This window comes from Thalassobaculum sp. OXR-137, assembly GCF_034377285.1.
Classification (GTDB): Bacteria; Pseudomonadota; Alphaproteobacteria; order Thalassobaculales; family Thalassobaculaceae; genus Thalassobaculum.
This window is the reverse complement of sequence record NZ_CP139715.1, coordinates 57672-114357: the sequence shown is the minus strand read 5'-3', so window position 1 is coordinate 114357 and position 56686 is coordinate 57672. Positions and strand designations below refer to the sequence as shown.

52 protein-coding genes and 1 tRNA gene (2 of these 53 only partly in view) are annotated in these 56686 nt (G+C 68.1%); 28 read left to right on the top strand and 25 right to left on the bottom strand.

Annotated elements, in window-relative coordinates; all coding sequences use genetic code 11:
• Window positions 1-122, top strand: partial view of a DUF4239 domain-containing protein gene (locus T8K17_RS00530; RefSeq protein WP_322332581.1) — the end only. The gene continues 670 nt to the left of window position 1, outside the view; only the last 122 of its 792 coding nucleotides appear in the window; its start codon lies beyond the left edge, outside the window; its stop codon occupies window positions 120-122.
• A gap of 9 nt (window positions 123-131) precedes the next feature.
• Here the strand turns inward: T8K17_RS00530 and T8K17_RS00525 are convergent, their stop codons facing one another.
• On the bottom strand, window positions 132-725 hold the full coding sequence (locus T8K17_RS00525; RefSeq protein ID WP_322332580.1) for a hypothetical protein: 594 nt from the start codon (window positions 723-725) through the stop codon (window positions 132-134).
• 127 nt (window positions 726-852) lie between these two features.
• On the opposite strand from T8K17_RS00525, the gene T8K17_RS00520 reads away from it, so the two are divergent.
• Complete coding sequence (locus T8K17_RS00520; RefSeq protein WP_322332579.1) at window positions 853-1503, top strand: AAA family ATPase; 651 nt, start codon at window positions 853-855, stop codon at window positions 1501-1503.
• Window positions 1504-1571: 68 nt separating this feature from the next.
• On the opposite strand, the gene T8K17_RS00515 is transcribed toward T8K17_RS00520, so the two are convergent.
• The 5 genes from T8K17_RS00515 to T8K17_RS00495 all read right to left on the bottom strand — a co-directional run bounded on the left by T8K17_RS00515 (window position 1572) and on the right by T8K17_RS00495 (window position 6037).
• Window positions 1572-2555, bottom strand: a complete 984-nt coding sequence (locus T8K17_RS00515) for a hypothetical protein (RefSeq protein ID WP_322332578.1) — start codon at window positions 2553-2555, stop codon at window positions 1572-1574.
• 327 nt (window positions 2556-2882) lie between these two features.
• Window positions 2883-3497 (bottom strand): hypothetical protein, encoded by a 615-nt coding sequence (locus tag T8K17_RS00510; protein WP_322332577.1) that lies wholly within the window; start codon window positions 3495-3497, stop codon window positions 2883-2885.
• A 19-nt stretch (window positions 3498-3516) separates the two neighbouring features.
• Window positions 3517-5019 carry a hypothetical protein gene (locus T8K17_RS00505; RefSeq protein ID WP_322332576.1) on the bottom strand — a complete coding sequence of 501 codons (1503 nt, stop codon included), beginning with the start codon at window positions 5017-5019 and terminating at the stop codon, window positions 3517-3519.
• A gap of 41 nt (window positions 5020-5060) precedes the next feature.
• Entirely contained in the window at window positions 5061-5468 is a 408-nt protein-coding gene (locus T8K17_RS00500) for a hypothetical protein (RefSeq protein WP_322332575.1), read from the bottom strand.
• Between the two features lie 230 nt (window positions 5469-5698).
• Window positions 5699-6037 carry a hypothetical protein gene (locus T8K17_RS00495; RefSeq protein ID WP_322332574.1) on the bottom strand — a complete coding sequence of 113 codons (339 nt, stop codon included), beginning with the start codon at window positions 6035-6037 and terminating at the stop codon, window positions 5699-5701.
• A 431-nt stretch (window positions 6038-6468) separates the two neighbouring features.
• Between T8K17_RS00495 and T8K17_RS00490 the strand changes: the two genes are divergently transcribed.
• Both T8K17_RS00490 and T8K17_RS00485 read left to right on the top strand, forming a co-directional pair.
• Complete coding sequence (locus T8K17_RS00490; RefSeq protein WP_322332573.1) at window positions 6469-7269, top strand: hypothetical protein; 801 nt, start codon at window positions 6469-6471, stop codon at window positions 7267-7269.
• Between the two features lie 98 nt (window positions 7270-7367).
• Complete coding sequence (locus tag T8K17_RS00485; protein ID WP_322332572.1) at window positions 7368-7793, top strand: DUF6524 family protein; 426 nt, start codon at window positions 7368-7370, stop codon at window positions 7791-7793.
• Between the two features lie 58 nt (window positions 7794-7851).
• Here the strand turns inward: T8K17_RS00485 and T8K17_RS00480 are convergent, their stop codons facing one another.
• The 4 genes from T8K17_RS00480 to T8K17_RS00465 form a co-directional block, all read right to left on the bottom strand.
• Entirely contained in the window at window positions 7852-8748 is an 897-nt protein-coding gene (locus tag T8K17_RS00480; RefSeq protein WP_322332571.1) for a DUF4440 domain-containing protein, read from the bottom strand.
• A gap of 90 nt (window positions 8749-8838) precedes the next feature.
• Complete coding sequence (locus T8K17_RS00475; RefSeq protein WP_322332570.1) at window positions 8839-10419, bottom strand: ATP-binding cassette domain-containing protein; 1581 nt, start codon at window positions 10417-10419, stop codon at window positions 8839-8841.
• The gene (locus T8K17_RS00470; RefSeq protein WP_322332569.1) at window positions 10416-11528 is read right to left on the bottom strand and encodes a hypothetical protein; all 1113 of its coding nucleotides are present in this window, start codon (window positions 11526-11528) and stop codon (window positions 10416-10418) included. Before T8K17_RS00470 ends, T8K17_RS00475 begins: the two co-directional genes overlap by 4 nt.
• A 16-nt stretch (window positions 11529-11544) precedes the next feature.
• The gene (locus T8K17_RS00465; protein ID WP_322332568.1) at window positions 11545-11973 is read right to left on the bottom strand and encodes a hypothetical protein; all 429 of its coding nucleotides are present in this window, start codon (window positions 11971-11973) and stop codon (window positions 11545-11547) included.
• Window positions 11974-12388: 415 nt separating this feature from the next.
• Between T8K17_RS00465 and T8K17_RS00460 the strand changes: the two genes are divergently transcribed.
• Window positions 12389-12793, top strand: coding sequence for a hypothetical protein (locus T8K17_RS00460; protein ID WP_322332567.1), 405 nt, complete (start codon window positions 12389-12391; stop codon window positions 12791-12793).
• Between the two features lie 80 nt (window positions 12794-12873).
• Window positions 12874-13248, top strand: coding sequence for a hypothetical protein (locus T8K17_RS00455; RefSeq protein ID WP_322332566.1), 375 nt, complete (start codon window positions 12874-12876; stop codon window positions 13246-13248).
• Between the two features lie 72 nt (window positions 13249-13320).
• Here the strand turns inward: T8K17_RS00455 and T8K17_RS00450 are convergent, their stop codons facing one another.
• Window positions 13321-14187: a hypothetical protein gene (locus T8K17_RS00450; protein WP_322332565.1), complete on the bottom strand. Its 867-nt coding sequence runs from the start codon at window positions 14185-14187 to the stop codon at window positions 13321-13323.
• A gap of 215 nt (window positions 14188-14402) precedes the next feature.
• On the opposite strand from T8K17_RS00450, the gene T8K17_RS00445 reads away from it, so the two are divergent.
• The 4 genes from T8K17_RS00445 to T8K17_RS00430 all read left to right on the top strand — a co-directional run bounded on the left by T8K17_RS00445 (window position 14403) and on the right by T8K17_RS00430 (window position 20452).
• On the top strand, window positions 14403-15371 hold the full coding sequence (locus T8K17_RS00445; RefSeq protein WP_322332564.1) for a TauD/TfdA family dioxygenase: 969 nt from the start codon (window positions 14403-14405) through the stop codon (window positions 15369-15371).
• A 31-nt stretch (window positions 15372-15402) separates the two neighbouring features.
• On the top strand, window positions 15403-16563 hold the full coding sequence (locus tag T8K17_RS00440; protein ID WP_322332563.1) for an ABC transporter substrate binding protein: 1161 nt from the start codon (window positions 15403-15405) through the stop codon (window positions 16561-16563).
• A 137-nt stretch (window positions 16564-16700) separates the two neighbouring features.
• Window positions 16701-17855, top strand: coding sequence for a tetratricopeptide repeat protein (locus tag T8K17_RS00435; protein ID WP_322332562.1), 1155 nt, complete (start codon window positions 16701-16703; stop codon window positions 17853-17855).
• A gap of 203 nt (window positions 17856-18058) precedes the next feature.
• Window positions 18059-20452, top strand: a complete 2394-nt coding sequence (locus tag T8K17_RS00430; protein ID WP_322332561.1) for an MFS transporter — start codon at window positions 18059-18061, stop codon at window positions 20450-20452.
• Window positions 20453-20463: 11 nt separating this feature from the next.
• On the opposite strand, the gene T8K17_RS00425 is transcribed toward T8K17_RS00430, so the two are convergent.
• From T8K17_RS00425 to T8K17_RS00415, 3 genes are all read right to left on the bottom strand, one after another.
• Window positions 20464-21624 carry a hypothetical protein gene (locus T8K17_RS00425; RefSeq protein ID WP_322332560.1) on the bottom strand — a complete coding sequence of 387 codons (1161 nt, stop codon included), beginning with the start codon at window positions 21622-21624 and terminating at the stop codon, window positions 20464-20466.
• Window positions 21625-21757: 133 nt separating this feature from the next.
• Entirely contained in the window at window positions 21758-22699 is a 942-nt protein-coding gene (locus T8K17_RS00420; RefSeq protein ID WP_322332559.1) for a hypothetical protein, read from the bottom strand.
• A 183-nt stretch (window positions 22700-22882) separates the two neighbouring features.
• Window positions 22883-22958 (bottom strand) — tRNA-Lys (locus T8K17_RS00415).
• Between the two features lie 230 nt (window positions 22959-23188).
• On the opposite strand from T8K17_RS00415, the gene T8K17_RS00410 reads away from it, so the two are divergent.
• Window positions 23189-23992 (top strand): enoyl-CoA hydratase-related protein, encoded by an 804-nt coding sequence (locus tag T8K17_RS00410; protein ID WP_322332558.1) that lies wholly within the window; start codon window positions 23189-23191, stop codon window positions 23990-23992.
• A 6-nt stretch (window positions 23993-23998) separates the two neighbouring features.
• The gene (locus T8K17_RS00405; RefSeq protein ID WP_322332557.1) at window positions 23999-25207 is read left to right on the top strand and encodes an O-antigen ligase family protein; all 1209 of its coding nucleotides are present in this window, start codon (window positions 23999-24001) and stop codon (window positions 25205-25207) included.
• A gap of 155 nt (window positions 25208-25362) precedes the next feature.
• Here the strand turns inward: T8K17_RS00405 and T8K17_RS00400 are convergent, their stop codons facing one another.
• The 3 genes from T8K17_RS00400 to T8K17_RS00390 are packed head-to-tail and all read right to left on the bottom strand — an operon-like array spanning window position 25363 to window position 28105.
• On the bottom strand, window positions 25363-26106 hold the full coding sequence (locus T8K17_RS00400; RefSeq protein WP_322332556.1) for a ParA family protein: 744 nt from the start codon (window positions 26104-26106) through the stop codon (window positions 25363-25365).
• Window positions 26106-27701, bottom strand: coding sequence for a CHAD domain-containing protein (locus T8K17_RS00395; protein ID WP_322332555.1), 1596 nt, complete (start codon window positions 27699-27701; stop codon window positions 26106-26108). The genes T8K17_RS00400 and T8K17_RS00395 overlap by 1 nt, the downstream gene beginning before the upstream one ends.
• Window positions 27701-28105 carry a hypothetical protein gene (locus T8K17_RS00390; RefSeq protein WP_322332554.1) on the bottom strand — a complete coding sequence of 135 codons (405 nt, stop codon included), beginning with the start codon at window positions 28103-28105 and terminating at the stop codon, window positions 27701-27703. The genes T8K17_RS00395 and T8K17_RS00390 overlap by 1 nt, the downstream gene beginning before the upstream one ends.
• 182 nt (window positions 28106-28287) lie before the next feature.
• Here T8K17_RS00390 and T8K17_RS00385 point away from each other — a divergent pair, with 182 nt between their 5' ends.
• On the top strand, window positions 28288-29139 hold the full coding sequence (locus tag T8K17_RS00385; RefSeq protein ID WP_322332553.1) for a sterol desaturase family protein: 852 nt from the start codon (window positions 28288-28290) through the stop codon (window positions 29137-29139).
• 6 nt (window positions 29140-29145) lie between these two features.
• Here the strand turns inward: T8K17_RS00385 and T8K17_RS00380 are convergent, their stop codons facing one another.
• Window positions 29146-29577: a DUF4174 domain-containing protein gene (locus T8K17_RS00380; RefSeq protein WP_322332552.1), complete on the bottom strand. Its 432-nt coding sequence runs from the start codon at window positions 29575-29577 to the stop codon at window positions 29146-29148.
• A gap of 135 nt (window positions 29578-29712) precedes the next feature.
• Between T8K17_RS00380 and T8K17_RS00375 the strand changes: the two genes are divergently transcribed.
• From T8K17_RS00375 to T8K17_RS00365, 3 genes are read left to right on the top strand one after another with little or no spacing between them, the layout of a single operon-like run.
• On the top strand, window positions 29713-30663 hold the full coding sequence (locus T8K17_RS00375) for a 3-hydroxyacyl-CoA dehydrogenase NAD-binding domain-containing protein (protein ID WP_322332551.1): 951 nt from the start codon (window positions 29713-29715) through the stop codon (window positions 30661-30663).
• The gene (locus T8K17_RS00370) at window positions 30660-31943 is read left to right on the top strand and encodes an FAD-binding oxidoreductase (RefSeq protein ID WP_322332550.1); all 1284 of its coding nucleotides are present in this window, start codon (window positions 30660-30662) and stop codon (window positions 31941-31943) included. The genes T8K17_RS00375 and T8K17_RS00370 overlap by 4 nt, the downstream gene beginning before the upstream one ends.
• Window positions 31940-32287: a nuclear transport factor 2 family protein gene (locus T8K17_RS00365; RefSeq protein WP_322332549.1), complete on the top strand. Its 348-nt coding sequence runs from the start codon at window positions 31940-31942 to the stop codon at window positions 32285-32287. Before T8K17_RS00370 ends, T8K17_RS00365 begins: the two co-directional genes overlap by 4 nt.
• A 182-nt stretch (window positions 32288-32469) precedes the next feature.
• Here T8K17_RS00365 and T8K17_RS00360 read toward each other — a convergent pair whose 3' ends face one another.
• Window positions 32470-33324 carry an N-formylglutamate amidohydrolase gene (locus tag T8K17_RS00360; RefSeq protein ID WP_322332548.1) on the bottom strand — a complete coding sequence of 285 codons (855 nt, stop codon included), beginning with the start codon at window positions 33322-33324 and terminating at the stop codon, window positions 32470-32472.
• Between the two features lie 99 nt (window positions 33325-33423).
• Window positions 33424-34530 (bottom strand): DUF2817 domain-containing protein, encoded by a 1107-nt coding sequence (locus tag T8K17_RS00355; RefSeq protein WP_322332547.1) that lies wholly within the window; start codon window positions 34528-34530, stop codon window positions 33424-33426.
• Between the two features lie 303 nt (window positions 34531-34833).
• Between T8K17_RS00355 and T8K17_RS00350 the strand changes: the two genes are divergently transcribed.
• Genes T8K17_RS00350 through T8K17_RS00340 form a run of 3 tightly spaced genes read left to right on the top strand, consistent with a single transcriptional unit; the run spans window position 34834 to window position 38218 of the window.
• The gene (locus T8K17_RS00350; protein WP_322332546.1) at window positions 34834-36399 is read left to right on the top strand and encodes an alkaline phosphatase family protein; all 1566 of its coding nucleotides are present in this window, start codon (window positions 34834-34836) and stop codon (window positions 36397-36399) included.
• A 50-nt stretch (window positions 36400-36449) separates the two neighbouring features.
• A complete protein-coding gene (locus T8K17_RS00345; protein ID WP_322332545.1) occupies window positions 36450-37418 on the top strand; it encodes an alpha/beta hydrolase fold domain-containing protein in 969 nt (322 codons plus the stop codon).
• Between the two features lie 2 nt (window positions 37419-37420).
• Window positions 37421-38218, top strand: a complete 798-nt coding sequence (locus T8K17_RS00340; RefSeq protein WP_322332544.1) for an enoyl-CoA hydratase-related protein — start codon at window positions 37421-37423, stop codon at window positions 38216-38218.
• 176 nt (window positions 38219-38394) lie between these two features.
• On the opposite strand, the gene T8K17_RS00335 is transcribed toward T8K17_RS00340, so the two are convergent.
• A complete protein-coding gene (locus tag T8K17_RS00335) occupies window positions 38395-39678 on the bottom strand; it encodes an MFS transporter (RefSeq protein ID WP_322332543.1) in 1284 nt (427 codons plus the stop codon).
• A gap of 144 nt (window positions 39679-39822) precedes the next feature.
• Between T8K17_RS00335 and T8K17_RS00330 the strand changes: the two genes are divergently transcribed.
• The 5 genes from T8K17_RS00330 (at window position 39823) to T8K17_RS00310 (ending at window position 46595) form a co-directional block, all read left to right on the top strand.
• Window positions 39823-41058 carry a M20 family metallo-hydrolase gene (locus T8K17_RS00330; RefSeq protein ID WP_322332542.1) on the top strand — a complete coding sequence of 412 codons (1236 nt, stop codon included), beginning with the start codon at window positions 39823-39825 and terminating at the stop codon, window positions 41056-41058.
• Complete coding sequence (locus tag T8K17_RS00325) at window positions 41055-41849, top strand: 2-keto-4-pentenoate hydratase (RefSeq protein WP_322332541.1); 795 nt, start codon at window positions 41055-41057, stop codon at window positions 41847-41849. The genes T8K17_RS00330 and T8K17_RS00325 overlap by 4 nt, the downstream gene beginning before the upstream one ends.
• A gap of 274 nt (window positions 41850-42123) precedes the next feature.
• Entirely contained in the window at window positions 42124-43845 is a 1722-nt protein-coding gene (locus T8K17_RS00320; RefSeq protein WP_322332540.1) for a methyl-accepting chemotaxis protein, read from the top strand.
• Between the two features lie 132 nt (window positions 43846-43977).
• The gene (locus tag T8K17_RS00315; protein WP_322332539.1) at window positions 43978-45015 is read left to right on the top strand and encodes a ligase-associated DNA damage response exonuclease; all 1038 of its coding nucleotides are present in this window, start codon (window positions 43978-43980) and stop codon (window positions 45013-45015) included.
• Window positions 45012-46595 carry a cisplatin damage response ATP-dependent DNA ligase gene (locus tag T8K17_RS00310; protein ID WP_322332538.1) on the top strand — a complete coding sequence of 528 codons (1584 nt, stop codon included), beginning with the start codon at window positions 45012-45014 and terminating at the stop codon, window positions 46593-46595. The genes T8K17_RS00315 and T8K17_RS00310 overlap by 4 nt, the downstream gene beginning before the upstream one ends.
• A 6-nt stretch (window positions 46596-46601) precedes the next feature.
• Here the strand turns inward: T8K17_RS00310 and T8K17_RS00305 are convergent, their stop codons facing one another.
• The 3 genes from T8K17_RS00305 to T8K17_RS00295 all read right to left on the bottom strand — a co-directional run bounded on the left by T8K17_RS00305 (window position 46602) and on the right by T8K17_RS00295 (window position 50178).
• Window positions 46602-47645 (bottom strand): pentapeptide repeat-containing protein, encoded by a 1044-nt coding sequence (locus T8K17_RS00305; RefSeq protein ID WP_322332537.1) that lies wholly within the window; start codon window positions 47643-47645, stop codon window positions 46602-46604.
• Between the two features lie 108 nt (window positions 47646-47753).
• Window positions 47754-48629, bottom strand: a complete 876-nt coding sequence (locus tag T8K17_RS00300; RefSeq protein ID WP_322332536.1) for a dimethylarginine dimethylaminohydrolase family protein — start codon at window positions 48627-48629, stop codon at window positions 47754-47756.
• Window positions 48630-48645: 16 nt separating this feature from the next.
• Entirely contained in the window at window positions 48646-50178 is a 1533-nt protein-coding gene (locus tag T8K17_RS00295) for a long-chain fatty acid--CoA ligase (RefSeq protein WP_322332535.1), read from the bottom strand.
• Window positions 50179-50333: 155 nt separating this feature from the next.
• Between T8K17_RS00295 and T8K17_RS00290 the strand changes: the two genes are divergently transcribed.
• Window positions 50334-51431 carry a mandelate racemase/muconate lactonizing enzyme family protein gene (locus T8K17_RS00290; protein ID WP_322332534.1) on the top strand — a complete coding sequence of 366 codons (1098 nt, stop codon included), beginning with the start codon at window positions 50334-50336 and terminating at the stop codon, window positions 51429-51431.
• A 197-nt stretch (window positions 51432-51628) separates the two neighbouring features.
• Window positions 51629-53317, top strand: a complete 1689-nt coding sequence (locus tag T8K17_RS00285) for a sensor histidine kinase (protein ID WP_322332533.1) — start codon at window positions 51629-51631, stop codon at window positions 53315-53317.
• Between the two features lie 9 nt (window positions 53318-53326).
• Here T8K17_RS00285 and T8K17_RS00280 read toward each other — a convergent pair whose 3' ends face one another.
• A complete protein-coding gene (locus T8K17_RS00280; protein ID WP_322332532.1) occupies window positions 53327-55036 on the bottom strand; it encodes a S8 family serine peptidase in 1710 nt (569 codons plus the stop codon).
• 399 nt (window positions 55037-55435) lie between these two features.
• Here T8K17_RS00280 and T8K17_RS00275 point away from each other — a divergent pair, with 399 nt between their 5' ends.
• Together T8K17_RS00275 and T8K17_RS00270 are read left to right on the top strand one after the other, a co-directional pair.
• The gene (locus tag T8K17_RS00275) at window positions 55436-56521 is read left to right on the top strand and encodes an FAD-dependent oxidoreductase (RefSeq protein ID WP_322332531.1); all 1086 of its coding nucleotides are present in this window, start codon (window positions 55436-55438) and stop codon (window positions 56519-56521) included.
• Between the two features lie 130 nt (window positions 56522-56651).
• A protein-coding gene (locus T8K17_RS00270; RefSeq protein WP_322332530.1) for a PAS domain-containing protein crosses the window boundary here: on the top strand, window positions 56652-56686 show its 5' end (the start). Its footprint extends 505 nt past the window's final position; only the first 35 of its 540 coding nucleotides appear in the window; it begins with the start codon at window positions 56652-56654; its stop codon lies off the right edge, out of view.

Sequence of the window (56686 nt, the reverse complement as noted above, 5' to 3'; positions counted from 1 at the left end):
TGATGTCGGCGCTGCTCACGTCCTTCCTGATGCTGCACCTGCTGATGGTGCTGCAGCTCAGTTATCCGTTCATCGGCGAGGCGTCGATCAGCCCGACGGCCTTCCTGAACGTCATACGCTGACGGGCAGGATTAGCCGGCGGGGTTCGGGACGAAGGTCCAGGACGCCTCGAGCGCATCCCTGTCGATCGTGATCGTCACACCGGTCATGGTCATGCCCGCCGGCGGCCGGTTGTCCTGCATGTCGGACGCGTTGAGCAGCAGCCGCACCAGCTCCATTTCCGGACGGAAGGGGGTCGCCTCCACTTCCAGCACGTCGCGCCAGAGGGCCAGCCGCTCATCCTTCTCGATCGCCCGTTCGTAGGCGAATGAAATCCCGTCGACCTGCTTGCCGTCCTCGGTGAAGCTGATCGACGTCAGCCGGAAGCCGGCCCGCTCGGCGACGGCGGCGAGGCCCGCCGGATTGTCGAAGGCCATCTCCGCGACGGTGCGCGCGGCGCTCTTGCCGCGATCCGGCAGCTCGATCCGTCCGATCGTGCTGTCGAACCAGGTGGCGATGGCCGACTCGATTCCCGAAACCCAGCCTGCCATCGTCTCCAGCGCGCTGCCGACCACGCCTGCGCGCGCCACGGACGGTTGAACGATGGCGAGCGCCGCCGCGAGGATCACGACCGACGCACCGCTCCGCAGAATTCTGCGGCTGGAAGAGGCAGGGAAGTGGTCCATTCGCGATCCGCCCAATCAGAAATTTTTCAAACTAAAGCGGAAAACCGGTCGGTCGGCAACATCATGGTATCGCTTGTGAGGGCGGTAGGTCATCATTGCCCGATCACTGCACAAGATGTTGTCCGCCATGGCCAGTATTCTCGTTATCGCCACCAGCAAGGGTGGAACCGGTAAGACGACCATCAGCGCAGCACTTGCCTCCTACTGGCGGGACCAGGGCAAGGCTGTCGCGATTCTCGACACCGACCCGAACGAGGCCATGGCCCGATGGGCCCGCAAGAGCGAGTCCGGGTTCAAGGGCATCTCGGTCTCGGCCAACGCCAACGAGCACGAGATCATCGAGTCGGTCTACGCCCTGGGCGAGGAGGCCGACGTGGTCGTGGTCGACACTGCCGGCTTCGGCAACCAGGCGATGGTCTATGCGGTCGGCGTGGCCGACATGGTCCTGATCCCGGTGATGCCCGACGAGGCCAGCCTGTTCGAGGCGGCGAAGATGAAGCAGGTCATCAGCAGCGCCAGCAAGCTGACCCGGCGCGAGATCCCGTTCCATTCGGTCCTGAACCGGGTGAAGAAGATGACGACCGTGGTGCGCCACACCGAGCGCAATCTGGAGCAGCTCGGTCTCAATCCGCTGAAGTCGCGGATCGGCGACCGGGTGATCTTCCAGGAGGCGTCCTATCACGGCGCCTCGCCCCTGAGCCTGGCGCCGAAGAACCGGGCGACCCTGGAGATCCGCAATCTCGCCCGCGAGATCGAACCCGTCCTGTTCGCTGAATAGAGAAGGGGACCGGCATCGCCGATCCCCTCATCTGTTTCCGGGCGGCGCCCGGCTTATTTCCTCCCGGATTATTTCCGGGTGCGGGCCACCGTTTCGATCATGAACAGCTCAAGATCCTCGATCGCGGTCTGAGCCTTCTGCTGGGCCTCGACCTGCATGACCCAGTCGGTGGTCATCGCCTTCAGGTTGTCCGGCAGGGCTTCCAGCTCCAAAATCACCGCGTTGAAGTCGGCGTCCTCGGCCGCCTTCTCCGCCCGGGCCATGATCGCCAGCGGATCGGTGCCTTCCGGCGTGGTCGTACCGTCCAGGCGCCAGCGCAGACGCGTGGTGGCCGCGGTCAGGTTGGCCATGGTCTCCGACACCCGCTTGGCGAGATCGCCTTCGGAATCGACGGTCTGATAGGCGGCCACGATGGCGTGGGACACGTCGCCGAACCCGGCCTGCAGCTCGCGCTTCGTCGGCACGCCGTCGGCAGCCAGCGGCTCGAGCGCATAGACGGAGGCGACCGTCTCGTTCTCGCCGACGATCGCGCGGAACAGCGCCAGATCCTCCTCGAACGGGTCGCCGGCCTTGATCGTCTCCTCCAGGTCGGTGGCGGCGATCATGATCGACGGCACCTTAACCGCCTCGATGGAGGCGCGCATGGTGTCCTGCTCGACCCCGAGCGCTTCGATGCTGGACTGCAGATTGGCGACGGCGGTCAGCAGCTCGGTCTGCTGGACCTTCAGGGCGTCGACGTCTGCCACCTTCACCGTCGGCCCGCCGGCGCGATCCTTGAGGACGGGGATCAGGATGGCGATGACGATGGCGGCGATGCTGAGAATGATCGGCAGGCTGACCAGACCGGAGCCGCTGGACGCGCTCGGCTGCGGTGCCGGGATACGGGTGTAGCCGCCGCCCGATCCCGAGCCGCCCGACCCGGAACCGCCCGACCCGGAGCCACCCGTGCTCGCGCTGCCCGATCCGGAACCGGACGAGGCTGCGGCGGCCGGGGTGGGGGAAGCCGGGGCGGGGGAGGTCGGGGCGGCGGTCGCCGCGGTGGTTTCCGTCACCGTTGTTGCCGACGGGTTGGGGCTGGTCGCCGCAACCGGCTCCGGCGTCGGCTTGTCGGAGACCGACGGAGCGGGCGCAGCGGCTGCCTTCGCGCCCGCCGTCGTGGCGGCCGGCGTAGAAGCGGCTGTCTTGCTGCGCGGCTTCGAGGGCGCCCGGGTCCCTGTCGACGCGGTTTTGCGCTTCGTCGTTTTGGCAGTTTTGCCGGTATCCTCGTCCGTCACAGCCTTTACCCCTTTTAGGTGAGCCTTACTTTCCCCAAACTATACTACAGGGGATTTGAAATGTATCGGCCGCTCCTGCTTTCCGACGCGGAAAGTCGGCCAGTACTAGTGCCCCGCCGGATGTCTCACATATCTGTAATATTGCAGGACGATCAGGGCGATCAGGGCGGTCCAGAAGTTGAAGGTGCACAGCGTATAGGCGAGGAGCGTGATCACGTATATGGCCAGGGCCTGCATCACGAGAACTTCATAGGTCATCGCGAAGACGCCGATCAGGAACTCTTCGCCGCGCAGGACGACGAGCGTGGCGATCGCGCTGGCGATCAGCGCACCACTCACCGCAATGCCGTAGAGCATCCACAGACCCGACAGGTCCCGGACGCTCAACATGCGCCACAGGGCCTCGTACCCGTACAGGCCGGGATCGGCGATGTCGGTGAGGAACTGGCGCCACGTCACGTCCCACGCCCCGCCGCTGGCGACGATCGCATTGATGTCGAAGGAGGGACGGTGCGGGCTGGCGGCGATGACGCCGATCCCGAGCAGCAGGCCGGTGATCATGGCCAGTTTCGACAGCAGCGGGATGCGATGGAAGAACACCAGCGGCTGGACGTGCCAGATCAGGTTCGCCACGACATAGCCGAGCAGCGGCAGGACGACCAGCACGATGCCTCCGACGAGCCGGGCGCCGAGGATCGAGAAAAGTTCTGCTGGTTCCACCGGAGGATCGACGCCGGCCCTACTGGACCTTGCTCGCCCCCTGGCTGGCCTGCTTCACCATCGACCGGTCGTAGACGATGGTCTCGAGCTGACGGACCGCGTCGGTCGCCTCGACCCTTTCGACCACGGCGCTCAGCCAGTCGGCCAGGGCCGTCGACCGGATCTCCGACTGGAGGCCCGCACCTTCGCGGATGACCAGCTCCAGATCGTCGCGATCCAGGGCTTCGTCCATGGTGGCGAGCGTCGCCACCAGACCGCCGCCTTGGCGCGCTTCCGGCACGGTGGTGGTGCCGACCAGCATGTTGAACCAGGTGCCGACCCGATCGGGCCAGGAATTCGGCTTGGAGACGAACATCCCCAGGTTGTTGACGATCAGCCGCAGGTCGCGGCGGAGATCGGGGATCGACTCGATTCCGTTCTGCGCCTGACGGGTCAGCTTCTCCAGGGCCGGCTGGATCCCCGGAGCGCCGTTCAGCACCCGCTTGGCAAAGGCCAGTTCCGGCAGGTAGGGCTCGGACCGCATCACCGCGTCGCGGAGTTGGATCACGGCGAGGACCGGCATGTTCTCCTGCTTGAAGGTCGCCACGGTCTGGGCGAGCTGGTCGTTCAGGTCGAGCAGGCTTTTGAAGTCGGTGATCAGGGAACCGAGACGACCGTTGAGCGTCTCCAGGCGGCCGTCCAACTCGACGGTCGCGGCGGCCAGCTCTTCCGAGCGTCCTTCGGCGGTCGTCTGCCGGTCGGCCAGAGCGCCGAGGTCGGTGCGGGTGGCATCGACCGACTCCTGCACCGCGGCGATGGCGCCGCGGATCTCGTCGGCGGACGCGCGAAGCTCTCCGCGCAGGGTATCGGTCACCGCGGTCATGTCGGTGTCGAGAGCGGCGAGGCGCTCGGCCTGGCTGTCGTTCGTCTGGGCGATGGCGTCGACCCGGGTGACCAGACCGTCGAGCTTCTCCGACAACTCGTCGCGCAGCAGCAACGCCCGCACGTCGTCGCCGGACACGCCCTGGGCGGCGGCGACCCGCGCGAGCGCCTGATTCAGCGCCTCGATGCGCTGATCGAGACCTTCATAGGTCACCTCCAGGCGCTGCGTGTCGTAGCCGGACAGGATGTCGATGGCGTCGTCGTTGAGATGCGGCTTGCCGTATTTGGTCAGCAGCGCATGGATTTCGCCGCGATAGCTCGGCGCCCCGATGGCGGCGATGGCGGCCGCCACGGCGATCAGCGCGAACACGAATGTCAGGAAGGCCGCGGACCAGCTTCCGCCCTTCTTGGCGGGCTTGGCAGGCTTGCCCGACCCGGAGCCTGCCGGCGCGCTGGTCGACGCGGTCCCCGTCCGGGCGGAGGAGGACGCGGAAAGGGCCGGACCGGACGCGTCCTTGGTGGCGGAAGACGACGCGGCGGTGGCGGAGGACGGCTTGTCGCTCGCCCCCGATCCGTCGGCCGTCCGGCTGCCCGGATACTGGCTCGCGAGCTTTGCGAGATCTTCTGGATCCACGTTGGGCAGCCGTGGTCGGTTCGCCATTCTAGTATCCTCGGGTTTCGGGCCGTTCTGGTCCCTCGTGCCTACGCAATCTGCTCCGGTATCGAATTGAACCAGCGCCGCGTGCGGATGATCCATCCGTCCCGCTTGGCGGTGATCCCCTCCTCCAGCATCAGACACTTCACGCGTCGCTTGGCCTCTTCCTCGGAGACCCGCTGCCGGGCCTTGGCCCGATACATCTCGACCGCCTGTTTAAAGTCTTTCCGGGACAGCTTGCGCTGCCGGTTCCGGCTGGCCTGGACGTTGAGAAACTCACGGGTGCCTTCGTCGGCCACCCGCTGCAGCACCAGTTTCTGGTCGTTGACGGTCGCCAGCATGGCGCCGTTGGCCTCGTCGAGGGAGAGGTTGAACCGCGTCATGCCGTCCTGCAGCAAGCGACGCTCGTCTTCCGCCCGGATGAAACCGCCGTTCATCCCCTCGATGCGGACCATGTCGGCAAACCGCCGCCGTGACTCTGGATCTGACACCATCGACTTACGCTGCCTACTCTGCAATTCCTTGAAATCCGGCGCATTTTATCAACGCTAATCGTCGGCGGTGCAATCGGAATACGATTCCGCCGCCGACGAACCGGAAGGCCCCGCCTAGGGAAACGCCTGTAACCGCTCGGTCCGATGCGTCCGGGAGGCTGACCTGCCGGACGCCCGGGGGCAGATGGGCCTTACAGCGGGCTCTCGAACAGCGGACCGTCGCGGGTCATCAGCCAGTGGGCGCCGACGCCGCCGGCCACGGCACCCGCCAGGGTCGCCATGCCGCCACCGCCCAGCATGTCCACCAACAGCGCCGCGCCGACCGAGCCGATCGCAATGGCCGCGAGGTCGTTGGTGGTCAGAACCACGGTCTTGGAACCCTGCCCGATCTGAAGCGCCGTTTCCCGGGCCGCTTCAACCATGTCGTTCATGCTGGACTGCATGCGGTCGACCATGGCGTTGAGGTTCTCGATCTGCTCCGGCGTCAGGACGGAACCGCCGACCGCTTCGGTCGAGGGCGCAGTCGTCACCTGTTGAGCCGACGCCACGGACATCGAGCCAATCAGGACTCCGGCTGAAATCAGTAAGAAAGCGAACGCTTTCATGCCTAGTACTCCCGTTCTTTTTCGTCGATACGTGACGTCGTGCGTATCAGCACACATAATGACCGAAGGCTGCTCCACCGTCATCCCGTTTATGGCCACAGACCTTTGATTTCTCGTCGCAGCACACCAGGAAGAGGGTCGTCAGATTGGGTCTTATGTATCGCATTTTCGCCAGCCTACTAATGCATAAAGTGTGGGGCGCAGTCCTGTGTATTGCGCTGACTGCAGGGGCTGCGCCGGGAAATGCGCAGCAAACTAGGACACAAGCCGCCCAAATCCTCGATGTTTCCGCAAAGCGGGCCGAGGCCTGGGTCAGGGATGACGCCCTGATCCTGCGCCGCGCGGCCGGGGCTCTGGTGGAGGCGCGGCTGAGCCGGCCCTACGACGAGGTCGCCGATCGGGTGCCGGAATACAGCGAGTGGGTGTACGGCTGGCTGTCGAGCCTCTCGGTGAGCGCGCGGCTGGCCGGGGTCGGCGCGCAGAGCGTCGGCGGCCAGCTCTGGCGCGGCGAGGCGATCGACAGCGGCGAGATCGTCCGCGATCTGGAGGCCTATGTCGGCGCCGCCTTCGAAGAACAAGTGATCAAGCCCGAGACGACCGAGCATGAGCTTTTCGAGGCCTGGCAGGACGCCGTCGACCAGCTCGCCCGGCTCGACCGCTCCCTGGCAGCCGACCGGGCGGCCCGGGGCGCTCCCGCCGCCTATGCCCGGCCGCTGCTGGTCGACTGGTATCCGGGGGCGCCGGACCGGCTGACGCGGGGACCGCAGGCCGTGCTGCACGACGGGACGGTCGATCCGGCCCAGGCAGACCTGGTGCTGGGCCGGGCCGTGCGGCCGCTCTCGATCCGCCTGCTGAGCGCCGCCACGCGTCTGGTGATCGTCCCGGTCGTCGTCCCCATGGCCGGCGGCGCGGCGCTCATGTCGGCGGTGGACACGGGGGGCTTGGTCGGGGTGTCGCTCGTCTCCGGCGCGATCGCCGCCGGCCTCTGGGGGACCGACTACCTGATCAATTGGGCCGACAGCGCCATGAACCGGCCGGTCTTCGAGGCCGAGCTGCGCCGGGTCATCGCCGAGCAGCGCGACCGGACCATCGCCGAAGCGCAGGCTCGGATGGACGCAGCGTTCTGCCGGGAAGTCACGGTCGCTCCCGCCTGTTGAGGCGACGCCTGCCCGCTTGCCTGATGCCCCGCGCGTTCGTAGGATGACGGATCGGCTCGAAGGCCCGGCGACGGAACGAAACGCGGCGGACGGATGGCATGGACGGACACTTCATTCTCGGCCCCGGCGGCATCCTGGCTCGGCTGCTCTATCCGGCCTTCATCGTGTTCGCGACCTACAACACCAGCGGCTATTCCTATTACCACTGGGTGGTCGACTACCCGGATCAGGACGTCATCCTGAAGGTCGCCTGTTTCGGCGTGCTGGGCTTCGCCTATTACAACATCACCGAGACCGGCGCGGTCGCCCTGCAGCGGACAGGCCTGCTGCTGGTCTCGATCGCCATGTCCGCCGGCGCCTGGTTCGCCATCGACAAGGATTGGGTGACGATCGACAGCCGGACCGACCTGATCAACGCCATGCAGGCCACGGTCGTGCTGATCATGGGTGCCGGGCTCTGCTACGCCCATATCCATTCGCGGATCGGCGGCGTGAAGATCGTCGAGGAAGGCCGCCAGACCTGACCGGTCTTGTAGGGCCGGTCCTCCGGCCCGCGACCGCCTCTGCCCTCTGACCTATGTTCTAGATCGCCGCAGCGCCCGGGTAGTTGCCGGGGACGCGCGAGGAATGGTGCATGGCGATCCGGCCGGGCCCGGAGACGGCGCGCACCGCGAAGCTGTAGCGCGCCGGCGTGACCACGGGACTGCCGGTCTGCGGATCCAGCCAGGTGAAGGTGTACAGCCCGCTGACCAGCGTCGCCCGGTCCGAGGACAGGCGCTGGAGTTCCTGCTGAAACCGGACGCTCAGCCCCTCGTAGGACGTCAGACGGTTGAAATAGGTGCGGATCTGCGGCGGTCCGATCAGGGGCTGATCCTCTGCCGTCGCCAGCAGCAGGGCGTCGGCGGTGTAGAGGGCGATGATCCGGTCCACGTTGCGCGACTGCAGCGCTGCGGCCCAGTCTCGCAGGACGTCGCCGGCGTTGCCGCCGCCAGCCTCCTGCTGGCCGTTGGACCCGCCGGTCGCCATCGGGACCGGCATCGGCGGAACCAGCGCGCGGGTGCTCGGCGTCGGATCGGGAATGCGGTCGAACCAGGAGGTGTCGGGCCAGATCCAGCCGGCGCGCGCCGGGGTCCAGCCGGACCGGTTGACGAGCTGGCGCACCCGACGGGCCGCCTCGGTCGGGGTGATCAGGTTGCCGGCGCGGGCCATGAAGAAATCGGTCGCCGCCTGGAAGTCCGCCTTGACGATCTTTCCGGCCTGCTTGATCCGACCGGCCAGGAAGGCGGCGGTTTCCTCGGCAACCTCGCTTTCCAGGACCAGGCCTGCCTGCCGCGCACCGATCAGCAGTGCCGCCATCGCGTCGTCGAGCCCCAGGCCGAGATTGGAGGTGGCCATGTTCAGCAGGGCGCGCTCCTCTTCCAGCGCAATGAAGCGCCGGCCGCTGCGAAAGCTGCCGATATAGTCGAGGAACTGCTGCATCACCCCGGATCCCATTCGATTTTACGGCGCATTAGGGCGCGGGCGGGCGCGAAAATCCAGCGGAGCTTCGTCATCGCACCGCCCGCCCCCTCAGAACGTCGCTTCCAGTCGCGCCGACACCTGCTTGAACTCGATCAGCGTGAGAACCGATTGCCAGCTCAGGACGAAGGACAGACCCCAGATCAGCGACTGGGCGATGGCCTTGTTGATGTCGAGCACGTCGTGTTTCGGCCGGTAGCCGAAATACAGCGCGATTGCCGACGCGCCGACGATCGACGGGACCGTCTTGGCGAGGATCCAGTCCCAGCCGACCAGGAACGATACGCCGGGCGGCCACAGGCGCTGCAGGAACTGGTCGCGCCACATGTAGGTGGAGCCGTCGGGGAAGATATGGGCCCAGGTCATCATCGCCACCCAGGCGGTCAGGCTGACCGCCGCCGCCGCCAGGAAGACCGCCGCCACGCCCGAGGCCGCCATCACCATGGTGTTGATGTAAAGCCGGTGCGGCACGTTCAGGTTCCGCATCGCCTTGATCTGGTCGGAATAGACCTTGTGGCCGATGCTCGCGGTGATCAGCGAGGAGTTGCGCACGCTGATCAGCACCGCCGCCATCAGCGGCGCCAGCACCCGCAACTCGCTGAACGCGAGGCCGGCCAGGGCGTCGGAATGGATCACCGGCAGCAGATAGTCGCGGAACGGCAGGTACATGAAGACGAACCAGGTCGTCACGAAGCCGACGATGGTGCAGCCCAGGCCGACGAACAGCAGGGCCGAGGGCGAGAAGCAGAGTTCCCAGATGTAGCGCAGGAAGAAGCGCACCCCCCAGCCCAGTTCCCAGCGCGCGGTCGCATCCGGCAGCGGTCCGCCCTCGGCGAGATCCCGCGTGTCCGTCGCCACGGGCGGGGCGGGGACCGCATGGGCGGTCGGCGCCTCGCCGTTCTCGACCGCCGTCAGCGCCGCCTCGATGGCGTTCGTCTCCACGGCGACTTCGACCAGGGCGTGGGCGTTGGAATCCAGCACCACCGCCCGGTCGGCTACGTCGATCAGATGGCGGAAATGGTGGGCGATGATGACGATCGGAATGTCGATCTCGTCGACCAGCGCCCGCAACATGCCGGCGAGCTGGCGCGAGGACGACACGTCGAGCCCGGAGTTCGGTTCGTCCAGGAACAGCACCGGGTGGTTGCCCAGCAGGGTTCGGGCGATAGCCACGCGCTGGCGCTGGCCGCCGCTGGCCGAGGCCACCGGTTGCCGGCGGTCGATATCCTCGATCAGCCGGTCGATGGCGGCGCTCAGAGTCGGACTGATGGCATCGCTGTGGTCGCGGGCGATCGCCAGGTTGTCGGCGACGGACAGGTCGTCGAACAGGGCGAAGTTCTGGAAGACGACGCCGCCGATCGCCACCCGGTCGCTGGCGAGATCGTAGACCTGGTTGCCGTAGCGGATCTCGCCCGATGCCTGCCAGCCTTCCTCGCGCGGGTCGATGGCGCCGGAGAGCATGTTGATCAGGGTCGACTTGCCGGTGCCGCTGGGACCCGCCAACAGCACGATCTCCCCGGCATTGAGCGTGAGATCCACGTCGCTGAGCAGCACGCGGCCGGCCGGCTGGGCGATGGAGAGCGACGCGACCGACAGGATCGGCGCGTGATGGGCGGTGGAGGCTACGGTCACGATCCGGCTCTCGTCAGGGGGGTGAAGCGGTCCAGGATGGCGGACGGCAGCGTCTCTCCCTTGGGCACCACGACGGCGACCACCCGGGGGCGGCGCAGCAGGATGTAGCGGATGATCCGCACGGCCAGGGCGTCCGGCTGCATCAGCGGACCGCGGCCGACGACGCTGGAGAAGATCGTGGTGGTGGCGGCCGCCGCTTCGCGCTCCACCACCTGCAGCTCCGCGTGGAAGGCGGGGTCGCGCGAAATGTCGTTCAGGAGCGCTTCGGTGCGCGGGTCGTCGGAGATCGCGTCGATATAGGCGTTCGCCAGCAGGATCCCGACCTGCCAGAACCGGCGGTCGCGGCCGAGATCGAGGGCGTGGATGACCATGGAATCGAAGAAGGCGTCGTTGCGCAGCAGGTCGGCCGCGGCGTCGCCCAGGGGCGAGTAGTCGACCTTGCCCTCCACCAGCAGGTCGAGCATGCCCTGCCAGGACGGGGTCACCATCTCCAGGGCCGCCGCCCGCAGCCGCGGGATCGCGGCCAGAAGCAGCGTGTTGCTCAGCTCAGGCGCATATTCCCGACGGTAGATCTCGATGGCGCGGTCGGTCGCGCCGCTCAGCGCCGGGTTCGCGCGGATCGTCCGGTAGGCGTCGACCACGATGTCCTGAAGCCGCGCCCGATAGGCCTCGTCGAATGCCGGGTCCTGCACGATCGAGACGAACCGGTCGCGCATCGACCGCGCCACCTGCTCCATGTCCTTGGCGATCTGGGTGCGGGCCTGGTCGGGCACGAGGGCCAGCAGGGAGCGGGCGTTGGTCTCCAGGAGCAGCACGCGGGAGTCGCCCACGGGATCGACCTGCATGTCGGGGAAGACCGTGACCCGCAGCCGGTCCGGGCTCAGCATGACGACCCGGCCGATGGCGACGGACGATCCGTCGTCCCGCAGCCGGTAGGCCGGGAAGCCGAGATGGCTGTCGATTTCCCGCGCCCAGTCGGGGCGTTCGAACTCCGCGGTATTGTCGGCGGCGCCGAAGGGCGGCCCGTTGAAGGCGTAGACGCCGCTCATGGCGAAGGTGGCCACGATCAGCAGCGAGAACAGATAGGCAGCGGCTCGGCTAAGGGACATGGGAAATGAACGCTGCTCAGGGAAAGGAACGGAAGGGCGGCCGTCCGGCGGTGACGCCGGCTCTTTCGGCCGGCGGTCGTCGGGCGAGGATCATCCCCTCAAGCTGCCGGTAAAGCTCATAGAAGGGGCGGTTGTCCAGAAAGCTGAGCATGTGGACGTTGCCTAGGATCGCATCGTGCAGGATCGAGCCGGTCAGTTGCGAGCACCCGGCGAAGCGTAGCACGAACAGCGGCGGCAGGATCATCGAGGCGGTGAGCCCGAGTTCCGTGATCTCCGCCAGTTCGATCCGGCTCTTGCGGATCGGGTGGGAGCGGAACACCACTTCGTGCACGTCGCAGATGAACTGGCTGCGATCGATCGACAGATAGGTTTCGTACAGGGTCAGCGTGCTGAACGGGCCAGAGCACTGCGCGATGGCCTTCTCGACGACGGCGCTTTGCTCCATGACAGGCATCCGAAGTGACGGTCGAGGGCAACCGCCGGCAGACGGTATAGGACCGGGCCCGCGTTGTGCAACGATCGCACTGCGGCATCGTCGCCGTAGGTTGCCTCAAATGCGAGTGAACGGTAGGATCCGCACCGAGTGTTTTCAAGACCTGCGGGCCCATAATGGTATTTCTGCTGACGGCGACGACGACGTTCGCGGGTATGCTGCTTGCTCTTGGGTGTGTCGCGGTCGCGGCGGAGATTACGAGGATCCGGAACGGCGGCCTTGTTCCGGCCAGCTCCGAACGTCGGCGTTCGGATACGACGGCGTGGCGGGCGGAACTCGGGGGGTAGAGGCGGTGCCGTCGTCCGGTATCCGGACACGGCCGAAGTCTTGGCGGACAACGGGATTGCCATGGGGGGATATGGTGCGAGTGGGTTTCCTTAAGACGATGGTTATGGCGCTTGCGGCGGTCGGGATGCTGACCTCCCCGGCGTTTGCGCAGCAGGCCGAGCCGGCGGCTCGCATCGACGGCACGACGTCGCCGACGATCGTAGAGTCCCTGGGCGATGCCCGCGACGACAGCCTGCAGACGGTCAGCACCGCGTCTGGCGCCCTTCTCGGCGCGGCCGGAGGCGTCCTGCTGATCAATGTCGCCACCGGCGGTGCGGCCCTGGGGCCGATCATCGGCCTGCAGGCGTCCAACCTTCTCGGCGGGGCCTGGTCGGCGGCGGCGGGCATCGCACCGGTCGCGGGGCCTCTGGCCATTCATACCATCTCGGCGGCCACCGCCGCCGTGGGCGGCGCCTTGATGGGGATGTATCTGGTCGGCGATTGACGCAGGCGTCGGCTCGTCAGACGATTTCACGTGCAGGCCAAAGTGAACTGAATAGCAGCGACCGACAGGGAGAAAGTGCCATGACGAAACTGTTTAACCTCGCGAAGGGACTGGTGATCGTCCTCGGGCTGGCCCTGGTTACGGCGCAGGCCGCCCAGGCCCAGAGCCTCCAGCCGATCGTCCCGGAAGCGGCGCAGGCCTCGAGCTTCGACGCCTATCGCGCGGTCGCCATCACCGCCGGCGTGGTCGGCGGCGCGGTCGTCGCCACCATCGTGACCGACGGCCTGATCCTGCCGGTCTACGGCACCCTGACCGGGTCCAGCATCGGCGCCCTGGGTCAAGGCAATGTCATGGCGCTGCTCCACACCCCGACCTACGCGTTCTTCCGCGGCAGCATGCGTCTGCTCGGCGCGGTTTCCGGTGGCCTGTACGCCGACGCCTGGTACACCGACTGACCGACTGATCGTCAGCGATGGGCGGCCCCGGCATGGATCGGGGCCGCATCCGCTGTCCGTCGGCGGGACGCCTCAGCGCGCCAGCCGCGCGGCGATCGCCGATACGACGGTCTCGACCGGCTGCTGTGCCGTGTCGATGACGAGGGTCCGGTCCGGGGCCGATTGCTCCAGCACCGCGACCGCCTCTCCCGTATCGTAGTATTTGGATTCTTCCATCACGATGGCCGCCGCCGAAGCGACGGCGGCGAGGTCCGCCTGCGCGTCCGACAGGAGCTTGGCCAGCCGCTGCAGGGTGCCGTCCGCCATCAGGCTTCCGGCCTCGTGATCGCGCAGCACCTTCAGATAATCCGACGCGCCGCCGGGATCCTCCGGCAGGTCGCCGACATCCAGGGAGGCCTGGTCGAACGGGTCGCCGCGCAGGCTGAGCCGGGCAAGCCGCACCTCCGGCGGCGCCTGCAGCACGGCGAAGACGGCGTTCGGCAGGCGCGCGGCTGCTTTCGCCTCCGCCGGCCCGCGCACGCCGTCGAACACCAGCCAACCGTCCGCCAGACGCTCGCCCACCGTGGACGCATCGACCGTCAGCCGTTCCAGCACGTCGCCCATGCCGCCGGGATGCGCATCGCGGAACGCGGCGGTGAGCCGGAAGCGTTCGATCCGATCGGTCACCCGACGGCTGGGATCGCCGGTCATCGCCGGCAGGATGATGCTGTCGGTGACAGCACGGCGGTCGGGCAGCACCGCCCGGATCGCGCCGGAGGCGACGAGGCCGGCCACGGTGGCCGATTTGCCGGACCCGGTCAGGCCGACGAAGATCACCATCCGGGCTGTCGCCAGGGCCATCCGTCCGGCCGGTGCGGCGCCGGGCGCCAGGGCGAAATCGGCGGCGACCTGGTCCGAGCCGAGCTGGATGACCGGATCGGTGGAAATTGCCAGCGGCATGATCGCTCCTGAGATGATCAGGCCTTTCGGCCGGTCTGAAATCGGTAGGCGCCGAGCACTTCACCCCGCGACCGTTCGCCCCGGCTCGTGGTAGAACAGTGCCCGGACGCCGGCGCAGTGAATCACTGTTCGCCGGTCGGTGCAAATGGCGCCGATGAGGCTGCAGGACGCGCGACCGCGCGGGCCGCGGCGGGTATCGGGCGGAGGAACGGGCGATGCAGGCAGAAGCGATGCGGGCCGACGCGGCAGACGGTGTAGAACGCGGAATCGGGATCGAGGCGGTCCCCCTGACCCCGTTCCTCGGCGCGGAGATCACCGGACTGGACCTGTCGCAGGATGTCGCACCGGACGCCGCGGCGCGGGTCCGCGAGCTGTTCTTCCGGCATCAGGTGATCGCGATCCGCGGGCAGGACATTTCGCCCGAAGGCTTCATCCGTTTCGCCGAGATCTTCGGCCCGATCGAACCGTTCTTCATCAGCTCCTATAACCACCCCGAGCATCCGCAGATCTACGTCCTGTCCAATGTCCGCAAGGAGGGCAAGCCGATCGGGCGCGACGGGGCCGGCACCCACTGGCACAGCGACAGCACCTTCGTGGAGAAGCCGAGCAGCGTCACCCTGCTGCACGGGGTCGAGGTGCCGGCGCGCGGCGGCGACACGCTCTTCGCCAACATGTACGACGCCTACGACCGGCTCGACGCGGAGACCAAGGCGCTGATCGACGGGCGCCGGGCGATCCACCGCTACCAGCGCAAGGAGTTCGTCTTTTCCGGAGACCGCGAACTGAGCGCGCAGGAGAAGGCGGAGATCGAGGAGCTCAAGCGCATCCGTCTGGCGGAGGAGGCCGCCGCCGGACCGTCGCCGACCGCGCAGAAGAGCAACAAGGTTCCCGAGCAGGCCCATCCCGTCGCCCGGACGCATCCGGTCACCGGCCGCAAGGCGCTGTATCTGAACGACGAGATGATGGTCGGTATCGAGGGGATGGACGACGCGGTGGCGGTGCCGCTGCTGCGCCGGCTCTGCGAGGAGGCGACCACGCCCGATCAGGTCCTGCGGTTCAAGTGGCGCAAGGGCGACCTGGTGGCCTGGGACAACGCCTCGACGATCCACTCCGCCACGTTCACCCCGCCGGATCAGGCGCGCGTCATGCACCGCCTGACGGTCGAGGGCAGCGTTCCGGTTTGAAATCCCCGGGCGGGATGATAGTAGACATTTTATGATTATCCGGGCTTTCATCGTACTGCTTGTGGGGATCGTTGCCGGGACGGCGGCGGCGGCCGAGCGTCCCGTGCTCGACTGGGTCGTCTACGACCCGGCGACCCTGGCCGAGTACAGCGTCGATACCGATGCCGGCGATACCGCCCGCCACGTGGCCGTTCCCCTGGAGGGGGCGGAGCAGGCGAAGCGGGTGATGCTGCTGATCCCGAGCCGGTCGGTCGAGGCCTATACCCTGGCGGTCAACACGATCCTGCAGGTCTTCGCCCGTCGCCGCGTGCCGGCCCGCTTCGACATCTGGTACTACGACAACGACGAGGCGGTGGCGCTGGAGGCACTGCACTGGTCCTACGACCAGCCGGTGGACCTGATCATTTCGGCGGGATCCTCCGCCACCTCGTTCCTGCGGGCCCACCACAGCGGCCACGCGATCCCGGCCGTGACCAGCGCGTCGAAGGACCCGATCGCCTCCGGCCATCTAAGCGATCCGGCGGGCAGCGGCACCAACATCGCCTATACCTCGATCAATGTGGAGACCGAGACGCTGGTGGCCTATCTGCGCCGCCTGATCCCGGATCTGTCCACCATCGGGCTGATCTATTCGCTGAACAACGACAGCGCGATCCTGACCCAGGTGAATCCGCTGAAGGCCGCCGCCGACAAGCTCGGGCTGGCCATCGTCGATGTGACGGTGACCGGCCGCGGCTCGGCCGAGGACGATCTGGAGGCGGCGCTCCCGGCGGCGCTGGACCTGATCCGCCAGCGCGACCCCGAGCAGAGCAAGAGCATCCTGCTGATCACCGGCTCGACCGCGGTGTACGAACGCATCGCCCAGATCAACCGCCACGCCGGCCGGATGCCGGTCGTCTCCATGCTGCCCGACATCGTGCGCGCCGGCGAGGAGTCGGCGCTGCTGTCGATCGGCGTGAATCTGACCAGCGCCCTGACGCTGGCGGCGGTCTATGCGGTCGACGTCGTGACCGGGGCGGCCAAGCCGGGCGAACTGCCGGTCGGTACGGTGGCGCCGCCCGATCTGGCGATCAACTTCCTGGTCGCCGAGCGCATCGGGGTGAAGGTTCCGTTCTCGTTCCTGGAATCCGCCACCTTCGTATACGATCTCGACGGACGTCAGGTGGTGGCTTTCGGCCAACGGGTGTTCTGAGGCAAGAAGACGCCTGGACCGTCCGGTCCAGGGTAAAGGGGGCGGGTTTCGCCGCAACGGCGGGACGCGCGAGGATCCGGCAAAAGAGCGACTCCAGACGGACCGCATCTGCCGGGGCGACGAGGAGGATGCGCGCGGTGTTGGATATTCTGACGATTCCGGCCCTGGCGGTCGGTGCGTTTTTTGCGGTTTCGTATTTCATCAGTCCGGACACCATCGTGATCCAGCACATCTCGGTGCCGCCGAGCATGGAGGATCGCGGCTATTCCGGCGCCGTCGCCACCACGATGCTGTCGGACAGCGTTGCGCGGATCAGCGATGAGGCGGGGACGAACCGGGGCGCCTATGTCGCCGAGGAAACCGCCCAGGCGAAGTCGGTGGAAGCGCTGAGCGACTGGTTCGGCCTGGCTCAGCCGATCCGCGCCACCCAGGTGGCCCTCGGCTTCCTGCCCTATTCCTTCTCCGGCGAGTTCGTGGAGGACGCCGACGAGCTGGTCCTGCGCATCCGCGGCCAGTCCTCAGAGTACTGGCACTTCGTGATCGAGAAGCGCGGCAGCAAGGACGATGTCGAGGGGCTGGTCAATGCCGCCGCCATCGAGCTTCTGACCGAACTCGATCCGTACCTCATCGCCGTCTATCACTTCCGCTACGACATCCCGACCGGCGACTTCACGAAGACCAAGTCGGCCATCGACCACGCGCTGGTGAACGCCCCGCGCAAGAACCTTCCCTGGGTGTACGCCCTGTGGGCCCATGTCCTGTTCTTCGAGGGCGACCTGGAAGGCTCGATCATGAAGAACCGGCAGGCGCTGGCGCTGGAGCCGACCTTCCCGCGTCCGATGATGCGCTGGGGCGAGGCGCTGCAATCCATGGGCATGCATGAGGAGGCGATCGGCCGCTTCAAGAAGACCCTGGAGATCGATCCGCACTATCCGGAGGCGATCGTCCTGTGGGCGAACTCGCTGCTGGCCCAGAACAAGATCAAGGAAGCGGGCCTCAAGTTCCATGAAGCCTACGAGATGTCGCCCGACTTCCCCCGTATCGTCCATGCCTACGGCATGTATCACGTGAAGTACGGCAACAAGATCAAGGCGGCGGACATTCTGCGGCGCGCGGTCGAGCTGGACGAGGGACGCAATCCGAAATTCGTCCGCGACCTCCGGGCGGTGCAGCGGATGATCGAGCCCGGGCTCGAGGGTTTCGAAAGCGACAAGGACGGCACGGCGTCAGCCCCTGCGGCAGCCCCCGCGACCTCCGCTCCGGCGGCGGCCGCCGCCACCGGCAGCAGCTGAGCGCAAAAGGTCGGTTTGCCGCCCGACGCCGTCCGCTTTAGGAATGGCCTGGATCAACGCACGATCGGACGGAGACGTTCGATCGTGCGAATTGTGTCTGTTTCAAATAGGTTAGAGTGCATTTTCCGATTCGGATAGAGTCGATCCGAACCGATCGCGCTCTTAGGGTATCGCGTGGGCGAAGCCCTGGGCCGGAGACTGGAATGAACCGTTTTACCGCGATCCTCCCCGGCATAGCGCTGATGGGACTCAGCCTCCTCATGTTTGCCTATGTCGGCTATGGCGAGGCGACCCGCGTCTATACCGGCATGCGCGTCGATCGGGTCATCCAGCTCGGCGCCACGCTGCAGCACACGATGAACCAGTTCGCCCAGAGCGGGCTGCCGCTGACTCAATTCTCCGGCTTCGAGCGGCGGGCCGAGCAGCTGGGCGGGGTCGATGGGGCGATCCACGCGATCTCGCTGACCGACCATGGCGGAAAATCGATCGCCTGCGTGGCCGTGCGGGCCCGCGAGGACGGGTCGTCCTGCGCGTCGGGCTTCGAGCTCGACGCTTCCAAGTTCCGGCACGACGAGGCGCTGTCGGACACCGAAATCGCCGAACACGACGAAACGACGGTGCTGCGATTGCCGGTGACCGACAAGTTCGGTGAGGTCGGCTATGTCCTGCTGCTGGTCGACGGCCCCACCATCAGGGGTACCGTCGACTCCGCCTTCCTGCCGGTTTTCATCGCCGCCGGGCTGCTCTTCCTGATCTTCGGCTCGATCCAGACCCTTGTCGTGCTCCGGGACGCCGAAGCCGCCCGCCGCTGGCTTCGGCCCAGCTTCATCGCCGGGGTGGCGATCATGGTGGCGGTGCTCGTCGTGGTCATGTTCGAGCTTTACCGCAAGGGCGTGGAAGGCCAGGCGGAAGGTCTGGCGCGGTCGATGGCGGCGCGGCTGACGGCGGTCACCGAGATCGGGATTCCGATCGACGCGCTGACCGGCATCCGCGAGGCGCTGACCGACTACCGCCGCATCAACCCGCAGATCGCGGCGATCACCCTGACCGAATACGACCCGCTGCACCGCATCACCGACCAGAAGCGGGTCGGGGCGCCGACCGGCGACGGGACGGTGTCGTTCTCCCAGCCGATCGATCCTGGCAATACCCTGGTGCTCACCGCGGAGCTGCCGTTCTCCGTGATCGTCGAGGCGCTCGGCGCGGGTGCGCGGAACTTCGCCGCCCTGTTCTTCGGCTGCGTCCTCTTCGCCACGATCTTCTTCCGGGCGGTCCGGGCCGGCGGCTACGGGGCGAGCCGGCGGCGGATCGCCGGGACGGCCGGGCTGGCGATCCTTCAGCCGGCCTATTTCCTCGGCATCCTGGCGGATTCCCTGACCCTCACGGTGCTGCCCGAGATCAGCCATGAGCGCGTCGTCGCCGAGGGGCTGCCCGCAGGCCTGGTGTCTCTGCCCTTCAGCCTGTTCTTCGTGGGCCTGACGGCCGCGCTCATCCCGGCCTCGATCCTTACCGAGCGCATGAACCTGCGTGCCCTTTTCATGATCGGAGCCGCCGCGGTCGCCGGCGGGCTGTTCGTGGTCGGAGGCGTCGACTCGTTCTGGGCCCTCTGCGTCGGCCGGGCGCTGGGCGGCATCGGCCAGGGCGTCCTGCTGGTCGCCGTGCAGGCCTATGCCTTCGAGATCGTCTCGTCCCAGGAGCGGGTCCGCGCCGCCGCCGCGCAGGTGCTGGGCTACAACGGCGGGCTGATCGTCGGGACCGGGATCGGCGGCCTGCTCGCCGTGTTCATGAACGACTCCACCTTCGTGCTCATGGCCGGGGTGGTGGGCGTGGTGTCGCTGGTCTACATCCGCTGTGTCCTGCCCTCCCTGGTGAAGGAACAGGAGCCGCAACCGATCCGCCTGTTCGGCGACGTCCGGCGGGTGCTCGTCTTCCCCGATTTCCTCGCGCTGCTGACCATGATCGGCGTGACGTCGAAATTTGCCCTGGCCGGCGTGGCGATCTTCGCCATGCCGCTGGTGCTGCACCGCTCGGGCTACGGCGACGACGAGGTCGGCCAGGCCCTGATGGTCTTCGCCATCGTCACCTATCTGGTCACCGCCGTCGCCCCGCGTCTGGTCAAGCTTTTCGGCTCCACCGACCGGGCGCTGGTGGTCGGCATGGTCTCCCTGGCCCTCGGCATGGCCGGGCTGGGGCTGGTGACCGGCGGCGCCGGGGGATCCATGCCGCACTGGCTGATCGCCCTGGTGGCCGACGTGCAGGCCGGATTGGCCGAGATTCCGATCTCGGTGGCGAGCGGGGCGGCCATCGCCCTGTCGGTGGCGCTGCTCGGCGTGGGCCAGGGTCTGATCGCGGCGCCGATCATCGCCCGCGTCGCCGCCGGCGGTGCGGCGGGTGCCGTCGGCCGCGACCGCACCATCGCGGTCTACCGCATCCTGGAGCGGATCGGCCATATCTCGGGGCCGGCGCTGGTGGGTCTGCTGCTGGTGACCGCATCGAACAATCCGGCCGCCCTCACGGCACTGGGGATCGGCTATGCGATGCTGGCGCTGCTCTACGGCCTCGCCAGCATGGTCATGCGGGAACGCGCGCCGGCCTAACCCCGCGGCAGTCAGTTACCGGCGGCCAGCCCGCTCTCGCGGGCGGCGCTGGCGATCAGGGCGTCGACCCGTTCGATCGACAGGTCGCCGCCGTCGCCGGCTTCCTTCACCTGCCGGGTGACCGCCTTCAGAACCGCCAGGGGCAGGCTGTAGCCCAGTGCCTCGGACCGCACGCGGATCGCGTTCCACCCGGTCAGCCGGTGGCCGATGCTGATCTGTCGGTCGAGGCCGAAATCCGCCGGGTTGAGCGCCTCGTAGGCGCGCGGGTCGTTGTAGACCGCCTTGGTGTGCAGGCCGGCCTTGTGGCTGAACGCGGTCTCTCCGACCAGCACGTCGTTGAACGGCACGTCCACCCCGGCCAGGGCCGCCACCCGATGACACAGGGCCGGCAGGGCCGGAAGATCGAAGCAGGACCGCGTGGCGTCGTGGTCGGCGGCGTAGAGCACGGCGATCAGGCCCTCCAGGGAGGTGATGCCGTTGCGCTCGCCGATGCCCAGCACCGTGGTGTTGATGAACCGGGCCCCGGCCACGGCCGCGGCATGGGCGTTGGCGATGGCACAGCCGATGTCGTTATGGCCGTGGAACTCCACCGGCGTGCCGGTGAGCCGCGCCACCAGGCCGACGACCTCGGAGACCCGGTCGGGCGTGGCCGCACCGGTGGTGTCGGCGATGCCGAGCCTGTCGAACAGCTTCAGCTCCGACAGCGGGAGATAGACGTTGAGCAGGTCGTTCAGCGGGCAGCGGAAGGCGTCCTCGCTGGAGAAGCGGAGGGTGATGCCCGGCGCGCGCTTGCGCACGTACTCGCCGATCTCCGAGGCGGTGCGCACCACTTCGGGGATCGCCTGGCCGTGGCTCGCCCGGCGCAGGATCGGCGAGATCGCCATGACCATGTTGAGGGCGCCGACGCCGCTGTCCAGGGCGATGTCCACGTCGTCGCGATGGCAGCGGATATGGGCGGCGACCGTCACCGGAAGGTTGGCCGAGGCGATGCGCGCCGCATCCTGGCGCGAGCGGGGGCTGGCCGCCGGCGAGGTCACCTCCAGAAAGGTCACCCCGAACTCGCTCAGCGCATGGGCCAGTTCCAGCTTGGCATCGGAGGAGAAGTCCGCCCGCGCGAATTGTTCACCCTCGCGCAGCGTGGTGTCGATGATCGTTACGTCTTGGAGAGCCACGGTTCCCTCTGGAGCCCGAGTGATGACAGCGGACCGGAAGCCTACGCGACCGCACGCCGGATGTCCCCGGTTCCCGTCGCGCGGTGGGCGAGATTTTCGGACAGCTCAGGGCAGGCGGCTCAGGGCGGGAGGTTCAGGGGCGGCGATCGTCGGCGCCGGGCGTGACCTCCTCCCGGGCGGCCCGGCAGGCGGCGAGGAAGGCCGGATCGGCATAGCGGCGGGCGGCGCGGTCGGCGGCGACCCGGGTCACGGGATCGCCGTCCGCGACGATCAGCGGGTTTGTGCTGGCCGCCTTGATCCGCAGCAGGGCCCGGACCCGCTCGGCCGGCGGCGGGTCGGCAGAATGCAGGAACCGCAGGGAGGGCAGCATCCGCTGCCGGCGGATCAGGGTGGCGACCTGGCCCGACCCCGGCTCGATCCAGGCCACCCCCTGCGCCGAGACGCAGATCATCGGAAAATAGCCGGCCAGGGCCGGGAACACCGTGTTCCGATAGACATCCACTTGCCAGTAGCGCCGGGCGATGCCGGCGAAATGCTCCAGACTGGCGACCGGGACCATCCCGGAATCCGCCAGGGGCAGGATCTCCACCTTGGGCTTGCTGGGCGTCACCGTATCGTTGGCCACGTCGACATAGAGCGGGCCGAGCTGGATGGCGTTCTGAAAATACGACTCGCGCAGGACGCCCCAGATCTTTCCGCCGAACCCGCCGCCGGCGACGAAGGCGTTCAGGGACCGCGTGACCGGGCAGTCGGGCCGCTGGATGCGCTGGACCAGGGCGTCGAAGACGGCATCGCGGATCTCCAGGCACCGGCCGAGGGGGTACGGCTTCCCGGCGAAGTCGGGATAGCGCGGCGCGAGGTCCGCGTCCGCCCGTTCCCGCAGACGGAGCAGGAACGCATGCAGCCCCTCGAGGTCGCCGAGATGGGTCCGGGCGAGCCGTCGCTGGCGGGCGCCGGGGGACACCGGTTGGCGGGGCAGCCCGGCCTGCTCGTCGCCATCGTTCGGTTCGAGCCAGACCGGTGCGGCCCAGGGCCCTGCCGACGCGGTCGCCGTCCATCCGTAGCCGGTCAGCACGGGCGCGGCCGGTCGATGGACAGGCGCTGCCGCCGGAAGCCGGGGCAGGGGGACGGGCAAGGGCGGCGAGGGGGACCCGGAAACGTCATCGGACCAGACTAGCCGGGGACGGGTGCGGCCGGAACCGGGATCGGCTCGCCCTCATCGGGCAAACCGGAAATGCGTCAGAATTTCTGGATCGGATGGTGGGCGCACAAGGACTCGAACCTTGGACCCGCTGATTAAGAGTCAGCTGCTCTACCAACTGAGCTATGCGCCCATCCGTGCGGGCCGCCGGGAAGGCTGCGGTTCCGCGAAAGAGGCGGCCTTATAGCGGGTGGATTTCGGTTTGTCGAGAGCGTCGGCACGGTATTTTCACCGCGGTTCCGACGGGACCCGCATTATTTTCTCGCGCGCGGTCGCTCGGGCGGGGGCCGCAGCCAGCCCCTCTCGCCGGCGCCGCCCGTCGTGCTAAGACGGAGCCGCAACCAAACACCGGAGGAATGCGCGATGAGTGTGGCGGATCTGGCGCCCCAAACCCTGACCCTGGAGAGGGTCGACGAGCACGTGCTGCTGGTCACCCTCGACCGGCCGGACGTGCGCAACGCGCTCAACACCCAGATGGGCTTCGACCTGCGCGACCTCTGGGTCGAGCTGTACCGCGACGCCGGCGACGTGCGCTGCGTCGTGCTCACCGGGCGCGGCGACAAGGCGTTCTGCGCCGGCGGCGACCTGAAGGAGCGCAACGGCATGACGGACGCCGACTGGCGCCGCCAGCACGCCCTGTTCGAGCAGATGGTCAAGGCGCAGCTCGACTGCCCGGTGCCGATCGTCGCCGCGGTCAACGGGGCGGCCTTCGCCGGCGGGCTGGAGATCATGCTCGGCTGCGACTTCGCCTATGCCGCGCCGACCGCCCGTTTCGCCCTGACCGAGGTCACCCTGGGCATCATCCCCGGAGCCGCCGGCACCCAGAACCTGCCGCGCGCCGTCGGCCTGCGCCGGGCCAAGGAGATCATCCTCACCGGCCGGCCGTTCACGGCCGAGGACGCGCTGGCCTGGGGCGCGGTGAACCGGATCTGCGCCGAGGGCACCCTGCTGGACGAGGCCCTGGACACCGCCCGCGCCATCGCCGCCAACGCGCCGATCTCCGTGCGCCAGGCGAAGAAGTCGATCAACGCTTCGGAGATGATGGACCTGAAGAACGGCTACGATTTCGAGATCGAGGCCTATAACCGCACGGTGCCGACCGAGGACCGGCTGGAGGGGGTGCGCGCCTTCAACGAGAAGCGCAAGCCGGTCTACAAGGGGCGCTGAACCGCCATGCGGGCATCTCTGGGGACGGCGGTTACCGACGGGCGGGCGGCGACCTGGATCGCCGGTGCGATCCTGCTGGCGTTCCCCACCGTCGGCCTGCTGGCCAAGCACGGCATGAGCGCGCTCGGCATCGCCCTGGCGGTGCTGCTCGGCGCGCTGGTTCTGGCCGGCCGCCGGTGGCCCTGGCCGGGCTGGGCCCTGGTGCTGCCGGTGGCGGGGTTGCTGGCGGTGCAGGCCCTCGACCTGCTTATCCCCCCGTCCTGTCCGCCCTGCGCCGCGCGCTGGCCGCAGGCGGCCGGGGCTGCGGTCCTGCTGCTGCCCCTGGCCGCCGGCGGGATGATCGCGGCCGCGCAGTTGGACCGGACGCTGCTGCGCCGGGCCGTGGTGGCGGGGGTCGTGCTGGGGGCGGCGGTGGCGATCGTCGAGCTGGGGCTGGACGCGCCGATCTACCGCGTGCTGAACGGCCGCGATGCCGGCGAGGTGGTGGCCCTGTCGCGTTACAACCGGGGCATCGTCGCCCTGGTCCTGCTGGCGATGGTCGCCGCCGGCATCCTGTGGCGCGAGGGCAGGCGGCTGCCGGCGGCGGGCGTGGTGGCGCTCACGGCCGCGGCGTCGATGCTCGGCGTTTCCCTGATCGCGCATCTGGGCATCGCGCTGGCGCTGGCGACCCTGGCGGCGGCGGCGGTGGGCGAGCGGCTGGTCCGCATCGCCATGGTGGTCGTGGTGGCGGTACAGATGCTGACCGCGCCCTGGGTGGCGGCCTCGGTGTACGACTGGGTGGTGACCGAGAACGTGGCGATCTCCGACATGGCGATCCGCCACCGGCTGGAACTCTGGGACCACGGGGCGGCCCTGGCGCTGGAGCGGCCCTGGACCGGTTGGGGATTGGACGCCTTCGATCACCGTCCGATCGCGCCGGAGCGGCTGGCCCGCGCCGTCCGCATGACCAAGCCGGAACCGCATCCGCACAATGCCGGCTTGCAGCTCTGGGTCGAGACCGGGATCGTCGGCGTGCTGCTGGGGATCGCCTTCCTGGGGGCGGTGGCGTGGCGGATCGGGTGCCTGCCGAGAGCCGTCAGGCCCTGGGCGACGGCGGTGCTGGCGGCGGCGCTCCTGCCGGGGCTGGTTTCCTTCGGGATCTGGCAGACGACCTATCTGGCGATGATCGCCGTGGCCGCCTTCGCGGCTGGCCTGCTCCGGAAGGAGGGGGAGTAACGGGGCTTCCTCTTTCCCCGCAGCCCTTCCCGGCCTTGTGCCGGGACCCACGGCTGGGGGGCGGCCGTTCGGGGAGACGGGTCTTTGTCCTGGTGAGCCTTGGCGTGGGCCCCGGCACAGGGCCGGGGAGGGACGGGAGTCAGTAAAAAAGATTACTACCCCGTCGCCGCGTCCACCGCGTCCCAGAGCGCGCGATAGGCGCCGGCGACCGCTGTGCGCGGCGCGAAGGCGGTCAGCGGCTCCCGTTCCACGCCCATGCGTTCCACCGCGCTGGCATAGGGGATGGCCACCCCCAGCACGTTCTTGTGGGTCTTGGGGAAGCTCTCGATGATCTCGCGGTGCATGGCCTTGCGGCGGTCGACCATGGAGAAGAAGGGCAGCAGCTTCAGCCCCTTGATCTTCTGCTCGTCCTTGAACGCCTCCAACTGGTCGTAGGTGCGCAGGGACAGGGTGGTCGGGATCAGCGGGATGACCAGCGCGTCTGCCGCCTCGAACACCGCCTCCGACACCAGCGAGACGCTGGGCGGGCAGTCGAGCACGATCACGTCGTAGTCGTCGCCCAGCGGCTTCAGCAGCTTGCGCAGGCGGCGGGTCGACTTCTTCTCCGCCTCCAGCAGCAGGTCGAGATTGCGGAAGCGGAAGTCGGCCGGGATCAGATCGAGATTCTCGTGGTCGGTCGCCTTGATCATGTCGTCCAGGTCGCGCTTGCCGCTGACCAGGCCCTTGCCGCCGCCTTTTACCTTGGTCTTGACCCGGAAGTAGAAGCTCGCCGCCCCCTGGGGGTCGAGGTCGATCACCAGCACCCGGTGGCCGCGCAGGGCCGCCACATGGGCCAGGTTCACCGCCGTCGCCGTCTTTCCCACGCCGCCCTTGATGTTGTAGCTCGCCAGGATCCGCATCACCCCTCCTTGCGGGCGCGTTTGTGGGATTTGCCGCCGCCGAAAGCGTCCGGGCCAGTGTGACCGTCGAACAGCGTCGCGAACAGCGCTTGCGTGTCGGGCGCCGAGAATGTCCGGAACGCGTCGGCGAATTCCGCCCGCGCCTCGCGACGGTCGCGGTCGAGTTCCTCGCTCCAGGCGCCGATCGCCATCAGCGTCTCGGCCGAGACGCCCTTGCGGCCGGCGAGATCGCGGCCGTAGCCGTGCAGCGCCTCGACCTGCACCTCGCGGTCCTGCACCCGGCCGAGCACCTCCTGTAGTCCCTTCAGCGCCTTGATCGCCGGCTTGGTCTTCTCGCGCGGCAGCACCTCGGCCAGGAACTCGGCGACGTAGCGCAGCTTCTTCATGCGTTTGCGCAGGTCGTGCAGCCGTTCCGCCTCGCTGTCCGGGCCGATCCGCCTTCCGTCGCGCAGGACCTTGCGCAGCAGTGTCGCGCCGCGGGCCGAGACGGTCTCGGCGAAGGGCGCGCGCAGGGGCTCCGTGGCCGTCCAGTTGGCGCTGGACGGGCTCAGGCTGTCGCGCCACCGCGCGATCAGGGTCTGGAAGCGCGCGCCCGACAGGGTGAGGACGAGATCGCGGTGGGACGCCGTCTTGAGCCGCTGCAGATGGCGCTCCAGCGGCGCCAGCGCCGACGGGTCGCCGGGTGTCTGGGCCCGGCGGTCGGCCAGGTCCTGAAGCTGCACATCCAGATCGCGCTGCGGGCTCGTCACCTGGCCGAGCCAGCGGAATCCCTCCACGGCCTCGGCGCGGCCCTCCAGGGCGATGGCATGAGAGAGCTGCGACAGGGCGGAGCGGGTGCGGCGCACCGCGACCCGGAACTGGTGCAGATAATCCGGGTGGCGGTCGGCGATGACGCCTGGCAGGCGGTCCTCCAGCACGTCGAGTTCGGCGGACAGGATCTCGCGCATCACCGGGCCCGCCGGGTCGTCGGCCCGAAGGTCGGCGCCGGGACGGCCGGGGACGGGCGCGGTTCGAGAGACCAGGCGGGCCAGGGCCGGTCGGGGCGCCGGCTGCCATCCGAGGTCCAGCTCGATATGGTCGGCGACCCGCTGGGCGTCGGCCTCGTAGCCCTTGAGGGCGAGCACGCAGAGGTCCGCCTCGGCACGGTCCGATTCCGCCGCCCGGGTGAGCCTGAGGCGGCAGCGGATCTTGCCCTGGTCGTCGCGCAGGACGGTCGTGATCTCCTGCACCGAGAACGCAGCCACCGGGTGCAGGAAACCGCCCCGGCTCAGATCGTCCAGGGCGCTCCGCAGTGCGCCGTCCGGCAGGTCGCCGGCGAAGCTGGGGCTGGGCGGAGCGATGCGGTCCGACGCCACCGTGCCGCCGTCCGGGTCGGCGAGCGTCCAGCTCTCCCGGTCGTCCTCGCCGGCGGTACAGGTCAGAAGCCAGCCCTGGCGGGTCAGCCGGCGGTTGGCGGTGTCGCGTAGACTGACTGTCAGGACCCGCGTGGCGGGCGGATCGGCGGCGAGCGACCCGCGAACCCGGTCGACCGTTTCGCTCCAGGCCTCGGCCGGCCAGTCCTTGGGGACGGTATAAGCGTGGACAGGCGGTGGCATCAGATCCCGGCCGTTCCGTGAATGTCGGCTGGCGCCATGCGGAAGACGGACAGACCCGCCCGCAGCCGCCGCAGCAACCGCGACAAAGGTGGGGATCCGGGGACGGCGTCGCCAGGGCACGCTGTTTGCCGGCCCGGCATTTGCCAGCGCAGCATCTGTTCCAGGCGGCGCGCCTCTTCAGGCCGGGCGAGCCGGATGCCCAGAATGGTCTGGAGGAGGCGACGGCGGCGCAGAATCGCCGCCCGGAGACCGGCATCGCTGGCGGTCCCGCGCAGCTCCCGCTCCACCTGCGTCAGCCGCCGCTCGAGTTCGCGCAGCGGCATCAGCGCGCGGGGCGCGTCCAGGTTCACCACGACCAGGCGGGGGCGGCGGGATGCGGGCAGGTCTGCGGGGCAAGCGGTCATCGGATCCTCCAACCGCCGGTTTAAGCGCACAAAGTGCGCATTTCAAGAAAGAATTGCGCACACGGTGCGCTTTGTTGCCGATTCACTGCAACTCATTGAAATACATAGGAGATATTTGAGTTTTCCCGCGAGGGCCTTAAAATGCGGCGATGTGTTCGGTCAGATTGGCGAGGCCGGTCTTGATGAATGTCGTGCTTGGAGCCTCCCGGGTCCTGCTGTGGCCGGGACTGTTCGCCCTCTGTCTTGTCCCGGTCGGGATCGGCCTGTCCGCCGGCACGCCTGCCCTGGCGTTCAACGTCACCTATCTGGCCCTGGCGGCGGTTCTGGCGGGGTTGGAGCGGCTGCTGCCCTATGAGCGGCGCTGGCTGGAGATGGACGATCAGCTTCTGCCGGACCTGCTGCATACGGTGTTGACCAAAGGCTTCGTGCAGGTGGTTGTGCTGATGACCGCCGTGATCGGCGCCGCCGACCTGATCGCCGCCGATGGCGGCGCCTGGTGGCCGCGGGCCTGGCCGATGGCGGTCCAGGTGGTCGTCGGCCTCGTCGTCGTCGAGTTCGGTCTGTATTGGCCGCACCGGCTATCGCACGAATGGCCGTTCCTGTGGCGCTTCCACGCGGTGCACCATTCGGTCGAGCGGCTCTGGTTCTTCAATACCGGCCGCTTCCATCTGGTCGACACGGTGGTCAGCCTCGTCTTCGGCCAGGTCCTGCTGGTCCTGGCGGGGGCGCCGGGCGACGTGGTCATCTGGACCGGGGCGGTGACCGCCTTCATCGGCATCCTCACCCACTGCAACGTCGACATGCGCACCGGGTGGCTGGACTACGTGTTCAACACGCCACGCCTGCACCGCTGGCATCACAGCCGCGACCCGCGCGAGGGGAACAGCAATTACGGCGAGAACCTGATGCTGTTCGACCTGCTGTTCGGCACCTATCTGCGGCCCGAGCGCCGACCGCCGGCGGATATCGGGATCGACGGGCCGATGCCGGCCGGCTTCCTCGGCCAGCTCGCCCAGCCGTTCCGGCGGACCTGAACCGCGTCAGGTCTTCTGGCCGCGCTGGCGCATCTCCTGCTGGCGCATCGGCATGGAATCGATCGTCTTGAACAGGTCGCTGACCTGCACCGCCTCGTCCCGGCGCAGCTTCTCCGCGCCGTCCTTGCCGATCAGCACCACGTTGAACTCGACAATCGTGGTGTCGAACTGTTTGCGAAGGTTCTTGGCGTTCAGCTCGATCGCGAGCTTGCCGTCGACGAAGACCGAGTCCTGAACCACCTCGATGACGGTGACCTCCCGCTCCTTCAGCCCGTCCGCGGCCTCCTTCAGCCGCTGGCGCTGGACCACCAGATTGGGATGCGGCTTCACCGGCGCGAAGACCAGCAGCAGGCGGCGCTTCCAGCGGTACTTGTCGAGCGGTGCGGCCTCGGCCGGTCCGGCCGTCAGGGCCAGCAATCCGGCTCCCGCCAGCGTCAATATCTTCCTCCGGTTCATCGCCCATTCCCTTTGCCGTGTGCCGGTGCTGATATTGGCGCAAAGCCGATATCGTCCAGGTCTGTTGTCCGCGGTTCGGTGCCGGCATTGAGCCAAGAAAACCGGGGGAGAGCAACGATGGCCGCATATAAGCCGTTCGAGGAGGTCAGGCGGATTGCCGTCCTCGGGACCGGAACCATCGGCGCGAGCTGGACGGCCTACTTCCTGGCGCGCGGCTACGACGTGACCGCATGGGACCCGGCGGACGGCTGGAAGGACCGGCTGCAGGCCTTCGTCGACAACGCCCGCCCGCAGCTCAAGGCCATCGGCACGGCGGTCGATCCGGAAGGCACGCTGACCATGGTCGACGATCCGGCGACGGCGGTTTCCGACGCCGATTTCGTGCAGGAGAACGCGCCGGAACGTGCCCCCATAAAGCTCGACCTCTATCGCCGCATCGACAATGCGGTGCCGGCCCAGACGGTGGTGGCAACCTCGACGTCGGGCCTCATTCTCTCCGATCTTCAGCACGGCATCGGGTTCGCCGAACGGCTCGTGGTCGGCCACCCGTTCAACCCGCCGCACCTGATCCCGCTGGTGGAAGTCGTGCTCGGCAAGGCGACCGACCGGGCGGCGGCGGAATGGGCGCACGGCTTCTACGGCCATATCGGCAAGCACGCGATCTACGTGAACAAGGAAGTGCCCGGCCATCTGGCCAACCGCCTCCAGGCGGCCCTGTGGCGCGAGGCGGTGAACGCCGTCGCCGACGGGCTCGCCAGCGTCGAGGACGTCAACGCCGCCATCGCCCAGGGCCCCGGCCTGCGCCTCGCCCTGATGGGCCCGCACATGGTCTTCAACCTGACCGGCGGCAAGGGCGGCTACGCGGCCATGCTGGAGCAGTTCGGCCCGCCCATCGAGGGCTGGTGGAAGGACATGCAGAAGACGCCCACCCTGACGCCCGAGCTGAAGACCAAGCTCATCGAGGGCATCAAGCACGAGATGGGCGACCGCACGATCGACGACCTGGAGGCGCAGCGCGACGAACGGCTGATCGCGCTGCTGAAGATGTTGAAGGAGACCGCCGCGTGACCACGCCTGCTTCCGCCCAGACCCCCTCCAAGTCCGCGTCGCCCAAACGCATCATCGTCGTCGGCGCCGGCATCGTCGGCGTGTCCACCGGGCTGATCCTCCAGCGCGAGGGCCATTCGGTGACGCTGGTCGACCCGGCCGCGCCGGGGACCGGCACCTCCTTCGGCAATGCCGGCTCCATCGCCATCGGCAGCGTCTATCCCACGGGCAGCCCCGGCAACTGGAAGCAGGTGCCGAAGATGCTGCTGAACCCGGCCTCGCCGCTCAACATCCGGCCGTCCTACCTGCCGAAGATGCTGCCCTGGCTGATGCAGTTCCTGGCCGCCAGCACGCCGAAGCGGGTGGAGGAGATCTCCCATTCCCTGCGGGCGATCTCCAAGGACGGGCTCGTCGCCCACAAGAAGCTGATCGCGCTGTCCGGCGCCCATGACATCGTGCGGCCGGTCGGCTGGATGAAGGTCTATTCCAGCCAGCAGAGCTACGATCGCACCAAGGACGAGCGCGAGACCATGCTCCGGCGCGGGGTGAAGTTCGACGAGTTGACCAGCGACGATATCCGCCAGCTCGAGCCGGGCCTGAACCGCAAGTTCACCCATGGCTACAACCAGCCGGAAAACGCCTTCGTCAGCCAGTCGATCAAGCTGACCGAAGCCTATTTCGCCAAGTTCAGGGAGCTCGGCGGGACCTGGGTGTCGGAGAAGGTGCGCCGCTTCGAGACCGGGCCGGGCGGGGTGGAGAAGGTGGTCACCGACCGGGCGATGTATCCCTGCGACGCGGTGGTGATCGCCGCCGGGGCGCGCAGCCACGAGCTCTGCGCCATGCTCGGGCGCAAGGTGCCGCTGGACACCGAGCGCGGCTATCACCTGAACCTGAACGTCACCGAGGGCCCGGAGCTGCGCCGTCCCACGGTGATCGGCGATTACGGCTTCGTGCTCGCGCCGATGCAGGACGGGCTGCGGCTGACCACGGGAGCCGAGTTCGCCGGGGTGGACGCGCCGCCGGACTTCCGCCGGGTCTACCGCATGCTGCCCTATGCCGAGGAGGCGCTGCCGGGGCTGAAATACGAGGTGACGCGGGAGTGGCTCGGCTTCCGCCCCTCGACCCCGGACAGCGTGCCGGTGATCGGCCGCTCGCCGGACCAGGCCAACGTGTATTACGGCTTCGGCCACAGCCATATCGGTCTGACCCTGGCGGCGCGCACGGGCGAGCTGATCGCCGACCAGATCGCCGGCCGCGATCCCGGCATCGACATGGCGCCGTATCGGATCGAGCGGTTTTGAGCGACGGCCTGAGCGGGGAAATTCTGGGTCTGGAGAGACGGCTGCTCGATCCCGCCATCCGGCGCGATCGGGCGGCTGTGGACGCGCTGCTGGATCCGGACTTCACCGAGATCGGTCAGTCGGGCCGCCTATGGGATCGTGCGGAGGTTCTCGTGGCGTTGTCCGCGGCCCCAGGTTTCGACGGGCCTCGCACGGTGACCGACGTCGTGCTGCTTGAGGTGGGGCCGGGCGTTGTGCTGCTGACCTACCGGATTGTCGAAACGGGGACGCGCCGAAGTTCGCTCTGGCGCCTGGGTAGGATTGGCTGGTGCCTGCTGTTCCACCAGGGGACGCCGGAGGGTTAACCTGTCGCCGCTTCCTGTTTTTCCAAACTATCCCCACCTTCCCTCAACACTCCCCGGCCATGTGCCGGGGCCATCGGTTCGGCGTGACGGGGCGCCTGAAAAGGACCTCCCACGGCGAAGCGACCTGACGGGATTGCCCCGGCACAAGGCCGGGGAGTGATCATTGGGGAGGAGGAGCGGCCTCACCCCTTGCGGGCGAAGGCTTCCAGTTCCTCGATCATGCGGGTGATCGCCGCCTTGGTGCCGGCGAAGCGCTCGTTGCGGGTGATGGCGGCCTCGTCCATGTAGATGCCGCGGTTGACCTCGATCTGCAGCGACTCCCGGCCCTTGGACGGGTCGGAATAGCGTTGGATCAGTTCCACGCCCTTGAACTTGTCGTTCACCCCGACCGAATAGCCGGACGACCGCAAGCTCTCGACCACCAGCTCGGTGAAGGCCGCACCGGCGGTGGTGCCGTCGCGGGTGCCGACGATGAAGTCGGCCCGGCGCTGGCCCTCGTCGCCCCAACGCGCGTCGCCCCATTCCGGCATGGAGTGGCAGTCCACATGGTAGACCCGGCCGAACCGGCCGTAGGTCTCGTCCAGCGCCTGCTCCAGCGCGGCGTGGTAGGGCCGCCAGTAGGTGTCGATCCGGGTGCGCACCAGCGAGGCCGGCAGCTTGCCGCCATAGATCGCGGTCTCGCCGTCGATCACCTTCCAGATCAGCGAGGCGCCGCGCCTGGTCTTCTCGGTCACGTCCACCCGATCCGGCCAGTCGCCTTCCACCATGGAGAGGTCGAGATCGGCGGTGTCCCGGTTCGGGTCGATATAGGCGCGGCGGAACAGGGCCTCGACGAGGATCGCCCCATGCTTCGTGCAGGCGCCGAACAGCTCCTCCACGAACCAGTCGGCGACCCGCTCGCAGGTGTCCATCGGGATGGTCGGCTTGAAATCGTCGGGAAACAGCAGCCCGGTATGGGGGCTGTCGAAGACCAGAGGGGCCGGCTCGCCGACCGGGTCGGTACGCCGGACAACGCCCGGGATTTCACTGTCCGCCATCGCCGCTCTCCGCCTAGCCTGTCAGGGACCCGCCGTTTGTAGCCCGCCGTCCGGATCGCAGACAACCCGGACGGCGGTCTTGTCCTCGCCCATTTCGTGTCAGGAGAACCGAGCCAGCCCGTCCAGGGTCTGGCGCAGAACCTGCCGGCCGCGCCACAGCACCATCTCCTTCCAGGCATCCGTCGCCGGATAGTACTGGGTGCGGATCTCCATCTTGATCTCGCGGGTCTTCGGGTCGTTCCAGTCGACCGCGCCCTGGTTGTGCAGCCAGTGGTCGGCGCGCAGGGCCTTGCGGCCGCGCTCGGTGTTGTAGGTGCCGAATTCCAGGGCGACATAGGTGTAGCGGTCGCCCAGCCGCGGGGCCCAGAACTCGCGTTGGGTCCCGTGCAGGGGGATCGAGAAGGACTGGCCCTCCGCCGGCAGGCCGGTGGAATCGCCGTACATGGACAGGACCCGCTCCAGCCCGACGGTGCCGCGCTTGTGGCCGCAGATCGGCTCGCCATAGCCGTGCGGGCCGAGGCCGGTATGCACGTCGACGACGCTGACGACCGCCCGGTCGCCCAGGCGATAGTCCTTGAAGATCTGCGCCAGGGTCCGGCGCGACCAGGTCTCCTCGAAACCGCCGAAGAAGACCGAATGGGCATGTTTGTACTGGCCGGCCTTGCGGGCCGACTGGAAGGCGAGTTCGCCGTGCTCCTTGCGCCAGGCGGCGATCCGCGCCTCGCCGGCGGCGAGGGTCGCGGTGTCGAGGGAGTCCGGCACGAAGGCATCGACCAACTCGTCATGGCCCGGATTGGCCGGGATCTGCTTGCCGAAGTCGATGAAGTTCCGGTTGAGGTCGCAGCCTTCCTCGGTCACCCGGCGCCACCAGGCGAAGCCGTGGCAGTTCAGCGCGTGCACCAGCAGGACGGCGGTGTTCTCCGGCAGCCGGGCGGGGCCGTCGTCCTTCAGCCAGTCGACCTGGATGCCGCTGCCGCAGAATCCCTCCACCCCGTGGGTGGCGCTGATCACGACGAAGACCTTCCTGGCGTCTTCGGGGCCGATCCAGGCGGTCTCGCAGGCGAGATCCTCGCCGGTCGGACCCGTGTTCGGGTTGGCGTAGACGCGGGGCGCGGTCCCGGTGGCGGCCAGGGCGGCGAGAAACTTCTCGCGGGCCTCGCCGTAGGTCTCGGCGAAGCTGCCGGCGACGGAGGTGAGCAGATCCATGCGCAAGCGGTTAGCACCGTGGCGGAGCGTCGGCAATCCTGCGCGTGCGAGGAGGGACCAACCTCCTCGCTTTACGTCTTCCCGGCCTTGCGCCGGGATCCAGCCATCCGCTTGCCGGAGCGCTGCCGGAAAGGGCCCTGCGCTCCATCGCATGGCGCTCTGGATCCCGGAGCAAGGCCGGGAAGACGGTCATGAGCAACAGTGCCTGCTCCATGACATTTCCGCGACGGCCCGCGGCCCCGGTTGCGCGCGCGCCCGCCGACCGTCATGGTTCCGCCCCGTCTCCCACATCCGGCCCGGTCGATGAGCCTCCGCCCCAACGTTCTGCTGATCACGCTGGACCAGTTCAGGGGCGACTGCCTCTCCGCGCTCGGCCATCCCAATGTCCGCACGCCGCATCTGGACGCGCTGGCCGGCGACGGGGTGCTGTTCACCGATCACTGGGCCCAGTGCGCCCCGTGCTCGCCCGGACGGGCCTCGCTGCTGACGGGCCTGTACCAGATGAACCACCGGGTGCTGCGCAACGGCACCCCACTCGACCGCCGCCATCCAACGGTCGCCACAGAAGCGCGCAAGGTCGGCTACGACCCGGTGCTGTTCGGCTACACCGATCAGACCGCCGATCCCCGCACGATCTCGCCGACCAGCCCGCGCATGCGCACATACGAGGGCTTCGCCCCCGACTTCGCCGTGCACACGCCGCTGGGCGAGGATGGGGCGCTCTGGCGGCAGTGGCTGGCGGCGCGGGGCATCGACCTCGGCGATGAGCTCTCCCGGATCTGGCGGCCCAATGGCGGCGACCTGCCCCCCGCCGGCGCCCATGCGGAGCCGCCGGCCTTCGGCGCCGACGAGACTGAGACCGCCTTCCTCACCGGCCGGGTGATCGAGCATCTGCGCGAGCGGAACGGCGGTTCGGAAAGCGGGGCCGATCCCTGGTTCCTGCATGTCAGCCACCTGCGCCCGCACCCGCCCTTCGTGGTGCCGGCCCCCTACAACACGATGGTGTCGCCCGCCGACGTTTCCCTGCCGGTGCGCGCGCCGAGCCGGGCGGATCAGGCGGCGATGCATCCCTATCTGCGCTACGCCCTGGAGCGTACCGCCCTTTCCAGCTTCGTCTACGAGGCGCCGGGCCTGGTCGCCGACCTGGACGACGACGCGGTGCGCGCCATCCGGGCGGTGTATTACGGCATGATCGCCGAGGTCGACGCCCAGGTCGGCCGGCTGATGGCCTTCCTGAAGGAGAGCCGCGCCTATGACGACACGCTGATCGTCGTCACCAGCGACCATGGCGAGCTGCTGGGCGACCATCGCCTGTTCGGCAAGCTCGGCTGGTTCGACGGCGCCTACCGCATCCCGCTGATCGTCAAGCCGGCCGGCTCGCCGGTCTTCGGCCGTGTGGACGTCATCACCGAGGCGGTGGACGTGGCGCCGACCATCCTGCAGGCCATCGGCGTGGCCCGGCCGCCGGCGATGAACGGCCGCTCCCTGCTGCCCTTCCTGCACGGAGAGATGCCCGACACCTGGCGCAACGCCGCCCATTGGGAGTTCGATTTCCGCGAGACCGCCAGCGGCGAGGCGGAACGGGCGCTGGCCCTGCCGCTGGATTCCTGCCAGCTCACCACGATCCGCGACGACCGCTACAAATACGTCCACTTCTCCGGCCTGCCGCCGCTGCTCTTCGATCTCGGACGCGACCCGCACGAACTCGACAATCGGGCCGACGACGGGGACTATCGGGATATCCGGGCGATGTATGCCGAGCGTATGCTGTCCTGGCGGGCGGTCCATCAGGACCGCACCCTGACCGGCTGGGACCTGACCGCCCCCGGCGGACCGCTGCACCGCTCCCCCGACCGGGGGCAGTGGTAAGCCGCCCCCTGCCGGGGGTAGGGGTACATCGAGACTGACAGGAGGCAGACTTGGCCGAAGACCAGATCTGGGTCGATCCGGACATGAAGCGGGCAATCGCCCGCGCCCAGGAGATCGTCGTCGAATACGGGCTGGCGACCGACCGCTCCAAGCTCACGCCGGTGCAGGCCCGGGAGCGCTCGGAGCTGGACCGCAAATGGTGGAACGAGGTCCGCCCGGAGGTGGCGAAGATCGTCGACACCACCGTGCCCGGCCCGACCGGCGACATCCCGGTCCGTCTGCTCTATCCGAGCGAGAACGAGAACCTGCCGGTCATCGTCTACCTGCATGGCGGCGGCTGGGTCGTCGGTTCGCTGGAGACCCATGCGGCGGGCATGCATCTGCTGGCACTGGAATCCGGCTGCGTCGTCGCCGCCGTCGACTACAGCCTGGCGCCGGAGAACAAGTTCCCGGCGGCGGTCGAGGAGACCGTGGCGGTGGTGGATTTCATTACCCGCTCGGGTGCGGACTGGTCGGTCGATCCGACGCGCATCGCCCTGTCCGGCGACAGCGCCGGCGGCAATCTGGCGGCCGGGGCCGAGGTCGCCCTGCGCCAGCGCGGCACCTCGCCGGTCAAGGCGCTCGGCCTGATCTACGGCGTGTTCGGCGACGATTTCGAGACCGACAGCTACCGGATCTTCGGCGGCGGCAACTGGTTCCTGAGCAGCGCCGACATGAAGAACTATTTCGGTCATTACCTGAACGGCCCGGCGGATTACGACGATCCGCGCGCGGTGCCGATGAAGGCGGACGTGACCGGCTTTCCGCCCTGCTTCCTGCATTCCGCCGGGGTCGACGTGCTGCGCGACGACACCCGCCGGTTCTACGAGAAGCTCAAGGACGCGGGGGTGGAGGTCCACCACACCGAGCATGCCGGCATAATCCACGGCTGCATGACGCAGATCCGGATGGTCGGCAAGGCACGACAACTGATTGGCGGGCTGGGCAAGCAACTGGCCGGCGCCCTGGGAGGAATGTGACGATGACTGACGTGGTTCTCTGTTCCGTCGACAAACGGGGGGTGGCGACCGTCACCCTGAACCGGCCGGAGCGGAACAACGCCTATAACAGCGCGGTCATCGACGCGCTGATCGCCGGCGTGGAAAGCCTGGCGGCCGATCCGGCGGTGCGGGTCGTGGTGATCCGCGGCAACGGCAAGCATTTCCAGGCCGGCGCCGATCTCTCCTGGCTGAAGGAGATGGGGCAGCTCAGCCCGCTGGAGAACATCGAGGTCTCGCGCCGCACCGCCAGCGCGATCCAGGGGCTGACCGCGTTCCCGAAACCGACCATCGCCCTGATCCATGGCGGCTGCTTCGGCGGCGGCACGGGGATCGCGGCGGCGGCCGATATCGTGATCGCCAGCGAGGACGCGATCTTCGCCATCACCGAGGCGCGCTGGGGCGTGATGGCCGGGATCATCGTGCCGCATCTGAACGCGGCCATGGGCGTGCGCAACGTTCGGCGCTACGCGCTGACCTGCGAGCGCTTCGGCGCCCAGGCCGCCAAGGAGATGGGCCTGGTGCACCAGGTCTGCCCCGAGGGCGGGCTGGACGAGGCGGTGGCCCCGGTGATCGACAACCTGCTGATGGCGGCACCGGAGGCGCTGGCCCAGACCAAGCACCGGGCGCTGGTGGAGGCGGGGCTGGACCTGTCGGGCGAGCACTTCACCGCGCTGGTGGAGGAGCATGCCCTGAAGCGCCAGAGCGACGAGGCGAAGGAGGGGCTGGCCAGCTTCCTCGAGAAGCGCCCGCCGAGCTGGTATCCGGGGGATGCGGCTTAGATTTGCTCTAGAACACGGCCCCCACCTATCAAAACACTCCCCGGCCTTGTGCCGGGGCAGCGCGTCGGCGTGGTGCGACCCCGTCCACCTTGGCAGCGGTGTGGCGGATTGCCCCGGAATAAATCCGGGGAGTGACTGTGGTGGGTTCGGGGAGTGGGAATGGTGGATTGGGTGCGCTACGCCCGCTTCGCGTTGGGCAGGCTCCAGGCGATCAGGTTGGTCACCAGCATGCTCGCCGCCAGCACGTAGAACGTCACCACCAGCCCATAGGCATCGGCGACGATCCCGCCGATCACCGGCGCCAGGATCGACAGGCCGGTCTGCGCCCCGAACATCAGGCTCGTGGCCGAGCCGCCCAGATGGGACGGCGTCAGGTCCATCATCCAGGAATGCACCACCGGCCGGATCGCGTAGAGCGCGAAGCCCAGCACCGACACCCCGGCAATGAACGAGATCTCGTTGCCCAGCAGGGTCAGCGCCGCGATGGCCAGGGTCGACACGCCGAGCCCGGCCAGCACCACCTGGCGCCGTCCCACCCGGTCCGACAGCCGGCCTGCGATCGGCGTGGCGATCAGCCCGCCGACCTGCAGCGCCGCCAGCGCCACGCCCATCATCAGCGGAGACACTTCCATCTCGTGGGCGAGATAGAGCGGCAGGAAGACCAGCAGCCCGTTCTGGGTCATCGCCCGGAAGGCCGACATCAGGCACAGGCCGAGCACCGCCCGGTCCTTCACCACCGCCGCGATGCCGGCGAGGTACTGGCCGAAATCCACGCCCTTGCCGGCCTCGCCATGGCTGGCGGCGGGCGCGCGGCCGAGGAACATCGCCAGCAGGGCCGCCACCGCCAGGACCGGCAGGCAGGAATACAGCGCCACCCCCTCCCAGGCCATGGCGGCCAGCATCGCGCCGGCGGCAAGCGGTGCGATGGCGTCTCCCAGCCCGGCGCCGAGCGCATGGACCGACAGCGCCCAGCCGCGCTGTGCGGGGAACCGGGCGGAGAGGTAGCTGATCGCCGGCGGATGCCAGAGATTGTTCGACGCGCCGATCACCGCGACCAGGGCCGCCACCGCCAGCAGCCCGCCGGCAAAGCCGAGCAGGGCCAGGGCCGCGGCCCCCATCAGCAGCGAGGCGACCTGCAGCGCCACCCGCCGTCCGGTCATGTCGGTCAGCGGGCCGGAGCCGAAATTGGCCACGAACGCGCTGACATGCAGCACCGAGACCAGCAGCCCGGTGGCGGCGTAGTCGAGGCCCAGCGCGGTCGAGAGGTTGGGCAGCAGCAGGTAGAAGGTCGCGGCCACCCAGTGCGTCGCCCCATGGCCGAGGCCGACGATGGCAATCGGGGTGTTGTCGCGGGCACTGAGCCCGGTGAGGCGTTCGGCGAGGGACACGGCTTTGGACGGGGTTCGCTTGGCGGGAGGCAAGCGTAGCACGGGCGGTGCTGCTTCCAAGGGGGTGTTCATTCGTTCCCTTTCTCCAACCCCTCCCGGCACAAGACCGGGGAATGGGAGGAGAGAAAAATAGCCGCACCGTCACCCCGCATTCCCGGGCGTGACGCCCGCGGCGGGGACGCGTTAGGCTGGGCTTTACCCACCTGGAGGAGCCCCATGCCGAAGATCAATGCCGAGCGCCTGCTCGCCGACCTGGACCACCTGCGCACGATCGGCGGTGTAGAGACGGGCGTGATCCGTACCGCGCTCAGCGAGAAGGACATGGAGGCCCGGCGCTGGCTGAAGAAGCGCTTCGAGGAAGCCGGCCTGGAGACCACGATCGACGGCGTCGGCAACGTGCTCGGCCGCTCCTCCAAGCCCGGCCCGGCCCTGCTGATCGGCAGCCATTCCGACACCCAGCCGCGCGGCGGCTGGCTCGACGGTGCGCTGGGGGTGGTCTACGGCCTGGAGATCGCCCGGGCGCTCGCCGAGGATCCGGAAACCGCCAATCTCGCCGTCGACGTGGTGTCGTGGCAGGACGAGGAGGGCTCGTTCCTGGGTTGCCTGGGCAGCCGGTCCTGGTGCGGCGTGCTGGATCCCGAAGCGGAGAAGGCCGCGACCGGCCGCGACGGCACCACGCTGACCGACGCCATCGCCGCCGCCGGCCTGACCGACGTGCCTCGGCTGACCATGGAGGAGAACCGGTACCTCGGCTATCTGGAGGCGCATATCGAGCAGGGCGCGTATCTGGAGCAGGCCGAGCAGCATGTGGGTGTGGTCACCGCCATCGTCGGCATCCGCGCCATGCGCTTCAAGTTCCACGGCGAGCAGAACCACGCCGGCACCACCACCATGGCCCGGCGCAAGGATGCCGCCACCGCGCTCTACGAACTGGCTTACCGGGTGAACCAGGAGTTCCCGTCGGTCGCCGGCGAACGCACGGTCTGGACCATGGGCCGCGCGGTGGTGCAGCCGGGGGCCGCCTCCATCGTGCCGGGCTATGCCGAGCTGGACCTGCAGTTCCGCGACCAGGACGAGAGCATCCTCGACAGGTTCGAGGAGATCGCCGCCGGGATCGCCGACGACATCAACAGCAAGGGCAAGGCGACGGTGGAATACACCCGCTCGCGTCAGCCGGTGCGCCCGTCCTACATGGACGAGGGCTTCCAGAAGCACATCGCCGCCGCCGCCGAGGCGACCGTGCCGGGCAAGTGGCAGTCCATGCCGTCCGCCGCCGGCCACGACCCGATGGTGATCACCGCCAAGCTGCCCTGCGCCATGCTATTCGTCCCGTCGATCGGCGGCATCAGCCACGACTTCGCCGAGGATACCGACCGGGGCGACATCGCCATCGGCTGCCAGGTCCTGGCCGACGCGGCCTCCAGCATCCTCCAGGAGCGGCGCAACGCATGAGCCCGGACCGGCAGGCCGACCTCGCCGACCATCTGGTCAGGGCCCGCACCGGCGGAGCGGCCACGCCGCTGCCGCCGGCCGAGCTCGAGCCGGATGACGTCGAGGAAGGCTATGCCGTCCAGGCCCTGGTCCATGACCGGCTGGAGAAGGCGGGCTTCGGCCCGCGCACCGGCCATAAGATCGGCTGCACCACGTCGGTCATGCAGGCCTATCTGAAGATCGACCATCCTTGCGCCGGCGAGGTCTTCGCCTCGACCGTGTACGAGCACATGGCGACGTTGCCGTTGTCCAAATTCCACCGGGTCGGCGTCGAATGCGAGATCGCCGCCCGGCTCGGCGCCGATCTTCCCGATACCGGCATGCCCTACGACCGCGACAGCGTCGGTCATGCGGTGGCGGCGCTGATGCCCGGCATCGAGATCGTCGACGACCGCTACAGCAACTTCCCGTCCTTCTCGGCGCCGGTGCTGATCGCCGACGATTTCTTCAATGCCGGCGTGGTGATCGGCCCGGCGCTGGAGACCTGGCGGAACCTCGATCTGGATGGAATCGAGGGGGAGATGTTCGTCAACAAGATCCGTGCCGGCTCCGGCCGCGGGCGCGACATCCTCGGCCATCCGCTGAACGCGCTCGCCTGGCTTGCCAACCATCGGATCGCCCTCGGCCGGCCGCTGAAAGCCGGGGAGTTCGTGATGCTCGGCAGCGTGGTGAAGACCGTCCATTTCTCCGAGCCGGCCGAAGTGCTGATCCGCTTCGAACATCTTGGGGAAGCCCGCGTACACTTCACCTGATCGCCGGTGGGACCGTCGGCTCGCCGTGAGGTGGGCGTGCCGGCCCTGGTGGCAACGACTGTCCATGACCCGGAACAGGTGTCCGATGGCGGGACCGGTTCGGCCTGCCGAGCTGGGGGCACGGCTACATCTTAATCGTGTGCCTCAAATATTAAAAAACACGCCATACAAATTATGCATACTTTTACAGTGGGTATTTTTCGTAAAAGGTAATTAAGCAAGTTTTAACTGGGAAACACTAGTAGTCGCCAAAAGAGCGACGATGGAGTGTTTCATGAGCTTTAATCTCATCGGCGGGATGCGATTGACAACAAAGGCTTGTCTGGTGACGGCCGGGCTGCTGGTGCTGCTGGCGCTTGCGTTGTCCTTCGCAGCGATCAGCGCCGTCGACGGGTCGATCAGCAAGGAAGCGATCAACCGACAGAATGCCAGCCTTCGGATCGCGGCGATGGAACTGGCCGCCCGGTATCCCGAAGTTCAGGTGACCATCGACCCGTCGGGAACGGTCAAGAAAATCGTCATTCCGGCGCTGCCCCAGTTCGACAGCCATGACCTCATCGACCGGATCGGCCAGATGACGGGAGAGACGGCGACCGTCTTCGCCTGGGATCCGGAAACCAAGGATTTCTGGCGCAAGACAACCAACATCATCAAGCCGGACGGCAATCGCGCGGTGGGCACGCCGCTCGGCCAGAACGGGGCGGTGTATCCGGTGGTGACCGGGGGCAAGACGTTCCTCGGCCAGGCGGTCATTCTCGGCGTGCCGTACTACACCGTCTATCAGCCGATCCTGTCCTCCGGCGGCGACATCATCGGCATCCTCTATGCCGGTGTGCAGAAGGAACGGATCGAGGCGGTGCTCTACAGCATCACCTGGTCCCTCGGCATCGCCATGGCGGTGGCCACCGTGATCGGCGTGATCCTGGCCCTCGTGGTGTTCCGGATGATGCTGCGGCCGATCCCGGCCCTGTCGGCGGTGATGCGCCGGCTGGCCTCGAACGAGGTCGACTTCGAGGTGCCCTATCGTGCCCGTGGCGACGAGATCGGCGAGATGGCGGCGGCCGTGGAAGTCTTCCGGGTCAACGCCAAGCAGAAAATCGAGCTGGAGGCCCGCGAGGCCGAAAACGAGCAGGGGGCCGAGGAGGAGAAGCGTCAGACCATGCGTCGGGTGGTCGACGATTTCGAGGCCGGGGTCGGCGAGCTCGTGCGGGCGGTGAACGCGAAGGCCGTCGCCATGCGTGGGACCGCCGAGTCGATGACCGCGTCGAGCCAGCAGGCGATCTCCGAGGCGGCCATGGTGGTGAACACTGCCGAACAGGCCTCCTCGAACGTTCAGACTGTCGCCGCCGCGGCCGAGGAGCTGCGCAGCTCCATCACCGAGATCAGCCAGCAGATGAGCTACCAGACCGAAGCGGCCGAACAGGCGGTCGGCGCGGCCGAGGTGAGCGACCGCGAGATCAAGGGACTGGCGTCCAAGGTCGAGGCGATCGGCGAGGTGGTGAACCTGATCACCAGCATCGCCGAGCAGACCAACCTGCTGGCGTTGAACGCGACGATCGAGGCGGCCCGCGCCGGCGATGCCGGCAAGGGCTTTGCGGTGGTGGCGTCTGAGGTGAAGAGCCTGGCGACCCAGACGGCCAAGGCGACCGACGAGATCGCCGCCCAGATCCGGGACGTGCAGGATCAGACCGGCAGTGCGGTGTCGGCGATCAACGACATCAACATCCGGATCGAGAAGATCCGCGAGATATCGTCCTCCGTCGCCTCGGCCATCGAGGAGCAGAATGCCGCCGCCTCGGAAATCGGTCGCAGCACCCAGGAGGCGGCAGACGGCACCCAGGCCGTGTCGCGGTCGATCAACAACGTGACCGAGGCGTCGGGCCTGGTCGGCTCCAGCGCCGGCGAGGTGCTGGAGGCGGCCGGTGAGCTGTCGTCCCAGGCGGACCAGCTCACCACCCAGGTGGTCGAGTTCGTCAACCGCGTCCGGGCGGCCTGACCGCGCTCCGTAAACGACCGACCGGCGGCCCGTGACCTCATGGGCCGCCGGCTCTCGCGCCATGTGACAGTGACGCGGCTGCGGTGAACGGCCGCCGTTGACCGGCGCCGGGGACGGCCTAACCTCTGGCCTATGGCCGCCAGCATCTCCGCCCCCCATCCCCAGACCTGGATCGAGATCCGCCCCCAAGGCATGTACTGCGTGCCGGGCGGCTTTTATGTGGATCCGGTGCGCCCGGTCGACCGCGCGGTGATCACCCACGGCCATTCCGACCATGCCCGGGCCGGTCACGGGGCCGTCGCCGCGACGCCGGAAACCCTGGCGATCATGACCGCCCGCTATGGGGCCGAACCGGAGCAGGACCGACAGGCCCTACGCTACGGCGAGGCCCTGACGATCGGCGAGGTCACCGTCAGCCTGCATCCGGCCGGCCATGTCCTCGGCAGCGCCCAGGCCTGCCTGGAATACAGGGGTGCCAGGATTGTCGTCTCCGGCGACTACAAGCGGCGCTCCGACCCGACCTGCGCGCCCTTCGAGCCGGTCCCCTGCGACGTGTTCGTGACCGAAGCGACCTTCGGCCTGCCGGTGTTCCGCCATCCCGACGACCGCGAGGAGATCGCCAAGCTGCTGGACAGCGTCGCCCTGTTCCCGGAGCGCTGCCACGTCATCGGCGCCTACGCGCTGGGCAAGGCGCAGCGGATGATCGCGCTGCTGCGCCAGGCCGGGTGGGAGCGGCCGATCTATATCCACGGCGCGCTGCAAAATCTCTGCGACCTGTACCGCGATCACGGCATCGACCTGGGCGAACTGCGCCCGGCGACGGCCGGGCAGAAGGGCGTGGCGCGCGACGAGTTCAAGGGCGAGATCGTACTCGCCCCGCCCTCGGCCATCGCCGACCGCTGGGGACGCCGGCTGCCGGACCCGGTCGTCTGCATGGCCTCGGGTTGGATGCGGGTGCGCCAGCGCGCCCGGCAACGCGGCGTGGAGCTGCCGCTGATCATCTCCGACCATGCGGACTGGGACGAGCTGCTGGAAACCTTCGACGATGTCGGCGCGCCGGAGATCTGGATCACCCATGGCCGCGAGGAGGCGCTGATGCACGCCGCCTCGGCGCGCGGGTACAAGGCGCGCGCCCTGGCCCTGGTCGGCTACGAGGAGGAGGGGCAATGAAACCCTTCGCCGAACTTCTCGACCGGCTGATCTATACCCCGTCGCGCAATGCCAAGCTGGCGCTGCTGGTGGCGTATTTCCGGGCCGCACCCGACCCGGACCGGGGCTGGGCGCTGGCGGCGCTGACCGGCGGGCTCGGCTTCAAAGGGGTGAAGGCGGGCGCGGTGCGTGAACTGGCCATGCGGCGGGTCGATCCGGTGCTGTTCGAATGGTCCTACGACTATGTCGGCGACCTGGCGGAAACGACGGCGCTGATCTGGCCGCAGCGCCCCACCAACCGGGACTGGCCGGCGCTGACCGAGGTGGTGGAACGGCTGCACGCCACCAAGCGGGCCGAGGCGGCGGACGTGGTGGAGGAATGGCTCGACCCGCTGGACGCGACCGGCCGCTGGGCGCTGCTGAAGCTGATCACCGGCGGGTTGCGGGTCGGCGTGTCGGCCCGGCTGGCCAAGGTGGCGGTGGCGGAATACGGCGGCGTCGATCCGGCGGAGATCGAGGAGCTGTGGCACGGGCTGGAGCCCCCCTACGAGGAGCTGTTCGCCTGGCTCGACGGCCGCGCCGCCCGTCCCGATCTGGAGGACCGGCCGATCTTCCGCCCGCCGATGCTGGCCCATCCCCTGGAGGAGGACGACGCAGAGGGGCTGGACCTGTCGGCGTTCCGGGCGGAGTGGAAATGGGACGGCATCCGGGTGCAGATCGCGGCGCGGGGCGGGGAGGTGCGGCTGTACTCGCGCACCGGCGACGATATTGGCGCGACCTTTCCCGACATCCTGGATCACGTGACCTTCCAGGGCGTGGTGGATGGCGAGCTTCTGGTGGTGTCCGGCGGCGAGGTGCGGCCGTTCAACGAGCTGCAGCAGCGCCTGAACCGCAAGACGGTCACCGCGCCGATGCTGAAGAAGTATCCGGCCTTCGTGCGGCTCTACGATATCCTGTTCGACGGCGACGAGGATCTTCGCGCGCTGCCCTTCGATGACCGGCGGCAGCGGCTGGAGGCGTTCTTCGCCCGCGAGGCGCCGCAGCGCATGGACGTGTCCGACCTGGTCGCCTTCACCGGGCTGGAGGATCTGGAGGAGAAGCGGGTCAGCGCCCGGGGTACCGCCACCGAAGGGCTGATGTTGAAGCGCGGCGACGCTCCCTATGTCGCCGGGCGGCCCAAGGGCCTCTGGTACAAGTGGAAGCGCGGGCCGCTGACCGTCGACGCGGTGTTGATGTACGCCCAGCGCGGCCACGGCAAGCGCTCGTCCTACTACTCCGACTACACCTTCGGCGCCTGGCGGGACGCACCGGACAGCGGGGCGGGCGAGCTGGTGCCGGTGGGCAAGGCCTATTTCGGCTTCACCGACGAGGAGCTAAAGCAGCTCGACAAATGGGTGCGCGGCCACACGGTCAAACGCTTCGGCCCGGTGCGCGAGGTGACCCACGGGCTGGTGCTGGAAGTGGCGTTCGACAGCGTCCACCGCTCGGCCCGGCACAAATCCGGCGTCGCCATGCGCTTCCCCCGGATCTCGCGCATCCGCTGGGACAAGCCGGCCGCCGAGGCGGACCGGCTGGACACGCTGGAACGGATGATCGAGTAGCCCCGCTCAGGGATAGACGTCGATCCGGGTCTTCAGCTTGGTGGTGCCGTTGCGCGAGCGCACGACCAGTTCTTTGGTCTGGGCGTCGCTGAGATCCACGCCCTCCAGCACCGCGCCGGTCAGGTCGGCGCCGCGCAGATCGGCTTCGGTCATGGTCGCGCCGGTCAGGTCGGCGCCGTGCAGATCGGCCCCGGCGAGGTAGGCGCCGGTCAGGTTGCAGTGGCGCAGGTCGGCGCCCGACAGGTCGGCGCAGGTCAGCTCGATATAGGCCAGGTTCTTCTTGACGAACTTGGCGCCCTTGAGGATCGCGCGGGCCCCCTCCTTGCCTTCGCTCATCACCCATTCGATATGGGCTGCGAGCTTGCGCTGGGTGGCCTCGTCGAGTTCCGACTGACCGAAGAAGCCCTTCGCCCCTTCCAGATCGGCGCCGTCCAGATTGGCGCCGGCCAGCTTGGTGTTGCGCAGATGCGCGCCTTTCAGCTTGGCGCCTCTCAGATCGGCACCGTTCAGGTTGGCGCCGGAGAGGTTGGCGTCCTCCAGGGCGGCGTCCTTGAGAACCGCACCTTCCAGGTTGCATTCGAACAGGTTGGCCCGGCGCATGTTGGCGCCGGCGAGCACCGTCTTGCGGAGTTCCGCGCGCTCCAGGTCCACATCGCTCAGGTCGGAGACGTCGGCACCGCCCGGCATGACCGAGGTCGCCGGGCCGAGATCGGCGCCGCTGAGATCGACCTTCTTCATGTTGGAGCCCTTCATCCGCACGCCGCGCAGGTCGGCGTTGCGCATGTTGGAACCCTCGAAGGTGCACACGCTCATGTCGCAGAGCTCGAAATTGGACTCCTGGAAATTCACCCGCCAGAACGAGCAGTTGATGAAGATCCCGCCGGGGAAGGCGGAATTGTGGAGGTCCAGGTCGGTCGCCTGAACGCCGGTCAGGGTCGCGTCGAGCAGGTTGATGCGGTCGCCCGTCTTGGGGTTCTGGAGATAGCGTTCGTGCTTCTCCACCAAGTCGGTGAAAGCGGCACGATCGATCCTGCGGTTCTTAGATACCATCGCCGGGTGACGGTCCTGTCCAATGCCTGGTCTGTGCCGGTCCGGGCGGGTTCCCCCGAGCCCGATCCCGCCGGGCGGATGCGCGGCGGGACGGCGATATGATGCGGGTCAGCCCGCCTTGACGGGCTCTCTCCTGAGCGGCTGGGACAGACACCTGGGTCCGCCACCGGCGAGCGTGAACATCGTTAGCGCCGGATCGTATACTTTGATGCCGAGGCTGCGCAATTGTGCGTTGGCCGTTTCGGCTTCCGCCGAGGAGATCACCCGGTCGTTGCCGAGCGACAGGCAGTTGCCGGCCAGCCGCATGGCGTCGGCATAAGTCGTCGGAACGGCCTTGATCCCGAGCTCGGCCAGCCAGTTGACGATTTCCGGCTCGACCACGTCGGTGCAGACCAGCGCCAGGGACTCGTTCACCATGGAAATGAGCAGGTCCAGGTGCAGGAAATGCTCGGCGATCGGGATGATCCGGCACTCCCAGCCTTCGGCCTCGAACCAGGCCTTGGCCTGCTCCGCCCCTTCCTTGGTGGTGCGGTTGCCGGACATGCCGATGGCGGCCACACCCGGGCGCAGCAGGTGGACGTCGCCGCCCTCCAGCGCTCCGGCGGTGACCCAGTTCCAGATCGGAATGCCGGTGTTCTGGTGGAAGCGCACGGTCGGCGCGACCTCGCCGCGGCGCTGCTCGCGCTGCATCTGGCCGATCAGGATGCCCCAGGGGGTCATGATCGCCGGGTCGCGGGTATAGACGTGATAGCGCAGGGCCGGATCCGGCTCGACCATGTGCACGCGCACGCCGGCATCCTCGAACGCGGCGACGAAGGCGGCGTGCTGGTCGGTGGCGAGCTTGGCGTCGAAGGTGATGCCCTTGCGCAGGGTCTCCTTGGCGACGGCATTGGCGCCGAACCAGCCGAAATGCTCGGGCGAGCGAAGGGCCACGTCGCGCAGCACGCCGTAATCGCTGTCGCAGCCCCAGGGCGTATTGTCCATGCAGGGATCCGTTCGGTTAGTCGGCCGCGGGTGCGGCCAGTTTGCGGAGTTCGGTTTTCAGGATTTTGCCGTAGTTGTTTTTCGGCAGGTCGTCCACCAGCAGATAGTCCTTCGGTCGCTTGAACCGGGCGATGTTGTCGAGGCAGAGCGCATCCAGCTCGGTCGGGGTGACGGTCTGGCCCGGATGCGGGCGCACGAAGGCGACGACCTCCTCGCCCCAGTCCGGATGCTGGCGGCCGATCACCGCGCATTCCAGCACGGCCGGATGGCGCAGCAGCACCTCTTCCACCTCGCGCGGGTAGATGTTGGTGCCACCCGAGATGATCACGTCCTTGGACCGGTCCTTCAGGGTCAGGAAACCCTCCTCGTCGAAGCTGCCGACATCGCCGGTCCACAGCCAGCCGTCGCGCAGGGACGACGCGGTGGCCTCGGGATTGTTCCAGTACCCGACCATGACCACGTCGCCGCGGCAGATCACCTCGCCCGGTTCGCCGACCGGCACGTCCTTGCCGTCCTCGTTGACCACGCGGACCTCCACGTCGGTACGCGGGAAGCCGGTGGAGCCGATCCGGGCCTCGTAGCGCGGGTGGCCGGTGTCGGTGAAGATGTGCTTGGGCAGGCCGGTGATGGTCATCGGCGCCTCGCCCTGGCCGTAGATCTGCACCAGCTTCGGGCCAAGCAGGGAGAGCGCCCGCTTCACGTCCTCCAGATACATCGGCGCGCCGCCATAGATGATGGTCTTCAGGTTCGACAGGTCGGCCTGCTCGATGTTCGGCGTGTTGATCAGCCGCGTGACCATGGTCGGCGCGAAGAAGAAGGAGACGCCGGGCCAGCGCTCGATCAGCGCCAGGGTCTCGGCCACGTCGAAGCCGCCGGATTTCGGCACCACCGTATTGGCGCCGTGGGCCACGTGCGGCAGGCCGTAGAGACCGGAGCCGTGGCTCATCGGGGCGGAGTGGATGATGCTGTCGGTCGGCAGGATGGTGTCCACATCGCCGTAGTAGTTCATCACCGCCGACATCAGATTGCGGTGGGTCAGCATCGCGCCCTTGGGCCGGCCGGTGGTGCCGGAGGTGTAGAACAGCCAGGCGAGGTCGGTCGGCTTGGTGTCGGCGAGTGCTGCCGGCCTGCCGGCGCCCAGCGACGCGTAGTCTGTGCTGTCGGTGGAGATCAGGTGCTCCAGCGCCGGCGTCTCGCCGCGGATGCCGGCGAGGTCTGCCGCCAGCTCCGGCGTGGCGAGACAGGCGCGGCTGCCGGAATTCTCCAGGATGAAGGCGTGTTCCTTGGGGTGCAGCTTGGCGTTGACCGGCACCGCCGCCAGCCCGGCATGCCAGATCGCGTAGAGGGATTCCCAGCATTCCGGGCTGTTCTTCATGACCAGAGCCACCCGGTCGCCGTCCTGCAGCCCGAGCGCGCGCAGCCCGCCCGCCCGGCGCGCCACCCGATCGGCGAAGCCCGCATATTCGCACAGCGTCTCGGTGCCCAATGACAGGGCCGGACGGCCGGCGAAGCTCCGCGCCACCTGGGCCAGCACGGTTGCCTGGTTCATCCCTCTTCCTCCTCGATGTCCTGTCTCTGGCTTGCCGCCCGCGTTGGCCGCGGGTCGCTGGGCGACGGTACCAGCGTGCTACGAGCGGGGGTAGAGCCCGTCCGTCGGCCCGCCTATCCTGACGGCAAAACAACGCCAACAGGGGAGGACGGACAATGTCCGCCAAGAATCGCCGGATCGCCGATATCCGGGTGCATAAGCTGCGCGCGCCGTGGATCGACCCGCCGCGCTGGTCGCCGAGCTACGACAGGCTGCGCGAGCTGATCGTCGTGGAAGTGGAGACCGCGGGCGGGGTGGTCGGCATGGGCTACCTGCAGATCCTCAATGGCGGGCTGGAGACCATCGCCACCTGCATCGAGGAACTGGTCAAACCGCATGCCCTCGGCCGTGACGTCACCGAGGTCGAGACCCTGTGGGAGGAGCTGTGGCGGTCCAACTACTGGATCGGCCGCATGGGCATCACGGTCATGGCGCAGTCGGCCCTGGATATCGCCCTGTGGGACGCCACGGCGAAGCTGGCCGGCCTGCCGATGTTCCGGCTGTGGGGCGGGTCGGCCAAGCGGCTGGAGGCCTATGGCAGCGGCTGCTGGCGCGGGCTCGGCGGCGACGGCATGGTCGACAAGGCGAAGCGCTATGTCGGCCGCGGCTTCAAGGCGATCAAGATGCAGGCCGGCCATCTCTATGACGACCGCACCGACGTCGCCCATGTGGCCGCCATGCGGACTGCACTGGGCGAAGGGGTGGAGATCTGCATCGACGTGAACATGGGCTGGACCGCCGACCAGGCGATCGCCGTCGGCAGGCGGTTCCAGGACCATGGCGTCTACTGGCTGGAGGAGCCGGTGGATTGCGAGGACACCGCCGGCTATTTCCGTATCGCCGACGCGCTGGACCTGCGCGTGGTCGGCGGGGAGACCCACTTCACCCGCTACGACCTGCGGCCGTTCTTCGCCCATCCCAAAATCCCGATCCTGCAGCCCGACGTGATGCGCGGCGGTTTCACCGAGCTGCGGCGGATCGCGGCGATGGCCCAGACCTCAGGCATGCGGATCGCGCCGCATCTGTTCCCGGAACTGATGGTCCACCTGATGGCGGCGATTCCGAATCCGCACTGGATCGAATACGTCGATTGGATGGAGGACGCCTGGGTCGAGCCGATCCTGCCGGACCGGGGTGTCTATACCCCGCCGGAACGGCCCGGGCACGGGCTCTCATTTAAAACGGACTTCCTGAGCGAGCATAAGCTTTCCTGAGGCTGATCGGCCGACCGGGGTGGCGGGGGCGGGCGCTCCGCATCCCGTCCGGATCCATGCCGCAAGAAGGACTTGCGGCTGCCCGAAAACGACTCATGCGCCAAGGATGTGGGGAAACTCACAAACGTCGCGACCCTTTGCCGGCTCTCATCGCGATGGTAGCGTCGAGCCGTGGGGCGAGGATGGAAGAGCCAACGGTGACAGGCAAATACGCGGACCAGGCGGTTCCGGGACAGCGTGGTGGCGTATCCGCCTGGCAGCTCTATCTGCCCGTCGCCGCCCTGGTTCTGTTCGCCGTGGCGCTCGCCGGCGGGGCGCTGTGGCTGGCGGTGGTGGAGATCGACCGGACGGCGGCGCGGTCCTCGGGGCGTCTCGCCCAGACGGCGATCGAGGACGTGACCGGCGATCTGGGACTTCTCGCCAAGGATTACGCCTATTGGGATGTCACCATCGAGAACGTGCTGGTCGACCTGGACAGGCGGTGGGCGGAGAACGATCTGGGCAGCTACCTGGCCGACACCTTCGGGGTGACCGGCTCCATCGTCATCGATGAGAACGACGATGTGGTGTTCTTCTGGAACCATCCGACCCGCCCCGCCTTCGACGCCGAGGCGGTGGACCGGGTGGTGCGGGACCTGGGCTATGTGATCGCCCGGTCCAGGGCGTCGCCGATGGACAATCCCGAAGGGCTTCCCTGTCTGGTGCTGACCGAGATGGGCGTGTCCGTCGCGGGGGTTGCCGCCATCACCCCGGAACGGCCGTCCCCGGCGCAGATGGAGCCGCACCCGCGACCGGTGCTGATCGTGCTCCGTCCGCTGGACGATATCTGGCTGAAAAGCTCCGCCGAGCGGTTCGCCCTGCCCAATCTCCGGATCGCCTTCGACCCCGAGACGGTCTCGGACGAGGCGGTGCGCCTGGTTCGGTCGGACGGCTCGGACCTCGCCTTTCTCGACTGGGACAGCCCGGATGCCGGCCTCAACGCCCTGCGGGACCTGGCCGTGCCGGCGATCGTCCTGCTGGTCCTGGCGATGGCGGCGGGGGCGGTGGTGATAAGCCGGGCGATCCAGGCGCAACAGGCGTTGTTGTCGCACGCCCTGGATCTTGCGGAGGCCAACTCGGACCTCGTCAGCCGCGATCAGCAGGTCCGCTCCGCCCTGCAGCGTGCCGAACATGCGACGCGGGCGAAGAGCGCGTTCCTCGCGCGGATCAGCCACGAGATCCGCACCCCGCTCACCGCGATCATCGGTTTCTCCCAGATCCTGAAGCTTCAGCACCGGCCGAACCAGGAGAAGACCCGGGAGCAGGAATATGCCGAGATCATCCACGAGAGCAGCCAGCACCTTCTGGCCCTGGTGAACGACCTCCTGGATCTGTCGAAGATCGAGAGCGGAGGATTCGAGATCAACGAGAGCTGGGTCGATATCGCCCGCGAGATCGCCTCGACCAAGACCGTGCTCGGCGTCGAGGCCGACCGCAAGGGTGTGAGGCTGCAGATCGACCTCCCGGATCAGGTCCCCGCCCTGTATGCGGACGCGAAGGCGATCCGCCAGATCCTGACCAACCTCGTCTCCAATGCGCTGAAGTTCACGCCGCCCGGCGGGCTGGTGGAGATCCGCCTCGAACGGGGCGACGATGAGACCATGACCCTGTCGGTGGCCGATACCGGCGCCGGGATCGACGCCCAGGACCAGAAGACGATCTGGGAACCCTTCACCCGGGCGCGGAACCCGGCTCTCGCCCAGGCCGAGGGGACCGGGCTCGGCCTTTACCTGGTGAAGATGCTGGCGGAACTGCATGGCGCGGAAGTCGGCCTGCGCAGTGCGCCGGGCGACGGGACGGTGGTCAGCGTGGTGTTCGGCGGAGAGCGGCTGCGCGACCTCGGGTGAGGCGGCGCCTCAGAGCAGACCGAACGGATCGGTGGCGAGACCACCGTCCGAAAGCAGGGCGATCCGAAGGTCCTCGAAGCTGGCGGGCTCCCGATCGGTCGCATCGATGCCGGCGGCGAGATCGTCCATGGCCGACGCGGTGAGCGCGGCGACGCTCAGCGAATAGCTGCCCGTGTGCCCCAGATGGCCGTCCACTTCCAAATAATAGGTCCCCGAGGTCGGCGCGGTGAAGGCGAGCTGCGCATCGCTTCCGCTGCCGCTGTCGAAGTCGTAGGCGATATAGTGACCGGCCTCGTCGTAGACGTAGATGTCGGCGTCGACCAGCGATCCGCCGCCCCCGGGCGCGCCGGAGACATGGACCATCACCGTCTGTCCGTCGGCGAGGTCGGCGGCGTACCAGTCCCGGTCCCCGTCGCTCTGGATCTCCCCCGAGGCCGATTGGCCCACCGCGATCCGGCCGGCGCCGTCCGACGTTCGCGCGAAGTCCGTTCCACCCTCCGCGACGACGGCGATCGGCTCGGGGGCGGCTCCCGCGCTGGCCAGCCCGGAATGGCCGGGGGACCGTCCCTCGGCCGCTCCGTTCGCGATCCAATGCTCCGTCGCCCGGTCGCGGTCGCCGTTCACGACCGCCGCGATGTCGGGATTGGCAGCCATGTACGCGTCGGCGTCGAAGGAGACGGTCCGCCCCTCCGCCCGGCCGGAATCGAGATAATGGGTAACGGCCGCGTGCCGATCGGTCCCGAACGCGGCCCGCAGGTCGCTGTAGCTCGCCAGATACTCCAGCCCGTCGAACTCGGAGAACCGCCCCTCCCATACCCCGGAATGGATGAAGTGGCTGCGGGCGGCGGCGGTGTCGCGGCCGAAGACGGCCTCCAGATCGGAATAGGAAGCGATGTATTCCAGCCAGGAAACGCTCGGGTCGACATGGGTCGACAGGACGTAGTTCACCGCTCCCTGGTGGTCGAGCAGGTAGTAGGAGGTCCTGGAGTCCGCCGTATCGAGGCCGGAGCGCGGTGCATGCCCGCCCTGCTGGAGGCCGTCCACGACTTCGCTGAAGGTCAGTCGGGTCCCGGTCGAGGCTTCGACCAGGGCCTGCATCGTCGCCACGGTGGCGGTCACCTGAGGGGCGGAGTAGCTGGTTCCGTAATCCCCCTGGTTGGGAAAGTTCTCGCCATCGGCCAGGACATGCACGCCGCCGCTGTAATTCTGGGAGAACCAGCTCGGATTGCCCTGACCGTCATGGCTGCCGACCGACAGCACGTTGCCGAAGCGCGCCGGGTAGTGCGGGTACTCAAGATAGGTCCGCGTCCCGCTGTTTCCCGCCGATGCGACGCAGTAGATCCGCTGGTCATGGAGGATGGCGATCTGGGAGCGGAAGTAGCTGGTCCACGAGGAGGTGACCCCGCCGAAGCTCATGTTGATGGCGCCGATGTTCCACCCGTCGCTCGCCAGGCGGTTCACATCGTTCAGGGCGTCGCGGATCGCAAAGCTGGAGATCCGGCTGCCGCTGTCGTTGGAGATCTGCAGGTCGAGCCGGTCCAGATAGCTGTTCGTCTGCTCGGCCGCCTGCGCCACCTTGGAGCCGTGGGAGGTAAGCCTGCCCCCGTCCGTATCGGTGTCCCTGCCGTAATAGTCGCGCGCGAAGACGCTGGCGCCGTAGGCGGCTTCCGTTTCATTGGTCACGCCGCTGTCGACGATCCCCACCGACCAACTACCCATAGTCCCATCCCCCGTGGACGTAGAGTTGTGCAAGGTCTCGGGGGGACGGTGTTCCGCAGTCCGAACGCACACACATAATAAGCGCGCGTCCGTTCTCCCTAGTGCCTGCGGGCCCCTGGTCTCACGCCAGATCGCACCCCGTATCTCTTCCCTCTCACACTATAGGTGAGGAGGTAAGGTGAGTCGAAAGCTTGACGTGTGATAAGGATCACAAAAAACCACCGTGGCATCGCCACTCGTCCCTTGGTTTCAGCCCAGTCGACGCCTTGGATTGATCAAGGTTCTGTATTCGATCGGACCCCTGGGGATCCCGTCGCCTTCCCGTGGCCGACTTTTCCGCGTCAAACGGGTATGATGGCGTCGATGTCCCGACTGTCGTCGCGAACGAGGGAGAGCAGGGTGGCGAAACCGAGAGTGCTGATCGTCGGCGCCGGGCCGGTCGGTCTCGCCGCGGCGGATAGACTGCTCCGCAACGGCGCCGAGGTCCGCATCGTGGATCGAAACGGCGCTCGGACGATCCTGAGCAAAGCTCTGGCGATCAATGTGCGGACCCTGGAACACCTGGAAGCGTCGGGCCTGTCCGACCGGCTGATCGAGGCCGGCCAGCGGATCCACCGGATGCGGTTCTTCGGCGACGGCATCCCGCTTGCCACCATCGACCTCTCACGGCTGCCGCATCGCTACAATTACCTCGTCTGCCTGCCGCAATCGGAGACCGAGCGCATTCTCGAGGAGGACCTGAACGCCCTTGGCGGCCGGGTCGAGAGGGAGACCGAGTTGACCGGCTTCCAACAGGAGGGAGAGCGGGTGGCCGCGACACTCTCGGGACCCGGCGGCTGGGAGGAAACGGCGACGGTCGACTACCTCGTCGGGGCCGACGGCGCCCACAGCGTGGTGCGCAAGGGGCTCGGGGTCGGCTTCCCCGGGTCGCGGCACGACCTGACCTGGAACCTGGCCGATGTGGAGCTCGACGGACCCTATGGCGACGACGAGGCGACGATGCATCTTCAGCCGGAGCACGCCATGCTCATCCTGCCGCTGGGGCGCCGCCGGTTCCGGATCGTCACCACCGTACCGGACGCGCTGAACCGTCTGCCGGTGGGGCGAGTCGTCGGCGCGCCGAGCTGGACGACGGATTTCACCACCAGCCACCGCATCGTCGACAGCTACGGCTCGGGCCGGGTCTTCCTGGCGGGAGATGCCGCGCATATCCATTCGCCGGCGGGCGGGCGCGGGATGAATCTCGGCATCGAGGATGCGACGGTCCTGGCCAATCGGATCGTCGGCGGCGGGTTGGAGACCTATTCCCGCGACCGCCGCAAAGTGGGCCTGTCGGTGATCGGCCAGACCGAGCGGATGCTCGCCATGGTCACTCTGCGCAGCCCCCTGGCCCGGGCCCTGCGCGATCTGGCCCTGCGCACGCTGCTCCCGCTGGAGCCGGTCCAGGCCCGTCTGCGACCTCGGCTGATGGGCGTCGCGGACTGAACCCTCCGCCTGGCAAGAGCGGCTCGGGGCCGGTCGAAGTAACGTCGTATTAACGACCCGTCCCTATGCTCGGCCTGTCCCCTCGATCGACCGGATCGAAACGACCTCAAGGCCGGGAGTCCGAATGAGAGTGGAAATACGACAGGGCAGGACGGAGTACGTCGA

What these genes read in the sequence shown, in the direction of transcription:
- T8K17_RS00305 (WP_322332537.1), bottom strand. Translation starts at nt 47,645, where the DNA reads ATGGTATCTAAGAACCGCAGGATCGATCGTGCCGCTTTCACCGACTTG.
- T8K17_RS00280 (WP_322332532.1), bottom strand. Translation starts at nt 55,036, where the DNA reads ATGGGTAGTTGGTCGGTGGGGATCGTCGACAGCGGCGTGACCAATGAA.
- T8K17_RS00405 (WP_322332557.1), top strand. Translation starts at nt 23,999, where the DNA reads ATGCGGGCATCTCTGGGGACGGCGGTTACCGACGGGCGGGCGGCGACC.
- T8K17_RS00355 (WP_322332547.1), bottom strand. Translation starts at nt 34,530, where the DNA reads ATGGATCTGCTCACCTCCGTCGCCGGCAGCTTCGCCGAGACCTACGGC.
- T8K17_RS00385 (WP_322332553.1), top strand. Translation starts at nt 28,288, where the DNA reads ATGAATGTCGTGCTTGGAGCCTCCCGGGTCCTGCTGTGGCCGGGACTG.
- T8K17_RS00400 (WP_322332556.1), bottom strand. Translation starts at nt 26,106, where the DNA reads ATGCGGATCCTGGCGAGCTACAACATCAAGGGCGGCGTGGGAAAGACG.
- T8K17_RS00485 (WP_322332572.1), top strand. Translation starts at nt 7,368, where the DNA reads ATGGACGGACACTTCATTCTCGGCCCCGGCGGCATCCTGGCTCGGCTG.
- T8K17_RS00340 (WP_322332544.1), top strand. Translation starts at nt 37,421, where the DNA reads ATGACTGACGTGGTTCTCTGTTCCGTCGACAAACGGGGGGTGGCGACC.
- T8K17_RS00310 (WP_322332538.1), top strand. Translation starts at nt 45,012, where the DNA reads ATGAAACCCTTCGCCGAACTTCTCGACCGGCTGATCTATACCCCGTCG.
- T8K17_RS00395 (WP_322332555.1), bottom strand. Translation starts at nt 27,701, where the DNA reads ATGCCACCGCCTGTCCACGCTTATACCGTCCCCAAGGACTGGCCGGCC.
- T8K17_RS00330 (WP_322332542.1), top strand. Translation starts at nt 39,823, where the DNA reads ATGCCGAAGATCAATGCCGAGCGCCTGCTCGCCGACCTGGACCACCTG.
- T8K17_RS00300 (WP_322332536.1), bottom strand. Translation starts at nt 48,629, where the DNA reads ATGGACAATACGCCCTGGGGCTGCGACAGCGATTACGGCGTGCTGCGC.
- T8K17_RS00315 (WP_322332539.1), top strand. Translation starts at nt 43,978, where the DNA reads ATGGCCGCCAGCATCTCCGCCCCCCATCCCCAGACCTGGATCGAGATC.
- T8K17_RS00525 (WP_322332580.1), bottom strand. Translation starts at nt 725, where the DNA reads ATGGACCACTTCCCTGCCTCTTCCAGCCGCAGAATTCTGCGGAGCGGT.
- T8K17_RS00455 (WP_322332566.1), top strand. Translation starts at nt 12,874, where the DNA reads ATGACGAAACTGTTTAACCTCGCGAAGGGACTGGTGATCGTCCTCGGG.
- T8K17_RS00335 (WP_322332543.1), bottom strand. Translation starts at nt 39,678, where the DNA reads ATGAACACCCCCTTGGAAGCAGCACCGCCCGTGCTACGCTTGCCTCCC.
- T8K17_RS00360 (WP_322332548.1), bottom strand. Translation starts at nt 33,324, where the DNA reads ATGGCGGACAGTGAAATCCCGGGCGTTGTCCGGCGTACCGACCCGGTC.
- T8K17_RS00320 (WP_322332540.1), top strand. Translation starts at nt 42,124, where the DNA reads ATGAGCTTTAATCTCATCGGCGGGATGCGATTGACAACAAAGGCTTGT.
- T8K17_RS00350 (WP_322332546.1), top strand. Translation starts at nt 34,834, where the DNA reads ATGAGCCTCCGCCCCAACGTTCTGCTGATCACGCTGGACCAGTTCAGG.
- T8K17_RS00430 (WP_322332561.1), top strand. Translation starts at nt 18,059, where the DNA reads ATGAACCGTTTTACCGCGATCCTCCCCGGCATAGCGCTGATGGGACTC.
- T8K17_RS00505 (WP_322332576.1), bottom strand. Translation starts at nt 5,019, where the DNA reads ATGGCGAACCGACCACGGCTGCCCAACGTGGATCCAGAAGATCTCGCA.
- T8K17_RS00465 (WP_322332568.1), bottom strand. Translation starts at nt 11,973, where the DNA reads ATGGAGCAAAGCGCCGTCGTCGAGAAGGCCATCGCGCAGTGCTCTGGC.
- T8K17_RS00445 (WP_322332564.1), top strand. Translation starts at nt 14,403, where the DNA reads ATGCAGGCAGAAGCGATGCGGGCCGACGCGGCAGACGGTGTAGAACGC.
- T8K17_RS00375 (WP_322332551.1), top strand. Translation starts at nt 29,713, where the DNA reads ATGGCCGCATATAAGCCGTTCGAGGAGGTCAGGCGGATTGCCGTCCTC.
- T8K17_RS00450 (WP_322332565.1), bottom strand. Translation starts at nt 14,187, where the DNA reads ATGCCGCTGGCAATTTCCACCGATCCGGTCATCCAGCTCGGCTCGGAC.
- T8K17_RS00390 (WP_322332554.1), bottom strand. Translation starts at nt 28,105, where the DNA reads ATGACCGCTTGCCCCGCAGACCTGCCCGCATCCCGCCGCCCCCGCCTG.
- T8K17_RS00410 (WP_322332558.1), top strand. Translation starts at nt 23,189, where the DNA reads ATGAGTGTGGCGGATCTGGCGCCCCAAACCCTGACCCTGGAGAGGGTC.
- T8K17_RS00470 (WP_322332569.1), bottom strand. Translation starts at nt 11,528, where the DNA reads ATGTCCCTTAGCCGAGCCGCTGCCTATCTGTTCTCGCTGCTGATCGTG.
- T8K17_RS00480 (WP_322332571.1), bottom strand. Translation starts at nt 8,748, where the DNA reads ATGCAGCAGTTCCTCGACTATATCGGCAGCTTTCGCAGCGGCCGGCGC.
- T8K17_RS00500 (WP_322332575.1), bottom strand. Translation starts at nt 5,468, where the DNA reads ATGGTCCGCATCGAGGGGATGAACGGCGGTTTCATCCGGGCGGAAGAC.
- T8K17_RS00325 (WP_322332541.1), top strand. Translation starts at nt 41,055, where the DNA reads ATGAGCCCGGACCGGCAGGCCGACCTCGCCGACCATCTGGTCAGGGCC.
- T8K17_RS00295 (WP_322332535.1), bottom strand. Translation starts at nt 50,178, where the DNA reads ATGAACCAGGCAACCGTGCTGGCCCAGGTGGCGCGGAGCTTCGCCGGC.
- T8K17_RS00290 (WP_322332534.1), top strand. Translation starts at nt 50,334, where the DNA reads ATGTCCGCCAAGAATCGCCGGATCGCCGATATCCGGGTGCATAAGCTG.
- T8K17_RS00520 (WP_322332579.1), top strand. Translation starts at nt 853, where the DNA reads ATGGCCAGTATTCTCGTTATCGCCACCAGCAAGGGTGGAACCGGTAAG.
- T8K17_RS00440 (WP_322332563.1), top strand. Translation starts at nt 15,403, where the DNA reads ATGATTATCCGGGCTTTCATCGTACTGCTTGTGGGGATCGTTGCCGGG.